The following is a 56,016-nucleotide window of genomic DNA, read 5'->3' as shown; positions in this document are numbered from 1 at the left end:
GTTATCGGGATACGATGTGATAGCATCGGAAAGTGGGATCAATCGATCCAACGAGAGGTGGCACCGCGGTCCATACCGTCCTCCATACGACAGACGTCGTATGGAGTTTTTTTATACCCAAAATGCTTGAGGAGGAACGGACATGTTAACACGACTATTGACGAACCCATTGACGACGAATGAAATGAAACTGGCAGCGGCCGAGCTGTTCCAAGCCGATGAAGCGCAAATCGCCGAGGTGTTACTCGCCATGAAAGCGCGCGGTGAGACGGCTGAGGAGATGGCCGGACTCGCTGACTATATTCGTGAGGCGGCAACGTTCCCCGAGACGGCGCTTCCTGTGCTCGACGTCTGTGGCACAGGCGGTGACGGGGCGAACACGTTCAACATCAGCTCGACGGTCGCATTCGTCTTGGCGGGATTAGATATCCCGGTCGCCAAACATGGGAATCGCAGCGTGTCGAGCCGGTCAGGCAGTGCCGACGTCCTCGAGTCATTGAATATCCCGATCGTCCAAAGTCATGAGGCGATGCTCGCCGACCTTGAGCGGACGAACTTGAGTTTCTTGTTCGCCCAACACATCCATCCGGTCATGAAACACGTCATGCCGGTCCGGAAACGACTCGCAACGGCGACCATCTTCAATCAAATCGGCCCGTTGACGAACCCGCTCAAGCCGAAGCGGCAATTGATCGGCGTGTACCATCCATCGCTCATCGAGAAGATGGCGACGGCGATGCGCCACCTCGGCGTCGAGCGCGGAATGGTCGTCCATGGGGCGGGCGGGCTGGATGAAGCGAGTCTCGCTGGAAGAAATGACGTCTTGTTCTTCAACGGCGACAAAGTGGCCCGTTACACCGTCGACCCGCGCGACGTCGGATTGATGCGAGCTCCGCTGTCGGCCTTGCAAGGCGGGACACCAGCTGAGAATGCGGCGACGCTCCTGGCCGTCTTGAACGGAGAGCAGGGACCGGCGCGAGACGTCGTCTTATTGAACGCCGCGCTCGCCCTCTGCACATATGGGACGGTCCAGACGCTTCGTGAAGGTGTCGCGGTGGCAACGGCAAGCATTGATGAAGGGCACGCCATCCGCGTGCTCAAACAATTACAACGAACGGAGGTTGGCGCATGAGCTACTTGACGAAAATCATCGGAACGAAAATTGAAGAGGTTAATCAGATGGAGGACATCGAGGTGACGCGGACGACAGCCATCTCATTAACGCTTTTAATGAAGGACGGCTTTCATGTCATCGCCGAAATTAAGCGGTCCTCCCCGTCAAAAGGAGTGATTCGCCAAGAAGTGGACGTCGTGAGCCGGGCCCGCACGTATGAACAGGCAGGGGCGACAATGATTTCCGTTTTGACGGATACGACCTACTTCAACGGTTCGTTCAACGACTTGCGTGATGTCGCGGCCGCTGTTGAGATCCCAGTCCTCTGCAAAGACTTTATCATCGATGAACGACAGCTCGACCGGGCGAAGGAAGCTGGAGCGAGTGCGGCACTATTGATTGTTGCTGCGCTCCATCCGAGCCGGCTTCATACGTTAAAACAGTATGCGCGGTCCATCGGCCTCGACGTGCTTGTCGAAGTTCATGATGAGGCCGAGCTCCAGACGGCGCTCGAACTGGGCGATGTGTTGATTGGCATCAACAATCGAAACTTGAAGACGTTCGAGGTCTCGCTCGACACGTCGGTCGACTTGATGACGAAGTATCCAGATGTCGCGTTCGTCAGCGAGAGCGGCGTCAGCACAGGCGAGGCGGCCCGTCGGTTACAGACGGCCGGGGCCCGAGCGATTCTCGTCGGGGAGGCGCTCATGCGACAGGACGACCCGACAGCCTTGATTGAGGAGTTGACATCATGTTCGTTAAAATATGTGGATTGACGACGGAAGCGAGTGTCGCGACGGCGATCGAGGCCGGAGCGGACGCTATCGGATTCGTCTTTGCGAACAGTTCGCGCCAAATCGACATCGCGACGGCGCAACGGCTTCGGGGGTTCATCCCGGAAGATGTCCGAGTCGTCGGCGTATTTCTCGATCCAACAATCAAAGAGGTCGAAGCTGCCGTCGCTTGCGGGTTGACCGATATCCAATTACACCGCCGGACACGGCCGCTTGAAACGTTCCGTCAGTTCGGTCTCCCGATCATCGAAGCGGATCACGAGTCGGAGGCCGACGTCATTCTTCTCGACGCACCGACACCGGGCAGTGGGCAGGCGCTCGATTGGGCGACGCTTGAACGGCCGGAGCAGACGTTTTGGCTCGCCGGTGGATTGAATGTCGACAATGTCGGTGCGGCGATTCGCGCCATGCGACCGGACGGCGTCGATGTCTCAAGTGGTGTGGAGACGAATGGACAGAAAGATCACGATAAGATTCGCGCGTTCATCCGACGCGCCAAGGAGGAAACACAATGTATACACAACCAGTGAACGGAAAGTTTGGACCATATGGCGGAAAATATATCCCTGAGACGCTCATGCAAGCAGTCGAAGAGCTCGAAGTGGCTTACGAGGAAGCGAAACAAGACCCTGAATTCCAGGAACGCTTCAACGATCTCCTCAGCGAATACGTCGGTCGAGAAACGCCACTCTATTATGCGGAGAACATGAGCCGCCGCCTCGGGACGAATGTCTATTTAAAACGAGAAGATTTGAACCATACCGGTGCCCACAAAATCAACAACACGATCGGCCAGGCGCTCCTCGCCAAACGAATGGGCAAACAAAAAGTCGTCGCCGAAACAGGCGCCGGACAGCACGGGGTCGCTACGGCGACGGTATGTGCGCTGCTCAATCTCGAATGTACGATTTTCATGGGTGAGGTCGACGTCGAACGTCAAGAATTGAACGTATTTCGAATGGAGTTACTCGGTGCGAAAGTCGTTCCCGTTAAGTCGGGGAGTCGAACGTTAAAAGATGCCGTCAACGAGGCGCTCCGTTACTGGGTCAAACATGTCGATGACACGCATTACGTGATGGGGTCGGTGCTCGGACCGCACCCGTTCCCGACGATGGTCCGCGATTTCCAAAGCGTTATCGGGACAGAGACACGTCGTCAAGTGCTCGAGAAGACAGGGCGTCTCCCTGACGCGGTCGTTGCCTGTGTAGGCGGCGGTAGCAATGCGATGGGCATGTTCTATCCGTTCTTGAATGACGAAACAGTCGCCTTATACGGTGTCGAGGCAGCAGGGAGCGGTGTCGACACGGACAAGCATGCGGCAACGCTCACGAAGGGCGAGGTCGGGGTGCTTCACGGGTCGCTCATGTATGTGCTCCAGGACGCAGCCGGGCAAATCCAGGAAGCACACTCGATTTCGGCCGGACTCGACTATCCGGGTGTCGGACCAGAACACAGCTTCTTGAAAGATATCGAACGGGTCCGCTACGCGGCGGTCACGGACGAGGACGCACTCGCAGCCTGCATGTCGCTCAGCCGCCAAGAAGGGATTATTCCGGCACTTGAGTCATCGCATGCGCTCGCTTATGCGGAAACGCTCGCCCAAACGATGGACGAGGACGACGTGCTCGTCATCTGTCTATCTGGTCGCGGGGATAAGGATGTTCATACGATTCGAGAAAGGGTGACTCAATGATGAGATTAGATGAAGCGATTCGACAGCGGAGTGAAGGGACGGCGTTCGTCCCGTACATCATGGCCGGGGACGGCGGACTCGATCACTTGATTCCGACGATTGAACGGCTAGAAGCGATGGGAGCGACGGCCATCGAACTCGGAATTCCATTCTCGGATCCGGTGGCAGACGGTCCCATCATCGAGGCGGCTGGAATGCGCGCCCTCGAACAAGGTGTGACGTTGACGGACGTGTTGGACCGTTTAATAGAAGGAACGGGTCGTTTTTCGGTGCCGATCGTCTTGATGACGTACTTGAATCCGGTGTTCCGGTTCGGGGTCGAGTGTTTCTTCGAGCGGGCGGCAGCGTCTGGGGTCAGCGGCGTCATCATTCCCGATTTGCCGTTTGAAGAGAGCCTCGATTTGTTCGCTGGCATCGATCGTCACGGAGTCGCGGTCGTACCGCTCGTCACGTTGACGAGCAGTCAGACCCGCATCGACACGATTCTGGATCAGGCGGAAGGATTCGTCTATGCGGTGACGCTCAAAGGGACGACCGGGAAGACGGACGTGTTCCCGGATGAGTTACTCGAGCACTTGCGTTCGTTGACGGCACGTTCACCCGTACCGGTGCTCGCCGGTTTTGGTGTCCATCGCACCGATCAGGTCCGGACGCTCGGGTCAGCCTGTGACGGGGTCGTCGTCGGTAGTTTCATCGTCGAGGCGCTCCATGCGGGACGTGAACAGGACGTGGCCACGTTGATTGCATCGGCGCGGACGGTCAACGCAAAAAAATAAGGGTCGTGCCTCGGCACGATCCTTATTTATTCTTCGATTTCAATGGTGCGGGTGCTCGAGCCGTCATCGGCTTTCGGTACGGTCAAGTGGAGCACGCCGTCTGACAGTTTCGCTTTGATGGCATCTTCTTTCACGTTCGGTAGATAGAGTGAACGTTGCATCGATGTGACGCGGCGTTCCCGATAGACGTAGTCTTTGTCTTCTTCCCTCTCTTCACGTTGGTCGACCGAGAGGATGAGATAGTCTTTGTCGTAGCGGATGTGAATGTTATCTTTTTTGATACCTGGCATCTCGGCCTCGATGACGTATTGGCCGTCCTGGTCCCGGACGTCGAGTTTGAACGAGTCGAGGAACGACGTCGCGCCGTCTTTCGGATCGAACAGTTGATTCATCCGATCAAAGACGTCGCCGAACAAATCTTTGCGCAATCGCTCGAGCTCATTCTTCCGGAATGGCGTCAAATCGAACATACAAATTCCCCCTTCAAAAAACGGACAGAGTAGAAGTGTTGTCACTTTTACTCTGTCCGTTTTTAGCTAAGGATAAACGTAATCGACGTGACAGTTCGATGAAGAAAAGAGGATCACAATTCGACGCGCTCTAACCCGTCTTCCCCGAACTTGCGATCGAGTTGGTCATGGCGATACGTCGAGGCGAGGACGTATAACAAGTCGCCTGGCTCGATTTTTGTCTGGCCCGTCGGCGGGATGAGATAGTCTTGACGGACGATTGCATTCACGACCGTGTTCGGTGGCAAGGTGATATCGGCGAGCGTTTTTCCAATCATTGATGATTCTTCGGTCGCCACGTAAGGGACGAGCTGATGTTGCGATTGCTTGCTCGAGACGAGTGCGATCGTATAGGGCGATCGAATTTTATCCGGTCCGAGCAAATCGAGTTTCGCCGCGAGCGGTGTTAATGTCGTTCCTTGAATCAAGGCACTCGTCACGACGACGAAGAAGACGGCGTTGAAAATCAATTGGGCGTTGTCGATGCCTGCGATGAGCGGGAACGTAGCGAGGACAATCGGCACGGCGCCTTTCAGTCCGGCCCACGAGATAAACAGTTTTTCTTTGTGGGTAAACTGCATCTTAATTGTCGATAAATAGACGGCAATCGGCCGGGCGATGAACATCAGGATGAATGAAATCAATAACCCTTTCCAGATGAGCTCGGGGTCAAGCAACTGTCTCGGGAAGACAAGCAGACCGAGGATGACGAACATGATGATTTGCATGATCCAGGCCAAAGCCTTAGAGAATTGAACGATTGTCACTTCATGGGCCGTGTGCGCATTCCCAACAATCATCGCGGCGAGATAGACGGCAAGTAGTCCGCTACCGGCAAAGTAAGCAGCGACCCCATACGTCATAAAGGCCATCGAAATCATGAGGACGGCGTGCAGACCACTCGACTCGAGACGCAAATGGTTGAGCATGAGTCGGGACAAGTTTCCGAGCATGTAACCGACGAACGCGCCGACAATGATTTGCAGGATGAACATCCAAATACCGTCCCAAATCGTCGTGTCGGGTTTTAACATGAAGTCGAGGGCGAGAATCGTCAAGAACATCGCCATCGGGTCATTCGTGCCGGACTCGGCTTCGAGTGTCGAACCAACTTTCGGTGAGATATTCTTTCCTTTGAAGGCGGCGAAAACAGCAGCCGCGTCAGTAGAGCCGATAATGGCGCCAAATAGGAAAGATTCCACCCAGTCGAAGCCAAATACGAAACGAACGGCCACAGCGATGAGCCCGGTCGTCAACAGCACGCCAATCGTGGCGAGTGAAGCGGACGGGGCGAGCACGCTCCGGATTGACGACCATTTCGTCTGTAAGCCACCTTCGAACAAGATGACGACGAGGGCCGCGACCCCAATCATTTGAGCGAGGTTGGTGTCATCGAAGAAAATCAGCCCAGTAATATCGCTGCCCATCAGCATGCCGATGCCCATAAACAAAATCAGGGCAGGTAAGCCGAAACGCGTCGATACGCGAGTGGCCAACACGCCGGCGACAAGTAGCAGACCGAATAATAAAATCAAAATATCAGTACTCAAAATCGGTGCGGTCAAACACATCACTTCCTTTTTCACGTTGATATTTACATGTATTATTAAGTTCATTATACCATGAAATGGTTATGAATTAAGAAATGACGCATCGAGAATTATGCACATTGGAATAATCGGATATAGATGTGGTACAGTAGGGGCATCAAAAAGGGGGATTCACATGACTAAAATTCACGTGCTCCATGAAAACAACGAATGGACGAACCATCTCGTCCGACGACTCGAAGAATTATCATTGCCGTATGAACTGTGGCACCTCGATCAAGGGACGATCGACTTGGCGAGCGAACCGCCGGAAGGTGTGTTTTACAACCGGATGAGCGCGTCGTCGCATACGCGGGGTCACCGCTACGCGCCGGAACTGACGGAAGGGGTGCTCGCATGGCTCGAAGCGAACGGACGGACCGTCTTCAACGGGACGCGGGCGATTCGGCTCGAAGTGAGCAAGGTCAATCAGTATACGGCGCTTCAACGAGAAGGCATTCGTGTACCGAAGACAGTGGCAGCCGTCGGGAAGAAGCAAATCATCGAGGCGGCCGAGAAGCTCGGGATGACGCCGTTCATCACGAAACATAACCGAGCCGGCAAAGGACTCGGTGTTCAACTGTTCCATTCGATCGATGCGTTGAAGGCATACGTCGAGGGTCCGACGTTCGAGGAATCGATTGACGGGATAACGCTCATCCAACAATATATCGAGGCGCCCAAACCGTACATCACACGCTGTGAGTTCATCGGTGGTAAATTCGTTTACGCGGTGCGTGTCGATACGTCAGACGGTTTCGAACTCTGTCCGGCCGACGCCTGCTCGATTGAAGACCAGTTTTGCCCGGTCGGCGAGACACCACCGGCGAAGTTTGAAATCGTCGAAGGATTCAATGACCCAATCATCGGACAGTTGGAAACGTTCCTCCAGAAGAACGAGATTGCGGTCGCCGGGATTGAAATCATCGAAGACGCGGACGGGAACGTCTACGCGTATGACGTCAACACGAACACGAACTATAATTCTGACGCCGAAGCGAAAGCGGGGCAGTACGGTATGCTCGAACTTGCGACGTTCCTTGGGGACGCCTTGGCGGTCACGACGAAATAAAGACAGAAGAAAGGGTCAGGCTTTTGCCTGACCCTTTCGCTGTGTATGTTGTAATTGTTGTTCAAATCGAAGTTGGACTAGTTCTGCTGTCGGTGCCATTCGTTCGATGAACGAATCTAAACGTTTCGCAGTGTCTCGATCTGATTCCTTGAACACGCGCATCGTTGTTCACCTCATTGATCATTGTTATGTTGCTTCTACAACAATGATTCCCGAGGGCATGATAGCGTAAACCTCGATTACCCGAGGAATGTGCCGAGTTCTTCTTTTGGAAGGATGTTCCCGACATAAAAGTCGCCGAACTCGCCATATTTGGCACTGACTTCATCAAAACGCATCTCATAGACGATCTTTTTGAATTGGAGCGAGTCTTCCGCAAACAAGGTGACGCCCCACTCCCAACCGTCAAAACCGGTCGAACCGCCGATGAACTGTTGAATCTTGCCGGCGTAGCTGCGGCCGATCATGCTGTGGCGATACATGAGGTCTTTGCGCTCATCCATCGACAACGTGTACCAGTTGTCCCCGTCGCGACGAGCCTTGCTCATCGGGTAGAAGCAGATGTGGGCCGCTTTCGGGAGTGTCGGATAGAGGCGGGCCCGAATGTGAGGGTTCTCGTACGGGTCACCGTCTCCAGAACCTCGGTACATGCCGAGTTCGATGACAGACACGTATGAATAGCTTGGAATCATGTAATCGTACAATTTCGTCTTCCGAAGAGCGAGTTCGACTTGCTCGAGCTCTTTGAACGTCGGACGAAGGACCATCAAGACGACGTCCGCCTTTTGACCAAGGATCGAGTAAAAGGCATGGCTTCCTTCACCGCGTGTCTCGACCTCTTCGAGTGAGCCGAGGAAGGCGACGAACTCGTCAATCATCTCTTGACGGGCGGTTGGGTCGACTGCTTTTAAACGAGTCCAATCGATGGAGCGGAAATCATGGAGCGTATACCAACCGTCTAACGTGGCGGCTGCGTGTTGCGTTTCGGTTGTCGGTGCTGGACGTTCTGACATTAAAAAAACTCCTTTCGAGACTAGGCTTCGCTGACTATTTTACCATACACGTTTGACCGTCTGGCAAATTTGACGCCGCCGTGAGGATAGTCACACTCCGGGCGGGGTAAAGAGATAGGGAGCAAGATTTTTGAAAACGGCTTCACAATGGGCTGTATCAGTCGGAAACGGTAAACTGTTCTATTCATATAATGATTGATTTCAAGCGATTTATGACGAAATGGGCAGAATAGTTTATTTTAAAAATCGTACTGTGTATAATAAAACTCGCATATGGACGAGAGCGTCCGAGAGAGAAAAAATCCGATTTCTTCTAATCGAAAAGGAGTTCATTCACTATGAAACTATTTGACACGTTGAAACAAAAAGTCAGCCCGATTCGCCCGACCATCGTCTTCCCAGAAGGGATCGATGAGCGCGTCCTCGGTGCCGCTGTCCGTTTGAAAAATGATGGCATGGTTGAACCGATCGTCATCGGACCAAAAGCTGAACTCGAAGCGGTCGCTTCGAAGCACGGCTTTGACATCTCAGGTTTGACGCAATACGACCCAGCGACGTACGAAGACATCGATACACTCGTCGAATCGTTCGTTGAGCGCCGCAAAGGTAAAGCGACACCGGAACAGGCACGTGAATTGTTGTCGTCAGACGTGAACTACTTCGGTACGATGCTCGTCCACACAGGAAAAGCAGAAGGTCTCGTCTCAGGTGCGATGCATGCGACTGCCGATACGGTCCGTCCGGCCCTTCAAATCATCAAGATGCAAACAGGCATCAAAAAGACGTCAGGCGTCTTCATCATGGTACGTGACGACGAGCAGTACGTCTTCTCGGACTGCGCCATCAACATCGCACCGGATGCGGCTGACCTCGCCGAGAACGCCTACTTGTCAGCGTTGACAGCGAAGACGTTCGGCATCGAGCCGCAAGTCGCGCTCCTCAGCTTCTCGACAAAAGGATCAGCGAAGTCGCCAGAGACAGAAAAAGTCATCGAAGCGACACGTCTCGCCAAAGAGAAGGCGCCAAACCTTCCAATCGACGGCGAACTTCAATTCGATGCGGCGTTCGTACCGAGCGTGGCGGCGAAGAAAGCACCAGGCTCTGAAGTAGCCGGAAATGCGAACGTCTTCGTCTTCCCAAGCCTCGAAGCCGGAAACATTGGCTACAAGATGGTTCAACGTTTCGGCGGATTCGAAGCGATCGGACCAATCCTTCAAGGTCTCAACAAGCCGGTCAACGACTTGTCGCGTGGCTGTAACGAAGAGGACGTCTATAAATTGACGCTCATCACAGCGGCACAAGCCATCGACGAGCGCAACGAAGCGTAAGTCGCAGCATCCTTCCTGAGCGGAGGATGCTTTTTTTGTGGTCACATTGTAAACTATTGGAAAAGGGGGCGAGGAAATGGATGAAGAGGAAGGCATCATCACATTGCCGGAAGGGCATCGGTACGCCATGTTCGGTGGCGGGGATGATTATCCAATTAAAACGTATTACAAAGGGGTGTTCGAAACAGTATTCGTCGTGTTTCATCCGTTTCTGGTCCCGCAAGACGACCCGACCGCGGTTGACCGTTATGTCGAGTTGGATAAAAACGAGGTCGAACAGCAATTTCGGGCCATAACATGGGCAGATATGCGCCGCCGACTTGATTTCGATGACATCAAACGCATCGATCACGCACTCCGGACGATGATTGCGGCGCTGAAACCGCACGCCGAAGATCAAGAAGGTGCGAATCGAATCATCGAATTTTGCAATCGCGAGAACGTACTTCCACCAGGCGAAGGGGAGCTGTCGAATCTTTTAGAGAATCAGGTGTTACGAGCACTTCTTGGGATGGGAGAAGAGTGGATGTGGAGCGGAGACGAGTTCTGCACGGAACGGCATCTCATCAACATTCGGGAGACGCTAACCTCCGATACGTGGGGGATGCGGCATCGGACGTTCTTCGGACATCAACATGATTGGCTCATCGTACCGCCTTGGGATAGCCATTTCACGTTGATTTGTGGCAGCCGAGCTTGGGTCGAGCAGGTGGTCGAGCGGTGCGAACTCGAAGGCTTCTATTGTGATGAAAACACGACAATCAATTGGAGTTTGCTTGATCGAAAACTGAGGTAAACTAGTAGGGGACAACACTATTAAGGGGGAACTACCATGCAAAACATCCATGCAACTGAATTACGTGAAAAGCTTGAGAACGGCGAAACGCTCCATATCATTGACGTGCGCGAACAAGACGAGTACGACGCGGGCCATATCCCGCACGTGCCGCTCTATCCGCTGTCTGAATTTCCTGGCGTCACGGACAAGCTCGCGAAAGATAACGTTTATCACGTCATCTGCCGCTCAGGCGGCCGCAGTGTGACGGCATGCGACTATTTGGAGTCGGAAGGCTATAAGGTCGTCAACGTCGAAGGCGGCATGCTCGCATGGGACGGCGATATCGAGGCGTGATGCTCGACAATCCATGGGTCGTCATCCCGCTGTTAATCGCACTCTATTTGACCGTCTATACGTTCGTCAAACGAGTCGATGGGGACAAGTGGCGGCTCGTCTGGGCTGTCTGGCTCATCGTCATCGTCATGATGTTGACGATTCGGCTCGTCCAAAGTCTATAAAAAAACGAGTGAAGCCCGCACAGGCTTCACTCGTTTTTAGTTATCGCGCTTATCGAATGTGATTGAAGCAATCGCATCGTGTTGGTGAATCGACTCTTCGTTGCGGCATTCGACGAAGAAATTGACGACTTGTTTCATTTCGTACAAGTCAGCCGCGATCAAGCGGACCATGTCTTCAACGAAACGTGGGTTTTCGTAGGCGATTTCCGTGGCACGCTTCTCATCCGGACGTTTCAAGACAGGGTGAAGCGGGGCCGATGCGTTCGACTCGGCCGCCTCGAGCAATGCGAGACGCCAATCGAAACCGTCGAGCGATGCTTCATCGAGACCGGCTTCGATCGTGATGTAGCCGCGTTGGTTGTGGGCGCTGTATTCGCTGATTTCTTTCGAGCATGGGCAGAGCGTCGTCACGTTGATGACGAGACCGACCGTTACGCTCGCCATACCAGTCTCCAAGTTATACGTCACGTTGTGCATGACGTCCGCGTTCATGAGACCGCTGAGACCTGTGGCTGGGGCTTTCCGGCTGAAGAACCATGGGTAACGGACCGTCAATTGACCTTCCGTCTGTTCCATGCGCTCGGCGAGTTCTTGCGCGAACTCGATGAGCGAGCGGTTCGATAACGTCCAGCCTTGCGTGTGGTACGCGTCGAGCTGTTCTGTCAGACGTGACATGTTGATGCCTTTACGGTCTTGGACGAGCGAAGTCGTCAACTCGAACGTGGCGACCGTCGCTTGGATGCCGTCTGGCGTCTCGATGTTGACTGGGTGTTTGACGTTTGAGATGCCGACGCTGTCAAGCGCGAACAAGAAGTTTTTTGGTGTGTTTTGTAGATCGACCATTTTATCTTTTTCAGTTGGTTTCGTGCCTTTGATGGGCGGGACCGAACCGAATAATTTATGTCGTTCTGCTTTAGTAGGTAAAGCGACATGGCTTGTAGACATAATCGGATTCTCCTTTTTTGAGAGGGCAAATGACTGCCACTCGTTCTTGTTAGGATTTTATCACGAAATGTACATCGACCGGGTACCATTTTGCTCTCTGAACATGCTTTGAACGTGCTTTGCATGTCCTCACAAATAAAAAAACTTCAGCAATTGAAGAAAAGAAGATTGATTTCGTGTTAAATCGGGAATAAAATGTTCCTGTGAATTTAAAAAATAGATCACTGTTAAATATGAAGGAACACAACAGAAAAAGGGGATGTTTTAATGGATTGGCAGTTAATCCTGCAGTACGCCTGGATCATTGTCGTACTCGTCGGTCTAGAAGGGCTACTTTCTGCAGACAACGCACTCGTCTTGGCGGTTATGGTCAAGCACTTGCCGCGGACGGAACAGAAGAAGGCACTATTTTACGGCTTGCTTGGAGCGTTCGTTTTCCGCTTCATCGCATTGTTCCTAATCTCATTCTTGATCAACGTCTGGCAAGTCCAGGCGCTCGGTGCGCTTTACTTGATCGGAATGAGTGCACGACATCTGTATATGACCTATAAGGCCCGCAAGCTAGAGCCGAAACAAGATCTCGCTGCTGAGGCGAAAGAAGAGACGGCTGTCACAGAGAAGCCGGTCACGAAGAAAGAATTCTGGTGGACGGTTGCTAAAGTCGAGTTTGCCGACATCGCCTTCGCGGTCGATTCGATTCTCGCAGCGGTCGCGCTCGCGGTCAGCTTGCCGCCACTCGGTCTCGGTGAAATCGGTGGGATCGACTCTGGTCAGTTCTTCGTCGTCTTGACAGGTGGACTCATCGGGGTCATCTTGATGCGTTTCGCTGCTCGAATTTTCGTCAAACTGTTGCATCAACGCCCATCACTCGAAACAGCTGCTTTCATCATCGTCGGCTGGGTCGGTGTGAAGTTGACGGTGCTCGTGCTTGAACACCCTGGCTTCAAGAAATTGATTGCCGGCACACCGTTCGAATTCATGGGTCTTCCGGACGGATTCGTCCACTCGACGGCGTGGACCGTGTTCTTCTGGTCGGTCATGGTCGGTATCGCGGTATGGGGTTGGTTCTCTTCAAAACCGACAGCCGCTGCCAAACATTAAAAAAATGGTCTCTCACCTTTGGGCGAGAGACCATTTTTCATGCTGTCACGTCTTGCTTCTCGTAAATCGGCACCCAGCCTTCGGTCGTCACGAAAATCCGGACGGCGACGACTTTGCGGTCGTCTTGGAGCGTGAAGTAGTGGCGTGTGTTCACCGGCACCGAGATGAGGTCGCCTGGGTTGAGCTCGATGTTGAAATAGCCACGTTCGGCGTCATCGATGGCGAAGATGCCATGGCCGCTGACGATGAAGCGGACCTCGTCATCTGTGTGGTGATGTTCCTTTTGGAAGTTGACGAGCAGTTCGTCCAAGTTCGGCGTCGCATCCGACAACGAGATGACGTCTGCCGTCTCATAGCCACGTCGCTCCGACACGTCGCGAATCTCGTCACGGAACGTCGACAAAATCGCTTGTTTGTCCTCGTCCGTCAACTGATAGTTCTCTTGCAGGTTTTCCGGGAGCTTTGTGATGTCCCACTGTTCGTACAGAATCCCGCGAGACTCTAAAAAGGCACTCACTTCAGTTTGATTGACGTAACGCTCTTCGGTTTGTTGGAAATAGACAGTTGCCATGGTTGGTTCCTCCTTATGAATGGACGCCTAGGGCGCGTAGTTTTAATGTATAGCTGAACAAAAATTCGTAAGCCTCTAAATAGCGTTTGGCCGCGTCCGGGGTCTCGCCCCAGACGGTGATACCATGATTGCGGATGAGAACGGCACCGGCGCTTGCGTGGATGTGAGGGGCGAAGGCGGCCGCGAGCGTCGGGATGTCCGCATGGTTCTCGATGATTGGCACGCGAACGACCGCGTCCTCGTCCCAGTAGCCGAGCGCCTTGATGATCTCTTGGCCGGTGAAGACGACTTCGCCGGTGGCAGCATGGAGCTCGGAGATGACGTTATTGTCGACCGTATGGACATGGAGCGAACACGTCGCGTCCGTCCGATTGAACACTTCAACGTGGAGCAGCGTCTCGGCGGATGGTTTTCCTGTCTGTTCGCCGATCAAGCGTCCGGCCGCATCGACGTGAACAAAGTCTTCCGGTGTTCGTTTTCGTTTATCGCGTCCGCTCGCCGTGACGAGAAATTCGAGCGGATCGTCGGAAACGCGAATCGCCAAATTCCCACTCGTTCCGGGGAACCAGTCGCGGGCGGCGAGTTCGTCTTTAATGTCGGCGAGTTCAAGCCAACGTGTCGCAAGGCTCATACGACCACCTCCTTCAAGTGATGGGTGATGTCGTCAAACGTCTCGAACGGTGCGTAACGGATGCCTGCCGCTTCGCAGAGCGTGATGAGTTGACCTCGTGCGTAGACGAAGTCGGCACGCTTCGCGACCTCGAAGTCGGTCACTGAGTCGCCGATGACGATCAAGCGGTCGGCGGGATTGACGATGCGACGAGCGAGCGTCGGCTTGCAACAGCCGCAATCGTTCGTACATTGTTCATCGCAAGCGTGTGGCCAAGCGACGGTTACCGTCTCAGCGGAGAAGTCGGCGACGTTGCAGTAGATATGCTCGGGGGCGACATGCCCGTCCAAGACCGGCTGCACGAAGAAGTCCATCCCGCCGCTGACGACGTCAAACTTCCAGCCATGGGCCCGAACTTCTTCTAAAAATGCCGGGAACCCTTGGCGGAGCGTGATGCGCTCCAACAAATAATCACGGTAGGCCGGGGCATCTGCGCTCGGCAATAGTTGAAACAGTTGACCGACACCGGAGCGAATCGAAATCCGTTGCTCGAGGACCGCATCTTTCAACTCGACCCAAGCCGGCGGGGCGAACGCCTTCATCAACGCGATAATATTGTCTTCCGCCGTGATCGTCCCGTCGAAGTCGCAGAGGATATGGACCGTCATCGTGACGCCCACGCCTTCAACGCGGTATCGAGCTCGTCCGTCTGTCCTTCGGTTTGGCCGAGAACGTGAGCGATCGCTTGTCGGAAAGCACGAGCCCCGGCGGCTGCGCCGTCCGGGTGTCCGTGAATGCCACCGCCGGCGTTGATGACGACATCCGTCCCGAAATCACGAATGATATCGGCGACGAGTCCTGGATGAATCCCGGCTGACGGGACCGGTAAAATCGGTTTCGACCAATGCGGTTCGGCGCTCTGGTCACGAATCGTGAACGCCTCGTCACGCGGTGTCGCGAGGGAGCCGTACGGAGACGGGAAGAGCGTTAAATCGGCCCCGGCGAGGCGTGGGAGTTTACCGAGTAAGAGCGAATGACTGATTGATCCGGTCAAGGCGCCGGCAAAGGCCGGATGTGCCAAGATGGGGACGCGTATGTCTGAATCGTTCGCAAGTTCGCGCAGTGCGTCGAGACCGTACGTATAGACGTTGAACAGGAGCGCTGTCGCACCTGCCTCGATGAGACGGAGCGCCTGGTCACGTAGACCGAACACGGGGCCGCTCAGCGTGATGGCGTAGAGGACACGTTTCCCGGTCGCCTCGAAGTGGGCTTGAATGACGTCCGCTCCGATCCGGGCCCGTTCGAGCGATGGGGTGAGCGGGTTGTCGTATAAAATCTCGTCGTCTTTGACGATATCGATGCCTCCGGCGAACTGATCGCGGAGTTGCTGCTCGAGAAACGCGAGGTCACGGCCGATGACACCTTTGAAGATGCTCATGACGAGCGGGCGATCATGAACACCGAGTAACTCGCGAATTCCAGTGACCCCGAACTTGGCGCCTTTGAAATGAGGGGCGAGCGTCTCGGGCAACGTCAAATCGATTAACCGAATCGAATCGTCGAGGGACAGTTTCCCGAACGTCGTCGTCAAGATGGATGAAAAGTCAGGGCTGACATTATGTAACGGGTAGCGGATTGTGAAGCGGCTCGTCGTATCCGTATGTATGGTCGACACGACCTCACCGCGATACGCCTGTAACTGCTCTTGCTCTAAGTGAGGCAGCTCCGTCCAAGTACCGACCGTCAGCTCGAGGGCGATTTTGTCGGCGACGGTCGCGACCGCGTCCGTTCGTTTGATTTCATATGTGGCAGTGATACTCATATGGTTCCTCCTTCCAGGCAAACAAAAAATGACCCCATGCCGAGGCAAGAGGTCATCATAAAAAATGAACTCTTATCTCTCAGCTTTCGCTGCAAGAATTAGCACCGTGCCATCTCTGGTCGGTTGCTGCGACATCATCGGGCTCGTCCCTCCGTCTGCTCTTGATAAGAATGTGATTTGAAGTTGTGAAATTTAATTGAATTTTTGCACAGAATCATCATGTCGTCAATTCCTTTTTTTCCAAAAAAAATATTTTGGGAAGTTGTTTCCATATATGCACAAAAAAAGACGGAGTTGCGTCGAGAAAATGACGTTGACAATCGTGACGTCGAGTCCGTAATATTCATCACATAAGTTCACCGAATCGAATAACACACTCTTATCGCGAGTTGGCAGAGGGAATTGGCCCGATGACGCCGCAGCAACCGACCACTAGGCACGGTGCTACATCCACCAGACGAATGTCTGACAGATGAGAGGAACAACCATTTTGGCTGTGCCTCTTTCTCGCGGAGAAAGGGGCTTTTTTTGTGGGCAACGTACAGGAAGGGGAAAACATCATGTCATATCAACCATTTACAGAACAGACCGTCGTCGAGCACGTCCGTCAATTAGGATACTTGCAAGAAGGAATCGCCGAGTGCGAGGAGATCGGGGACGGCAACTTGAATCTCGTGTTTCGGATTCGCCAAGGCGAACAGCGCCTGATCGTCAAACAAGCGCTCCCATACGCCAAAGTCGTCGGTGAGAGCTGGCCGCTCACGCTCGAGCGGGCATGGATTGAACAGTTGGCACTCCGTGAGTTTGCGACTGTCGCGCCTCGGTTCGTCCCGGCTGTCCTTGGCAGCGACCGGACACTCGCTTACACGATTATAGAAGATCTATCTGATTATGAGATTGTCCGCACCGGCTATTTGAACGGGGAGAGCTACCCGGAACTCGCCCGTCATGTCGGTGAATTTTTGGGCGAGACGCTGTTTGCGACGTCGGATTACGCAGCTGGACCGATCGCGAAGAAGCGGATTGAACGTGACTATTACAACCCGGAACTGTGTGACATCACCGAGAAGCTCATCTTCACCGATCCGTTCAAAGACGCGGAGTCGAACAACATCGAGACGGCGCTGCGAGCAGATGTCGAACGCCTTTGGCAAGACCAGGCGCTCAAGGTCGAGGTGACGAAATTGAAAGTCGGGTTTGTCACGAAACATGAGGCACTCCTGCATGGAGACTTACATACGGGCAGCATCTTCGCGACTCAACAAGAGACGAAAATCATCGATCCAGAGTTCGCATTTTACGGACCGTTCGGCTTCGACCTCGGCCAAATCATCGCCCATTTGACGCTGTCGACGTTCCATGACCCGCTCAAACGCTTCGAGCGTTTCACGGACGTCTTGACGGTGTGGGAGACGTTCGAGAAGACGTTTCGGGCTAATTTTGAGCGCGCCGTCGAGCCATTCAATACGGATGGTTTCGTCGACGAGTTGTTGCGGACGGTCTTCAGCGACACGATTGGCTACGCCGGTTGCGAACTCATTCGCCGTGCCGTCGGACTGGCCGGTGTCGCCGATCTCGAGACATTGCCGGAAGCGACGCGGCTCGAACGAAAACGTGACGCGCTCGCCCTCGGGACAGCGCTCATTAAAGAACGCCACAGCGTCGAATCGATTGACGACTTGGTGACACTCCTGTCGGGGGTGCGCGTATGACGGTCCAAAACATCCGTTTCCATTCACAGACAGACGAACTCATCGTATTGGACCAGACGTTGTTGCCGCATGAAGAGCGTTACGTGACAATCGAGACGCTTGAACAGGCCGAACATGCCATCGAGACGCTCCAAGTCCGCGGCGCACCGGCCATCGCTTACTTCGGGGCGTTCGTCCTCGCCAAAGAAGCGGGACGGTTAGTCGATGACCCGGACTTCACGCGTCGGCTCGACCTCGTCGGACGCCGCTTGATTGCGACCCGGCCGACAGCGGTCAATCTGCAAAACGTGATTGAATCGCTCCTTGATTTAAATGTCGGGGATGATTTTGAGGCGATTGCCGAGGAAATCAAACGCCGCGCCATCGCTTTGTACGACCGGGACGTCGATACGTACCGGGCCATCGGCGAGCATGCACTGACGGTGTTGCCGGCCGGGGGGAACGTGTTAACGATTTGCAACGCCGGTGCCATCGCGACATCGCGTTACGGTACGGCGCTCGCACCGTTTTACGTCGGAAAAGAACGAGGTGTATCCTTCAACGTCTTCGCCTGTGAGACGCGACCGCTCCTGCAAGGGGCACGCCTCACTGTCTGGGAGCTCGATCGGGCCGATATCGACGTGACGCTCATCACGGACAATATGGCGGCTTGGACGATTCAGTCGAAACGAGTCGACGCCATCATCGTCGGAGCCGACCGCATCACACGGACGGGGCACGTCGCCAATAAAATCGGCACGTTGCAACTCGCCGTCCTCGCCAAACATTACGGCATTCCGTTCTATGTCGCGGCGCCGCATTCGACGTTCGATTTGACGGCGGACGACACGATTGAGATCGAGGAGCGGAACCCGTCAGAAGTGACACATATCGGCGGTCAACCGACGGCACCCGTCGGCATCACCGTCTTCAATCCGGCGTTCGACGTCACCACGCCCGACCTCATCACCGGACTCATCACCGAGGCGGGTGTGTTCGAGCCGACAGAGACCGCCATCACATATCATGTAGGGGGAACGATTCATGTCTAAAAAACTATTGATTTTGTTATTCACATTCGTCTTGGCGCTCGTCGGTTGCACGAACGAGCAAGCGGCCCCATCGAAGCCGGCCGAGAAGACGCCGGAGACGAAACCCGTCTCGGTCTCGAACGGGACGTTGCCGAAAGAGATCGATGTCGCCCTGATCATGCAGATGTCGATCGGGACGTTCTCGTCGCAGTATATCAACGGGGTGACGGAACAAGTCGAATCGTTCGGCGGCAACGTGAAAGTGTACAACGCCGACAACGACCTATCGAAGATGGCGAGCTATGTCGACACGGCGACGACGCAAGGCGTCGATGTCATCTTGATTGACCATGGCCGCGCCGATGCATTGAAAGAACCAGTCCAACGCGCACTCGACAAAGGCATCAAAGTCGTCGCGTTCGACAACGATTTGACGAACGACGGGGTGACGGTCATCGACCAGGACGACTATTCGCTCGCCTGGCGTTCGCTCAAGGCACTCGCTGAAGATTTGGACGGCGAAGGCAAAATCGTCACGATTTGGGTCGGTGGCTTCACACCGATGGAACGACGCCACACGATTTATGATGCGTTCTTGAAACGCTACCCAGGCATTACGGAAGTCGCCAAGTTCGGTTCGGCGACGAACAATACGGCGCTCGACACACAGAGCCAGATGGAAGCGATTTTGAAGAAGTATCCGGAAGGCGAGATTGATGCCGTATTCGCAATGTGGGACGAGTTCGCCAAAGGGGCGAGCCGTGCCATCAAACAGGCCGGACGCGATGAAATTTCGGTCTATGGCATCGATTTGAGTGACGAAGACCTTCAACTCATGCAAGAGGACGGCAGCCCGTGGAAAGTGACGGCGGCGACCGATCCGGCTGAAATCGGACGGATCCAAGTCCGTTACGCGTATCAAAAATTAGCGGGTGAAGAGACGCCGTCGATTCATTCGGTCGACCCATATCTCGTCGACCGTGACGTCTTGCCGGACGAGAAAGTGACGATGGACGACCTCGGCCAATACGTCCCGAACTGGGGCGCATCAGACGCGGCCTGGTCGGACTGGATGAAAGGGACGGACTGATGTTACGGCTCGAACGCGTCACGAAACGCTATGGCGACGTCACCGTGCTCGACGATGTCAGCTTCACGCTCCGACGTGGCGAGATTCATGGATTGCTTGGATTGAACGGGGCCGGAAAGAGTACGCTCGTGAAGCTGTTGAGTGGCGCAATCATCCCGACGTCCGGGACGGTCGAACTCGACGAAACGGCGGTCACATTCACACCGGCCGAGGCGATTCGCCGCGGGGTCATCACGGTGTCGCAAGAAGTCGATGACGCGCTCTATCTCGATTTACCGATTTATGAGAACGTCGTGCCGTGGCAGGCGGTCGAGCGGATTCGTCCTCGCGAACTAAAACAGCGAGCGGCTGCCTACTTGGAACGTGTCGGGCTAGAGATTGACGTGACCGAACCGGTCGGGCGTTTCCCGCTCAGTGTCAAACAACGTGTCTTGATTGCCCGTTCGCTCGCGAGTGATGCGGCCTACCTCTTGCTCGACGAACCGACGGCCGCCTTGTCGACGGATGATGCGGCGGCACTGCTCACATTACTGCAGTCGCTCGCAGCAGAGGACGTCGGCATTCTTCTCATCACCCATCGATCGGACGAACTGTCGCGCATCACCACGACGACGACGTTCCTCCGGGATGGGCGCATCGCTTACGAAGGGCCGTTTCAGGCGTTGTCAGAACGGGATATCCATACGTATTTGAGCGGATCTGACATGGCAGAGGCGGTAGAGAAAGCCGTTCCTGAAACCGAGATCCGGATTCAGGCAGACCTCACGTTACCGACGTTCGGGACGAGGCTTTCGTTCACGGCGTATAAAGGCGAAGTCGTCGGCATCGGCGGCGTCACCGGGAGCGGGAAGACGGAGTTGATTGAGGCGCTATTCGGTCTCTCTGGCGTCGAACAACAAGTGACGTTGGACGGGAAACCGCTCAAGATTCGTGAACCGCGTCAGGCGGTCCGGTCCGGATTTGCCCTCGTACCAGAAGAACGCCGGAAACAGGGGCTTTTCCTCGACGATTCGATTGAACGGAACGTCCTCGCGATTGAAGGGAAGGCGAACGCGATCACACGCGTATTGGCCTCGCTGCGAGTGAAATACGACCAGGTCGGGCAACCGGTCCGGGAGCTGAGCGGGGGGAATCAACAAAAAGTTGTCCTCAGCAAATGGCTTCTCGAGGACCGGGACGTCTATCTGCTCGACGAACCGACGAAAGGCGTCGACGTGACGGCGAAACGGGACATTTATGAACTCGTCACCCGCCTCGCCAAAGACGGGAAAACCGTCATCTTCACATCGAGCGAACCGCATGAATTAGAATTGGTCGCCAACCGGACGCTTTGGCTCGACCGCGGCCGTTGGCAACAGAAAGGAGGCGTCTAACATGGCCCAACTCGTCTTAAAACAACGCACGAAACGCTTCAGTGGCATCGGTCAATATGGGACACTGTTCGCGATTCTCGCACTCATCGCCGTCTTCGGTGTGACGAACGACCAGTTTTTGACGTACGCGAACTTCAGCGACATCATCAAGTCCGTGTCAATCGTCTCGCTGCTCGCCCTCGGGGTGACGTTCTCGCTCATCGTCGGCGGGTTCGACTTATCGGTCGGCTCAACGGCGAGCCTAGCGACAATTGGGGCGGCGTCAAGCCTCGTGTTACATAGTCAAGAACTGCTCGTCGCTTTGCTCGTCCCGATTGCGCTCGGTGTGCTCGTCGGGCTCTTGAACGCACTCGTGACGATCAAGTTCCGGTTACCGGACTTGCTCGCGACGCTCGCCATCATGTACGTCATCAACGGGGTCCAATTGACGTATACGAAAGGATTCTCGATTTACGACAACATGCCGATTGAAGGAGGGACGGCACCCGGACGGTTCATCCCGTCGTTCCTCTTCATCGGCCAAGGCTCGATCGGCCCAATCCCATTCGTCGCCATTTTGATGATTCTTTTCTTCGCCGGGGCCCATCTGTTTTTGACGTATTCGAAGACGGGACGTGAGTTTTATTACGTCGGCTCGAACGTCGAGGCGGCCCGCCGCTCCGGCATCGCCGTCACACGGATTAAGCTGTACGCTTACGTGTTGAGTGGTCTCTTTGCGGCCATCGGCGGCATCATTTTGGCGTCGCGCATCGGCACCGGACAAGTATCGGCCGGCGCACCACTCTTGATGGACGCCGTCGCAGCCGCCTACATCGGCTACGCCGTCTTCGGGACCGGACGACCGAACGTCGTCGGTACGTTGATTGGTGCCATCTTGATTGGGATTTTGTTGAACGGACTGACGATGTGGGACGTGCCGTATTATGCCCAAGATATCGTCAAAGGGGCGATTTTGATTGCGGCGCTCGGTTTGTCATACATCCAAAAGAAACAGCTCACATAGGAAAAGTCCTCAGAACGGTTGGTTCTGAGGACTTTCTTGACGTTCCATCTGGATGAAGGCGAACGTGCTCCCGTTCGTCGATTGTTGAAACGAACCGGTCTGTTTGAAACCGCACGTCTCATAGACACGGATCGCCCGTACGTTGAAGGCGGCGACGGACAAGGTGATGCGATGAGGCGAGTATGTTGTGTTGACGAAGTCGAGAATCGATGTGACGAACGCTCGTCCGCTCCCATTCCCGGTCAAATCAGGCTTCATGCCGAGGCCGAGATCGACCGTCTCGGCATCTGTTTGCGCGACGCTCACGAAACCGACCAATTCACCATCAGACGCGACGGCGAACACGGACTGTCCACGCTGTGCGGCGTCTAAAAATTCGGCTAAGTCTTCCTCGTCAGCTTCCATGTTATAGAACGCATAATCGCCTTCATAGTGCCACGCATAGGCAATCGTTTCGGCCTGTGGCTGGGTCAAGACAGTGAATTGATGAGTCATGTGAATTTCCCCGTTTCACGAGCAGGATGTAGTGCTACACTCATCATAGTACCATCAACTTGGAAACTGGGGTGATCTTATGGGAATCAAGTTAGATATGATTGGCATCGTCGTCGAAGACATGACGCGGGCGCTCGACTTTTATCGGATGCTCGGTCTATCGATCCCGAAAGCGATGGATGGGGAAGCGCACGTCGAGGTCGATGACGGCGGTGTCCGACTCGCCTTCGACACGGTCGAAGTGGCCGAATCGGTGTATGGGGAATGGAGACCGGCGACGGGGCATCGGGTCGAACTCGCCTTCTTATGCGACAGTCGGGAGGAGCTAGATGCGCGCTATGAGGCAATCGTCGAGCACGGCTATGCCTCGCATCGGGAACCGTGGGATGCGTTTTGGGGGCAACGTTACGCCATCGTCATCGACCCGGACGGAAACCTCATCAGTCTATTCGCAGCCTGATCGAACGGCACTCCGATTGTTAGATATATTGAGCAATCGGTGGTGCTGTTTTTAATTAAAATTAATTTTTCCCACTTGATGACCACGCCATATTCTTTGTTAAAAAAATTTAAATGATTTAAAGTTAAAAAAACGACTAAAGGGGAAAAAATCATGTTAAATTCAGATTTGGATTTGCGATTAGAACCGCGTATTAAAGAATTATATCAATTACATAAGGAACGATCTGCAAATATTGATTGGAGTTATCACGAATTTATTCCCTGGGACAAGGCCATGTCCTTTAAACGAGTCCCATGGGACGAGAGTCAAGTAACTCTTCCAGAAGGCGTCATCATTGCCGTAGAAACAGCATTGCTTACAGAAGTAAATTTACCTTGGTATACTTCGCATTTGGATTATACATTTAAAAATTCAATGGAAGTAATAAATGATTTCGTACGTACATGGACGGCTGAAGAAGACCAACATTCTAATTTGCTTGAAACGTATTTGTTGGTGACACGAAACGTAAATCCCACGAGATTGCATGAATTGAGAAAACGAGTCGTTGAAAGCGGATGGTTCCCAGATTTCACCAATCCTCTCGCAACAATGGCTTATACTTCTTTACAAGAGTTAGCTACCTTAGTTTTTTATAACAATGTAGCTAGAATTGCGGGTGCCCATGACAAAGATTTAGCAACGTTACTTCGACGTTTAGCGAAAGATGAAGCGCTTCATTATGCTTTCTATCGCGATACAGTGAAAGCACACCTTGAACTAGACCCGAATTTCATTGTTTATTTTGAAAACGTAATTATAAATTTCTCGATGCCGGGTGCCGTCATGCCAGACTTTAACGAGAGAATGAAAACGATTGCCATTGATGCGAACTATGGACCGTTACAATACTTTGATCAAGTATTGGATGTGGTCGTTAAATACTGGGATATCGCCAACCTACAACCTACGAGCGAAGAAGCTAAACAATCACAAGCGAATATCATGAAATATCATGGACGTCTAAAAAGAATTAAAGACCGTCAGCTAAGAAATAAATAAAAGTAGATATGCGAAAGGGGGTTTTTATCATGAAGACGAATTGCGAATTATGTGGAAAAGAAACGAATGATCAAGTGAGTTATTTAGAACTTGAAACGTGGGAATTTGATTTCTTAAAACAAGAGAAAAAAGACTTTTACTCGATTTGTTTTAATTGTTTTGACACCCATACGAATCATTTCATTGATAAAGAAATGGATCTTGAATTGAGAAAAAAACGTTCCCAATTAGTGAATAAAGAGATTGAACAAGAAATCGAGGCTATTCTTGAAATCGAAATTAAATGACTCAACACTATTTATGAAGACGTCATGAGCTGATGTCTTCGGAAGGAGCGTATTGAGCATGAAAGCATGGTTACTCGATCAACCAGGACTTGAACATCTCCACGTCGGTGAGATAGAACGTCCGACACCAGGTGCGGGCGAACTACTCATCAAAGTCGAAGCGGTCGCATTGAACCCGGTCGACTATAAAGTCGGTACGAACGGCAACCCAAATTGGTCGTACCCACATATTCTCGGGGTCGACCTCGTCGGGGAAGTCGTCGAAGTCGGTTCGAGCCTCGCCAATATCATTACCAGTTCACGAGTCGCCGTCCATACGAGTCTCGGAAACCACGGCGGCTTTGCCGAGTACGCGGTCGTCGATGCGCGTGCTTGTGCCGTCGTGCCATCGGAAGTGAGCGACGAGGCAGCAGCGGCCATCCTTTGTGCCGGGATGACGGCATATGAGGCCATCATGCAGAAACTGAACACGCGCGACAAGGAGACGATTCTCGTCCATGCTGGTGCGGGCGGAGTCGGTGGCTATGCGATTCAACTTGCGAAGAAGCTCGGTCTCAAGGTGTTCACGACGGCGTCGCCGGATAATTTTGACTGGGTGAAAGAACTTGGTGCCGATGTCGCCATCGACTATAACACGGAAGATGTGACGGCACGGATTTTAGAAGAAACTGACGGCCGCGGGGTCGACCTCATCTTGAATACGGTCGGACGTGATGTGGCGACGGCGGACCTCGATCGGCTCGCGTTCAGCGGACAGCTCGCCTATATCGCCGGTCCGCCGGATACGTCGGACGTGAAAGGGTTTACGTTGTCACCATCCATCCATGAAGTCGCTCTCGGCGCGGCCCATGCGAGTGAGGATGAGCGCGCCATCCGCAACTTGGCGTATATGGCCGAAGAATTGATGAAGTTGCTCGAGGCGGGCGAGTTGAACGACCTCGTCACGGACGTCTTGCCGTTCGAACGACTGAAAGACGGTCTTGACCAACTGCAAACACGCAAAGTACGCGGTAAATTAATCGTCCGCATGCGCGACTAACTGATGGCCTCCTGTCTATGGACAGGGGGCTTGTTGTGGAGGGAATGACATGGATTTACGGACATCGTATCAACAAACGTCGCATCAACTGAGCGGTCACGGCCGACGGAACGTCGGCGTCTTGCAACAGTCGTTCGCCGAAGTCGATCCGAATCAAGCGAGCGACCACTACGGGACGGGCGAGGTCATCGAACGCTTCGAGCAAAAAATGGCGCAAGAACTCGGCATGGAAGACGCGATATTCTTTCCGAGCGGCACGATGGCACAACAGATTGCGTTACGGATTTGGGCGGACGAGACCGGTAATCGAAACGTCGCCTATCATCCGCTCTGTCACTTAGAGATTCATGAACAGGAGGGGTTGAAGGAGTTACATCACCTTGAGCCAATCTTAATCGGAGATAACAAGCGGTTGATGACGCTCAAGGAAGTACAGGCGTTGCCGGACGTCGCCTGCCTGTTGATCGAGTTGCCACAACGGGAACTCGGGGGCTACTTGCCACCATTCGATGAACTTGAGGCGATCAGTCACTTGTGTCGGGAGCGGGGGATTCGTCTGCATCTCGATGGAGCACGCTTGCTCGAGACACTCCCCTATTATGAGAAGACCGCGGAAGAAATATGCGCGCTGTTCGACAGCGTCTACGTCTCGTTCTACAAAGGCATCGGCGGCATCGCCGGCGCCATCTTGGCCGGACCGAAACCGTTCTGTACCGAGGCGAGAGTTTGGAAACGGCGGTACGGTGGGGATTTGATTGGATTGTATCCGTACATCATCCCTGCCGACTATTACTATGAATTGCGGAAAGACAAGATGGGGACGTACTATGAACAGGCGAAGGAACTGGCGCGTCGCTTCAACGCGCTCGATGGGGTATGGACGACACCGAACGTCCCGGTGACGAATATGTTCCACCTTCATGTTAAAGGAAAAGTGGATGAGGTCGCGGCCCGGATTCGTGCCGTTCAAGATGCGACTGGAATCGGTATCACTGGCTATCTCGTACCGCAGGACGGCTATTGTTCGACCGAAATCAGTATCGGGGATGCGTACGGAGAGATTGAGTCTAACCAACTTATACGCTTGTTCACGTTATTAGAAGACCCGGCGGAACTTCGGTGAGTATTGAGAGTATCGTTAATTCGTGTCGTTACTTTTCAGATTTACGAAAAAGCACCGCGCCTCATTCGAGGCGCGGTGCTTGCTGTTATCTGGAGACGATGGCGTCGAGACGGTCGAGCTGTGAGGTGAAACCTTCGACGGCTCCCATGTCGACGACTTGTCGGAGCGACTCGGCGTCCGTGAATTCGGAGCGGCTAATGAACAGCGTGCCGTTCGGAATATCGATGAACTCATTGGTAATTGTCATGACGGGAAGCTCGGGATTGACGTGGCCGTCCGCGTCCGAGAATGCGTCCGTATAGACGATTTTCCGATGCGGGTCGATCTCGAGGAACGTCGATTTGCCCCATGACTCCATGCCGTAATAATCACCTTGACCTTTATCGACACACGTCATGCAATAATGCCACGTGCCCCCAGGTTCGAACTCGAACGTGCGAATCTCTGTCTTCCATCCAGTTGGTCCCCACCAGGTTTCGAGGTGGGCCGGTGTCGAGAAAGCCTCGAACACGAGCTCACGCGGTGCGTTGAAACTTCGTTCGACAACTAACGTGTTGCCTTCGACTTGAGATTTCACTTTTTCCATTGGAAAGCCCCCATTCTCGAGAAAGAAAATGCATATGTCTAATCAATGTAGTCTCTATTCCCGATTCATGGACCTCTTCAACCTTTTCCGTCAAATATCAAATCGAGCACGGTCTCGCCGATCGGCCGCTCCTTGCCTTCGTACGGGAAGGAATGGATATGGATGGCCGGATTGAAGTTCAGCTCGATGATGCCATAGTCATCTTCACGCTCGAGCGATGGAATCATCATATCGACCCCGCAAATCGTCGCGCCGATGGCTCGGGCGGACTCGACCGCAATTCGTTTGTAGGAATCGGCAATCCGGTCTGTATAGTCGATACTGTCCCCGCCCGTGCTGATGTTCGAGTTCTCACGCAAGAAGACGAGCTCACCATCGGCGAGGACACTGTCCGGTGTCTTGTCTTGTGGACGGAGGAACGCCACGACGATGTCATCGATGTCGATTTTCTCGAGCGGTGTCTTATAGCCTTTGCCACGGAGCGGGTCTTCATTCTTCTTGTCGACGAGCTCACGGATCGTCGACACGCCGTCCCCGGTCACGTTCGCCGGGACGCGGTGCAAAATGCCCGCGACCTCGTCACCGATAACGAGGAAACGATACTCTTTCCCGGGCAGGAACGTCTCGAGCAGGACGACGTCGTCGAACGAACGGGCATGACGGAACGCCCCGCGCGCCTCCTCGAACGTCGTGCCGTCTTTGAAGATGTGGATGCCGATTCCGAAGTTTGTCGATTTCGGTTTCAAAACGATCGGCTCGTCCGCAAATGTAGACCAGGCTTCCTGTAAATCAGCTTCAGTGCGCAGCTCGACCCCGCCCGGCACGCGGATGCCATGTTCGGCGAGTACGTGTTTTGTCACTGTCTTGTTCTCCATCATAAGTATCGACACGTAATTGTCTTTCGACGTCTTCGTCGCCTGTTTGACATATTCGGTCTGGTTACCGTGGCGGATGCGGAGAAATTGGTCGTCACGGTCGATCACGTCGACGGCATAGCCGCGTTTCAGCGCCGCCTTTATCAAAATCTGCGTCGATAGCTCCATGTCCGTGTAGCCGTGCACCCGAAACCGGTTGGCGTACGCATCTTGATAGAATAGTTCCGCTTGCTGGAGCGACCAGGCCGTGTAGCCTTCGGTTGTCATGATATTCGTCAATTGAGCCGCATACGTCGACTCGACATGGTTAACCCGCTTCCGGACAGAGGCGAAGACGTCATCGAATCCCAGAGTGTACCGTTCATTGAACGCTTCGACTTCGTCGAGCAAATCGCGTGCGTACGTCTGAAGCGCCACCGCCTCGCCGTCCCGATGCAGCAAGAGCGTAGGGGATAGCCCTTCTTTCGCCACGCGTTGCTGGTTGTGGAACGCCTCGGCCTGCCAGTCCGCGAACCGTGTCTCGTCTTTCAACGTCAAGTAGAGCAGGAAGACGTGCAGGAACTTCAAATCGGACAGGGCGATCCCGGTCTTCTCGAACGGGTTGAGGTCGATGTTGCGAATCTCGATGTAATCGATGCCGTTCGTCTCGAGTCGTTCCAAGTCATTGCCGCCCTGTGACGTCTTCAGTCGAATCGGAGAGTAGAGCTCGTTCGGGTTGGCGATGTCACCTTGGGCGATGAAGCGGCGCACGCTCGCGGTGTAGTCTGAGAGCGTTGAATAGTCCGGATAGAGCGGCTCGACGTTCGTATAGCCGCAATCGCTATTCCGGTATGACAACGCCGTCGTATTCGAATACACGTCCTCGCTGAGCGCCTGCATCTGACTGACGCAACGTTCTTCATAGCTCGTATGGACAGCTGGTGTCCCGCCTAACAGATAGACGACGAGCCAACGTGTCCGTAAATAGTTGCGGACGAGTTTTAAATACAAATTGTTCTTGAAGCCTTCGTAGTGCTCGGATGATCCTTCATAGAGCGCCTCAATCAGCTCGTCTGCGAACGAGAAGTTGAAATGGATGCCTGAGATGAGCTGTTTTTTCGCCCCGTATTTTTGGAGCAGGTGCTCCCGATAGCGTCCGGCCTCGATCCCAGAGCTGCCAAAGTCGGCGAGCGGGATGACGCCGCCGTCCGGAAGCGCGCACGGCATCGACTGTGGCCAGAGCCGTTCATCGCCGATGTTCAGTGCCGTGACATCGTACAGCGTCTGTAAGAAGTTGTGCGCGGCTTCGACGGTCGGAAACGTAGGGGTAATCAGTTCAATCTGACTTTCTGAGAAGTCGGTCGTGATATACGGGTGCGTCGCTTTGTCACCGAGTGCTGTCGGATGTTTCGTGACGGCGAGCGTCCCTTCAGGGGTCACGCGGAGCATCTCACGCTCGATGGCGAACCGGCCACGCAACAACTGGTTAGTAAGGTCATTAAATCGCTTCTGCAAGGGAAGTCACTTCCTTTTTCATTAGTCGGACATAGAGGACGGAGACGAGCCCTTTGATGATGCTTGAGATGGCGATGCTCCACCAAATGGCATCGAGACCGAGATAGGGTTCGAGGGCAAGCGCGAGCGGGATGCGGGCAACGGTGAAGACGATGGAGATCGTTGCCGGGATTTTTGGCAGGCCGAGTCCCGAGAAGTAGCCGTTCCCGATCATCTCAAATGAGGCGAAGATGAGCGAAATCCCGATGATACGTAAATAGCTCGCGCCGATGTCAATCGTTGTCGGGTCATCGACGAATAGCCCGATGAGGACGTCCGGAACGAACAGAAAGACGAGGGTGATCAGCCCGGTATACAGGATACCGAGACGCGTCGTCACCCGGTAGCCTTCATGGACCCGGTCCACTTTGCGGGCGCCGAGATTTTGCCCCGTATAACTCGCGATGGCCCCGTTCAGTCCGCCGATCATCATATAGGCGATCGATTCGATTTGTAATCCGATACGCTGGGCTGCGATTGCCTCTGTCCCGTACGAACCAATCATCCGGGCGAGGAAGATGCTGATGACGGTGAACAAGACACGTTGCGTCGCCATCGGGAAACCAAGGCGAAGAATCTCTGTATAGTCCGTGCGATTTGGTTCGACCGTCTCCTCCCAGTCGAACAAGAGGCGGGCTCGGTGCCAGAAGAAGCCGAACATGACAACGTTCGCGACGAGCGTCGCGAGACCGGCACCGACGACCCCGAGTCCGAGTGGATAGATGAAGAGCGGCGACAGGATCATATTGAGAGTGACCCCGGTCGCGTTGATGCGCATTGCTGTCGTCGTATTGCCGTAAGCGCTAAACAGACGGGCATAGAATAGGTTGGCAAACGAGAAGACGAGCATCGGGGCACTGACGAGCAAGTAACTGTACGCCAATCGTTCGACAGGTGGGGCGTCCATGTTCAAAAATCCGATGAGCGTCTGGCCGAACCCGGCGAGGAGGACGGCAAATAACAGGCCGAGGCCGAGGTTCATCCGCCTCCCGGCCCGGATGTAGCGCTGAATCAACGCCTGATCTCGTCGTCCGACGGCTTGCGACACTTTGATGCCGGCGCCGACGACGATAAGGGATTGAATCGCCTGACCGAGCATGATATAAAAGCTGGCCGCGCCGATGCTGGCGACGGCGTCGCTACCGAGCGCACCGACCCAGAACATATCGACGAGACTATACGTGAACTGTAAAAGCGAACTGCCGACGAGCGGGAGGGCGAGCGCCACGATGACGCGTTGAACCTGACCGGTCGTCAAATCGATGGTTTTCACGATGAAAGACCCCTTCAATACATTTAGTATATAACCGTTTAGTTATATATAAGCACGACGTGACTGAATTCGCAATCGTAGGGAACGACTCGACGAAAAATCGACACAAAAAAAGGAATTCGATGTGAATTCCTTAATGGGTATAGGCGCGGATCCAAGTCGTCATATAAACGAGTGTCGAGATGATCAGTGTCGAGGCGAGTGCGTAAATCGGATAAGCGGGGAGCGCGTTCTCGAACAGCGGATAAAACATGAATGACGCCATGAGGAGCGGCACAGTAATCCCGAACGAGACGTAGGCGGCTTTCGTCGCTTTCGCCGTGATGATCTGCTCGCGTTCGTCGACTTCGCTAAATTCTGTCATCCGGACCGACCATTGGCCAAAGCTTAAGTTTTGGTTCGGGCGTGTCTTGAACGAATAGATTGTCCAAATGATAAAGAAGCCGACTAACAGCAAGAGCGGCAATAAGTTAAACTCAATTTCGAATCGGTCGGTCTCGATGACGGTCGACACGTCAGACAAGAACGAGCTGAACAGAAATGCCATCAGGACGTACAAGATGATGCTGGAGATGGATTGGATGACGACGTGTTTCAATTTGTTTCCTCCTCGATTGTGAAAATAGATTCGACCGGTTCCTCGAATACGCGGGCGATTTGCATCGCCAGCATAAGCGACGGCGTGTAGATCCCTTTTTCGAGCGAGATGATCGTCTGTCTCGTCACACCGACTTTGGCCGCCAAGTCACCTTGAGTCAATTGATGCCGGGCCCGCAACTCTTTGACGCGATTGATTAATGGCATGCCGCCACCTCATTTCTTGTTTCTATCTTCAGTGTAAAGTAAACTTTACTTAATGTAAAGCTAACTTTACTTATTTGTGGATGGTACAATATAATCAAAGTTGAAAGGGGAGAAGTCGGATGAAGGCGATTTTTGGACAACATCACGTGTCGGCGATGACAGGGGACGCGTTGAAGAACTTGCGATTCTATACGGAGGTACTCGGGATGCGACTCGTCAAAAAGACGGTCAACCAAGACGATCCATCGATGTATCACTTGTTTTACGCAGATGAATCGGGGACACCGGGGACGGATTTGACGTTCTTCGAGCTGCCTTTTCTCGGGCAAACGTATAAAGGGTCGAGCAGCATCTCGCGGACGGCGCTTCGGGTGCCGGATGGGGCATTGTCGTACTGGCTTGAGCGATTTTTCGAATTCGGTGTACTCCATGATCCGTTAGAGGATGTGCTCGGTCGTCCGACGCTTTACTTCGAGGACGAGGAGGGGCAACGGCTCTGTCTCGTCGAGGGCGGATCAGGGACGCCGCGGAAAAACGGACCGGTGCCGGCAGACGTCGCCGTCTTCGGCCTCGGATTTAGCGAGTGGACGGTACGGCGAATTGAGAAGACGGAGCGGGTGCTGACGGACGTGCTCGGTTATCGCTTCGCGTCTGAGTTCGAACGGAACGGTCAATCGGTTCGTGTGTTCGAGACGGGGGATGGCGGTGTGGCGACAGAGATTCATCTCGTCGACCGTCCCGATTTACCGTCGGAGCGTCCAGGACGAGGCAGTGTCCACCACGTCGCGATTCGCGTCGAGGATGATGACGAGATGGCGCGTTGGGTCGAGCGGCTCGATTCATTCGGCATCAGTCATTCGGGCCTAATCGATCGTTATTATTTTAAATCAATTTATTTCCGCGAACCGAGCGGGATTTTGGTGGAACTCGCGACGGACGGCCCTGGATTTGCGACGGACGAACCAGTCGAGACGCTCGGAGAACGTTTGGCGCTACCACCGTTTCTTGAGCCACAACGAGCCGAGATTGAGGCCAAATTAAAACCGCTATAACAGACAAACCCGACGGACTATTTCAGTCCGTCGGGTTTTGTATGCCTAGCAACATGGCCAGTTCGTTCGTCCGGTTGGCAACGAGGTCGGCAATCGTATAGCGGTCGAGCACGTGCAGGAACGCGAGCATCGCCTCGTTCAAGACGCTCCGCAGGTCGCATGCGGGTGCGATGACACATCGTCCTTCCCCGAAGCATTCGACGAGCTCGAACGGTTCCATCGTCCGGACGACGTCGCCGACGTTGATGTCCTCCATCGGTCGGGCGAGCCGGAAGCCGCCACCACGGCCGCGCACCGATTCGAGATACCCATGCTTGCCAAGCTCATAGACGACTTTCATGACGTGATTCTTTGAAATCTGATATTGGTCCGCCACTTCTTGAATCGTTACGAGACGATGGGAGAACGTGGCGCTATACATGAGTGTTCGGAGTGCGTAATCGCACGTTTGCGTGAGCCGCATGTTGTTTCACCTCTTATCCGTTCATTGTACAAGACATCGTCTGAAAGCGCGATGATGGAAGATGTGAAAAAAGCGTGGCGGATTCAAGGCGGAAATTTGAACTTGTATCTAAACAAGTATTTTATATATTGCTTTTGAAGTGACTTACCTCACATAATGAACATGAACTTTCAAAAAGGGGGAAACAAAATGTTAGATCAACAAACCATGGATATCGTCAAAGCAACCGCACCGGTCTTGAAAGACCATGGTGTCGCCATCACGAGTCACTTCTATAAGCGCATGTTCGAAAACAACCCAGAAGTCCGTCAATTCTTCAACCATACGAACCAAAAACGCGGTCGTCAGCCAGAGGCGCTCGCCAACGCCGTCTATGCGGCAGCCGTCCATATCGATCGTCTCGAAGCGATCCTTCCGGCCATCCAACCGGCACTTCATAAACATAAGAGCTTGAACATCCGGCCAGAACATTATCCGATTGTCGGACAAAACTTACTCGGCGCGATTCAAGACGTGCTCGGTGAAGCAGCGACGCCGGATATCATCGACGCTTGGGCGAAAGCATATGGTGTCATCGCCGACGTCTTCATCTCGCTCGAGAAACAGATGTACGATGATGCACCATGGATCGGTTTCAAACCGTTCACGGTTGCTGAAGTGATTGAAGACACACCGGAAGTGAAACGATTCCACATCAAAGCGAACGACGGCGTCGTCGGGATGGCCATCCCAGGTCAATACATCTCGGTTCAAGCCCGTATTGCTGGGGAAGACATCTTGCACCATCGCCAATATAGCGTCGTCGAGACGACAGAAGACGGCTACTGGATTGCTCCGAAGGCGGAAGGTCTCGTCTCAAACTGGCTCCATGAGCAGACGGTCGGTACGGAGATTCCAGTGAGTGCCCCAGCTGGCGAATTCGTGCTCGAAGCATCGGATCGTCCGCTCACACTCGTCGCTGGCGGGATTGGCATCACACCGCTCTTCAACATGGCGAAAACGGCACTCGGTCAAGGCCGTTCGGTCACGTTGCTCCATGCTGTCCGCAGCACGAACCTCCGTCCGCTCGGTGAAGAGCTCGATGAACTTGTGAACGCTGGTCTCCAGCTCATCACACACGTCGATGACGTATCAGGTTGCATGAGTGCGACACAACTCGAAGCACTTGATGTCGAGGGACACGACGTCTACACGTGCGGTCCGACCGCGATGATGGAGACGGTCGTCCAAACGATTCCACAAGCCCGTTACGAGTTCTTCGGTCCATCAGCCGTACTCGCTAGAGCATAAGAAAGGACGACTGCGAAAACAGTCGTCGTATCACCGCAGACCGGTTATCGGTTTGCGGTTTTTATAGTTGCTCAGCGTGGATCACGTTTTTGTCGCGGTCGAGCGTTTCGATTGTCCAGTCGCCAAGTAGCGTCTTCTCTAGAGTAATCAAGTAAGTCCTGATATATCCTTCGTCTCGAGGATCGTTGACCATGTAGGTTTTACTCCAATCGGAATTCTGTAACCGCAAGTACACGACGTCTTCGGGTTGATTGTTCAACCGAACCCCAAGGTATTCGTCTGTTCCATTGCCAAGATGAGCCCAGTCGAATGGTGTTTCTTCAATTGTGTCACGGGTCGAGCTACTAAACTCACCGTTCGTTTTCATGATGCCTAGACCGAGAATCGTGTCGTCTGCGTTCGTGAATAGCGTGACGGTCGATCCTTCTAATTTATGGTATTCGTAAGCAGACCACCCTTGGGCAGTCATCTGGTCGTTCAATTCTTGTTGTACCTGTTCGGATGCTTGTTTTCGTTGTTCGTCGTTATAAGACCGGATACCGGCCGTGACTGAAATGGCGATGATGATGATCATACCTGTAAGGAATAATGCGAGTCCACGTTTTGACATTTTGCCTCTCCTTGTTCAGTTTTCAGAAATCGATCGAGTCAATGACTTGCTCATTTTGGTCTAACGTTTGAATCGTCCAATCTTCTTGAGGGACGTTATGTAATTTCAAGATATGATATTTAGAAAATGTATCCTCTTCGGGACGATTGAGGACGTGTTCTCCTTGCATACGCTCTCCGATGATGCGGAGAGAAGCCACTTTTTGAGGGTTGTTGTGGAGACGCACCCCCCAATAATAAGTGCCTTCATGTTCAAGCTCGATATAGTCGAACGGAGCTGCATCGACTGTCTCGACAGTTGTGGCACTATACCCGTCACCACTCATTTCGGCGAGTCCAAGCATTGTCTCGTCCTCATTTGTGAACAGTGCGAGGTTTGATTCATCAAATTGATCGTATGTATAGGCGTGAAACCCGTCATCAGCCAAATAGCGATCAAGCTTTCGATTCTCTAAAAATGTAGGTCCGTTTTGTATCAAGGCGATAAGTGCGATACAAGCTAGCAACACTCCGATAATTTTTCGTTTGAACATTTGTCTCTTCCTTTCTATAGCAACAGCCCATGCCTCAATCCTGAGCGCATGGGCTGTTTGATTAGTACGTCAAGCTCGCGGCGACGATGATGCCGACGACGAGTGAGGCGGAGAAAAGGCTGATCCCGATGGCGAGGTTGCCGTTCTCGACTTCTTTCTCTAAGTTCACGCCTGGTGTCAGGACGTATTCAAATGTCCAGAAGGCGAGCACTTGGGCAAGAATCCCGACGAGTCCCCAGATGAAGGCGTCGAGCAGGTTGACGCTGTTCGCCCACACCGTGTAGATGACGATGGCGAGTCCGATTGCTTTCCCCCAAAGTTTCAAGGCGACGGCGACGTTACCTTCTTTAATCAATTTACGTTCCGAATACTTCGTCGTAAGGGCGAAGACGACGAGTCCGGCTAAAATCAGGCCAAACCCTGTGCCGAGGTGAGCGAGGAAGCTCAAGATGGAATCGAGCGTGATGAACGTCATAAGTTATTCTCCTTTGTTGTGCCGATGGCTAAGTAGTAAGACTGGTTATTCGTAATCATGCTGCCGGCGCGGACGCCGAGGGCGGACGGATGGCCGTTCAAGCAAAAACAGCCGACCATGTAGTGCGTCTCGAACGGACCGTTGACCGTGTTCGTCAGACGGGTCGGCAGCTCGATGAACTGTTGATACACCGCCGTCTCGTCCGCGTACGTCTGGAGTGTCTCTTTATGAAACGGGACGCCGGCTTGGTCGTAGAGGATGACCGAGTCGCCTTCCCGGCCGAAGGCGGGCTTTTGCACGTACGCGCTCTGGCCGATAAACGGATCAGGCTCGAGATACGTCGGTAAAAAATATGTCTCGATGATGGAACGTTCCGCTTCGTCGAAATATGTATCGGCCTCATACAGTTCCCAAATGAGCGCTTGGACGCCTTTGGACTGCATGAGAAACGCCGAGAGCGGATTGAGTACCGAGACGTGTTTGGCTGCGTTCAGTTCGAGCAGGCGGATGCCAATCAAATCACCATTGGGTGCCCGGTCGTCGACCAGATGCTCGATCGGGTACGTCTGACGATATAACACGTCGACTTTTTCCCCGGACGGTGTGAAGACGCCGTCCGCATTGACGAGCAATCGGTCGAGCGGGACGAATTCGGACGGTAAATCGAGCGTCTCTTGAAGGAAGCGCGTCGTCCATTTGTCCTCGATGTTGTCGTCATGGGCCGTGAAGACGATTTTCGGTGTCCCATCCCGGTCGAGTCGTTGCCACGCTGCGATGACGGCTTTTCGAAGTTCGGCCTTGAGCTCTTCGGTCGACGCCGCGTTCGGGTCGTCGAGCCCGAATTCTGTCGTCACATAGCCGTTCACGTCGAACAGTTCTTTGATGAACGTCGGTGTATCGGCATTGAATTCCATCAACTTGAGGGTGCCGTCTTTGACGATCCAGTCATAGCGACCGATAATCGTCTCTTGCGGCAGCGCCTTGTCGCGCAGGAACGGTAGGCTCGCCTCAGGATAACCGAGCAAGCGGAGTGTATCGTCCGGGAGGGTGCGCAATAGGCGGTTCGTCTTACGGAAAATCGCATCGACGTCACGCGTCGCTTTCCGAATCTGCCCCACCGCGTCCGTAGACATGGTAAGACAGTCGTAAAGAGCGTACTCCTCGTCGTTCAAGTCAGACCAAAAGAAAGGGATTTGGCCAAACAGTGCGTCTCGCTTCATCCCCCAAAGCCGCCTTTTGAACCGCTACCGAGTCCCGAGTTGGAGCCTGAGTTTGATTTGTTCGGGGTGATGTTGCTGGCGCCACCGTTCGAGCGGTAATTTTTATATGCCGAGGAGTTCTTCAATGCACTCTTTGAATTGAATAGGCTACCGAGTAAGAAGAAGCTCCCGAAGTGAGGGGAGCGATCATCGTCACAGTAATATGACTCCGTCTCATCATCCCAGTCCCAATCGTCGCATTCATAGCCGGTCGGTTCTTCCGGTAACGTCGCTTGTTCTGTTTCGTCGGTGCCGCAAGCCGCTAACGATGCGGTCAAGACAGCAGCCGACAGACCGCTCAAGATTTTTTTGCTTGTCTTCATGTTGATTCCTCCAATGTATAACCTGTAGGGGTGACGTAAATGACATAGACGCCACGATCTTCGTCCGTCTCGGCCGAGTCGCGCTCATATTCTTTGCCGGCGACGTACAAATACTGACTGCCGATCATGGCGAGTGCGTCGAGATGCCGATCGACGTAATACGCCTCGAGCATCGGGTTGTCGAACCGGTCGTCGAGCGTCCGGATCTCGACTTTAATGTCGGTCGTCTCGTGCTTGTCGACGGGGCCTTCCGTGTAGCGGTCGACGTAAATCAAGAAGTATTGTTCGCCTTCGAGCGCCGATGAGCGCTGTTTGTAGGTCATGCCGTCCTTGACGAAAAATTCGCATTCGCGGCGGGCGAGTACTTCATCGAGGCCGAGCGATGTATAATGGTAGAGTGGCTCGAACGAAAGTTCATTTTTATAGAGTCGATATTCCAAAACGATTGAGTTCATGACGTCGTCCTTTCTTTTTTCTTTCTATACGGAACCGAATGTAAGGTGGTTTCGTAAATCAAGTAAGTTGTCTCTAGTATATAGGAAAAGGAGGGGTTTTTCTGTGCATATCTTTTTTCGTGTCTGGCGCGGGTTATCGAAATTATCGTTTTTGAACGTCGTCCTGGCATCGCTCGTCATCATCTTGACCGGTACCGTCCTCGGATTTGTGCTTGAACCGGAGACGTTCCCGTCGATGTTCGACTCATTCTGGTGGACGATGACGACGCTCACGACCGTCGGATATGGTGACTTTTTCCCGACATCGGTCGCGGGACGTTGGCTCGGGATTTTCTTGTTCCTGTTCGGGATCGGGATTATCGGGGCGTTGATTGGAAAACTCGTTGAAGTCGGTGCGACGTTTCAACGGTTAAAACGGGAGGGGAAGTTAGTGTATCGAGGAGAAGGGCATTACGTCTACATCGGCTGGTCGCCGAAGACGAAAAAAGCGATTGATGAAGTGCTCATCTATGAGCCAAAGGCTGAGATCGTCTTAATCGATCAGTTGAAGGAAGAAACGTACGACCACGACAACGTCCACTTCGTCCATGGTGACGCGTCGGACGAGGCCGTACTCTTGCAGGCCAATATTTTAAAGGCGCGCCGGGTCGCCATCTTCGCGGATGCCCGCATCACGGAGACACTCCTCGCCGACGGGAAATCGTTGCTCATCGCGTCAGCGGTCGAAGCGCTCTCGTCTGAACGCGGCGTCGATTTGCATACGGTCGTTGAGGTGTGCGAGGAACGGAACATCTCGAAATTCAAACACGTCCGAATCGACGACTTTATTCTCGCGAACGACTCGGTGTCACTCCTCATGGCGAAAGCGACGCTGCAGCCGGGGACGACATCGATTTTCCGTCAGCTGCTTAGTAAACAGTCAGGCGGCAACATCCAGGCGCTCGCGCCGAAACCAGAATGGACGACCATTCGGGATGCAGCGGAAAGCTTGTTGCACCAAGGCGTCACGTTAATCGCCGTCAACGACCGTCTCGATTACGCGACGGTGCTCGATACACCGCTTCAAGCGAACGATATGTTGTACGTCGTCTGTCACGATGACTCGTGGGAGCGACTGAACCAAGGAGGAATTTGATGTATAACGGAACGTTTATCCGTAAGATGACACGCATGCAGAACGTGCAACGATGGGACGAGTATGCACCGCATTATCATGACAATGCGGCAAGCCACAGTTTCCGCGTCGCTGTCTTCAGCTTAATCGCGGCATACTACGAAGAGAACAAAGGACGGGACGTCAACTTGCTCGACGTGCTCGGCAAGGCGCTGTTCCATGATATGAATGAAGTGCAGACCGGTCCAATCATGCACCGGACGAAAAAAGAACCGACGCTCAAAGAACATATCGAACGGATGGAGCGGACGGCGAGTCTCGGACTCGTCGAGTTGTTGTCGCAGTCGCTCCGGCCGCATTTTTATCGTTTCCTCGTCGAGGCGGAGGACGACTCATTCGAAGGACGGCTCGTCGATGGAATCGATTCGTTCGACGCGATGCTGTTCGTCCGCCGGGAAGTCGGACATGGCTCGCCTCATTTCGTCGCGAAGCTTGAAGAGATGAAAGCAGCCCTGCGCGATCATCCGCTCGAATCGGTCCGCTGGCTCTATGAACAAGTCGAGGCCGAGACCGACGTGGCGACGTTCATCGAGAACGTCATGCGGATGGACAGTGTAAGACGGTGGAAAGGCCGTTTCAATACGATCGACGATAACGACGCCATCCATGGATTCCGGGCGGCCGCGCTCGGGCTGTTCAGCGGCTTGTTGGAACGCGAGAAATATGACGTCGACGTCGATGTCGCCGAATTGACGGCCCGCCTTCTCTGTCACGACCTCGTCGAAGGGGTGACCGGTGACGTGCTCGGCCCGGTGAAACATTCGACCGCGGAGACCGGTGCGGCGTTCGAGGCGTACGAACGGACCGAGAGCGAGGCGCTCTTGTCGCTCCTCCCGGACTATATGCAGCCGGCGTTCCGCCGCTATATGGCCGATTCGAAAGATGATACGTATGAAGGCATGCTCGTCGATATGATGGACAAACTCGACGCGCTCATCAAGATGAACATGGAGCGGAAGATGAACGGGGCTGAGTACGAGGTCACGTATCGGGAGCAACTTCGTAAAGTGCAGATGCGCTACGAGAACCCGAGCATGTTGTTCTTTTTAGCTTACATCTTGCACGATTTAGATTACGTCACTAGTTAACAAGGTCGCAGACGAACTGTCTGCGGCTTTTTTATATCATTTATTGACATATATCATTAAAAGATATATATTGAGAGTAAGATATATCAATGAATGATATAGGAGGTGGCGGGATGCCACGTAACGACACAATCGAGCTCGGAGAATTGACCGACAGCATGCTCTATATCCTGCTCGCCTTGACCGAGGCGCGTCACGGCTATTTGATTATGCAGTTCGTCGAGGAGTTGACGAACGGACGAATCAAAATCGGACCGGCGTCGATGTACACCATCATCAAGAAGCTCGTGAACGCGCAACTGATTGAGCCGATTGACGGGGACGGCAAGCAGAAACGCTATGTGATCAAGGCGCAAGGCCGTGCCCTCGTGGCGGAAGACTTGAAACGACGGCAAGCGATCGTTGACGATGCACGCTTCATTTTAGACGGGGAGGGACACCGATGAAACGGAAATATATGTCGAGTTGGGGATTGGCGTTCGCCGAAGAGCGGGAAATGAAAAAGCTAGGGGAGATGGCAGCTCGTGGCTGGCATTTAGAGAAGTTCGCTCCACTCGGCTATACGCTCGTCGAAGGGGAACCGATGGACGTGCGCTATAGTCTCGATTATCGCAAACAACCGGACGAGGATTACTTTGAGCTGTTCGCCGCGAGCGGATGGGAACATGTCACGTCGACCGGCGATGAGATTCATGTGTTCAAAGGCAGTCCGGACGCGACGCCTCTGTATACGGATCGCCAGACGACCCAAGAGAAATATGGGCAAGTCGAGCGTGCGATGGGGCGGTGTGCGCTCATCTGCTTGCTGTTATCACTTGGATTTGTGTTCATGCTCCAATTGGATTGGCCGCAGACGGCGGAAGCCATCATTTTGGTGTTACAGACGCTTGTCGTCATCGGGCTCGTCTTCACAGGACTCCCGTATCTCGGTTTCCTCGTGAAGCGAAAACGTTTGGAACGGAATGAATGACTAGGCGGATGGCACAAGCCATCCGTTTTGTTTTGGTCGACTGAACTATTCAAGAAAAAAATAGTTAGGCGCAGAGAACTGTTTTATGGAAATCCTCTATTCAACCAAAATAGAATCGGGCATGATAATTAATGAAAGCGCTTGCATTCATTTTGAAGAGGAGGAACGGGCATGGGTAAAAGACGGAAAGGGTTAGCGATGACGGCTGGTGTCACCGCGATTGCACTGCTCGCCGGGCAACCGGTCGCACAGGCGGCGACGCCGCAAAACGGTACGATGATGCAGTACTTTGAATGGTACGTCCCGAACGACGGGCTGCATTGGAACCGACTATCGAACGACTCGCAGCACTTGAAAGACATCGGGGTGACGACGGTGTGGATTCCGCCGGCGTACAAAGGCACGTCACAAAACGATGTCGGGTATGGGGCGTACGATTTATACGATCTCGGCGAATTCAACCAAAAAGGGACGACCCGGACGAAGTACGGGACGAAAGCGCAGCTCCAGACCGCCATCTCGAACTTGCGCGGTAAAGGGATCGGTGTGTACGGCGACGTCGTCATGAATCACAAGGGCGGGGCCGATTATACCGAATCCGTTCAGGCGATCGAGGTCAATCCGTCGAACCGGAACCAAGAAACGTCCGGTGAGTATGGCATCTCGGCCTGGACCGGGTTCAACTTCGCGGGGCGCAACAATACATACTCGCCGTTCAAATGGCGCTGGTACCATTTTGACGGTACCGATTGGGATCAGTCACGCAGCTTGAGCCGCATCTATAAGTTCAAGAGCACGGGCAAGGCGTGGGACACGGACGTGTCGAACGAGAACGGCAACTATGATTATCTTATGTATGCCGACGTCGATTTCGAGCATCCCGAGGTCCGCCAAGAGATGAAGAACTGGGGCAAATGGTACGCCGACTCGCTCGGGCTCGACGGTTTCCGGTTGGATGCGGTCAAACATATCAGCCACTCGTACTTGAAGGAGTGGGTGACGAGCGTACGCCAGACGACCGGGAAAGAGATGTTCACGGTCGCCGAGTATTGGAAGAACGATCTCGGTGCCATCAACGACTATCTGTATAAGACGGGCTACACGCACTCCGTCTTCGATGTGCCGCTCCATTACAACTTCCAAGCGGCCGGTAACGGCGGCGGGTATTACGATATGCGCAACATCTTGAAAGGCACCGTCACCGAACAGCATCCGTCGCTGTCCGTGACGATTGTCGATAACCACGACTCACAGCCGGGCCAGTCGCTCGAGTCGACGGTCGCCAACTGGTTCAAACCGCTTGCCTACGCGACGATCATGACGCGCGGTCAGGGTTATCCGGCCCTCTTCTATGGAGACTATTACGGCACGAAAGGGACGACGAACCGCGAAATCCCGAACATGTCGGGCACGCTCCAACCGATTTTGAAGGCACGAAAAGACTTCGCCTACGGGACGCAGCATGACTACCTCGATCATCAGGACGTCATCGGCTGGACACGTGAAGGTGTGACCGACCGTGCCAAATCGGGTCTCGCGACGATTCTATCGGACGGTCCGGGCGGCTCGAAGTGGATGTACGTCGGCAAACAGAACGCCGGCGAGGTATGGAAAGACATGACGAACAACAACGCCCGTCTCGTCACGATCAATGCTGACGGCTGGGGTCAGTTCTTCGTCAACGGAGGCTCGGTCTCGATTTATACGCAACAATAACGAAAACACCCGATCGAAGTGAGGTGATCCTCTCTTCGATCGGGTGTTGTTTGAATTTAGCGTTTCCAGACCCACTCGTCACTCTCGTATTTGGCGACGAGTTCCTGAATCTCATGTTGTTGTGCCTCGGTGAACGTCAGCGGTTCGAACGTCAAATCGAACGCGTCGCGGAACCCGTCCGTGAAAGCTGCGGCGACCTCGTCGAACGCGACCTTCCGGCCGAGCGTCTCGTTCAACGAGACGGCCTTGTCGCCGAAACGTGCCTTCGCCTCGGCCTTTTCATCGGCCTCGAGGTTGAAACAGTCGAACAGGACGTCATCATCAATCGACAATGGGATTGACCCGTGCTGAAGGACTGCGCCTTGATGGCGGACTTGGGCGCTCCCGGCAATCTTTTTTCCGTCGACAGCGAGCTCATAGTACGAGGCGGCGTCGAAACAGACGGCCGACTTCGGTTTTCGGAGCGCCTCGCGATCGGCCTCGGTCAAGGGGACCGAGAATTCGGCCGGAACGCCGAGCGCATGATAGCCGCGCCGCACCCCTTCGGTCAGGAGGCGATAGCTCTCGATGACGTTCGTCGGCAAGGACGGCATCGTCTCAGGCAGAATGACGCTATACGTCAATTCGTCCGCATGGAGGACGGCCCGTCCCCCGGTCAAGCGGCGGACGACGGGAATGCCGTTCGCGTTAAGCGCCTCGCGATCAAGATCACGCGTCGCCCGTTGAAAGCGTCCGACGCTGATGGCGTGCGGTGCCCAGGCGTAAAAACGGAGTGTCGGTTTCATGTCGCCGCGTGCGACCCAGCCGGCGATGGCTTCATCGATTGCCATGTTCTCGGCCGGGGACAGCGGGGCGGTGTGGAGCAAATGCCATGTCGTTCCAGTCATATCGGTCTCTTCTTTCTCTTAATCGATTGGCAACATCGTATGGCGACGTGCCTTGTGGACTTGTTCGTCCGCGTGATACGAGGAACGCACAAGCGGTCCGGCCTCACAGTGGGAGAAGCCTTTCGCCAACGCGATCTCTTTCAGCTCGGCGAACTCATCTGGATGGTAGTAGCGCTCGACGTCGAGGTGCTTCTTCGTCGGCTGCAAGTATTGGCCGAGCGTGAGGATGTCAACGTGATGGGCCCGGAGGTCGTCCATCGCTTGAATCAACTCTTCCTTCGTCTCGCCGAGTCCGACCATGATGGACGACTTCGTCGGGATGTCCGGGTTCAGTTCTTTCGACCGTTTTAAAAATTCGAGCGTCCGGTCGTACGTCGCTTTGGCGCGGACTCTCGGTGTCAAACGACGGACCGTCTCCAAGTTATGGTTCATGATGTCCGGGCCGGCATCGATGAGCGTCTGGAGCGCCGAGAAGTCACCCATCATATCGGACGGGAGCACTTCGATTGACGTCTCCGGGTTCATGGCACGGACGGCGCGGACCGTCTCGGCGAATACCGTCGCTCCGTAGTCGTTCAAGTCGTCGCGGGCGACGGCCGTGATGACGACGTGCTTCAGGTTCATGAGGCGGACCGACTCGGCAACGCGTTTCGGTTCTTCCCAGTCGAGTTCGTTCGGCTTGCCCGTCGTAACCGCGCAGAAGCGGCAGGCGCGGGTGCAGATGCTTCCAAGAATCATGAACGTCGCGGTGCGGCGGACGGCCCAGCATTCATGGATGTTCGGACATTTCGCCTCTTCACAGACGGTATGTAGATTTTTCTCGCGCATCATCTTTTTGAGACCGGTGTATGTCTCGTTCGTGTTCAGTTTAATCTTTAACCATTCCGGCTTTCGTTTCAGTTCCCCTCGTGCCAAGATGATTTCCCCCTTTTTGAAAGTTAACCCCTAACAAAAAGAGTTTACCAAAGATGAGGACGAATTCGAACCAGCGAAATTATTGGCTTTGCCAATACAGCTTGGATGTGTGTCAAAACAGAACATATATTTCAAAATGGTTACGCTTTCATGCGAAGTGTTGTTTCCCATTTTTTGAATTGCTATACTGACGTTGACCACCTGAATAAGGACCATATGTAACTGATACGATCAGGCATGGGGTGAACGAGCGTTGGTGAGGCAACGCTTCTTCCTCCATGCCTTTTTGTTTGGGGGTCGGGGAAACTTTCAAAAAAGGAGTGGGGAACATGAACAAAGCATTGAACTGGACGGCGACACTGGGGCTAACGACAGCGCTACTCGTCTCATCGGTCCCGATGGCGACTGCGGTCGTAGCGGAGGAGACGCCAGCAACGTCGATTGAGCAGCGTGTGGACGCCAAGCTCGCGTCGATGACGCTTGAACAAAAGCTCGGTCAAATGATCATGCCAGACTTCCGATTATGGAACGGGGCGAACCATACGGCACTCGCGACAGATGTGGCGCGCGTCGTCGATCGGTTTGACCTCGGGGGTGTCATCTTGTTCGCGGAAAACGTGACCGAGACCGAACAGACGACGAAACTCGTCCACGACCTCCAAGAAGTCGTCAAACAAGACGAAAGCAACGACGTACCGCTCTTCATCACGATTGACCAAGAGGGTGGAATCGTGACACGTCTCGGAACGGGCACGAACTTGCCGGGTAACATGGCGCTCGGGGCGACACGGAGCAGCCAGTACGCATACGACGCGGGGAATATTATCGGTTCGGAGTTGAACGCTCTCGGGGTGAACGTCAACTTCGGTCCGGTGCTAGACGTCAACAACAACCCGGCCAACCCGGTCATCGGCGTACGCTCGTTCTCGAGCGACCCAGAACTCGTCGGCGAGCTCGGCTCGGCGATGACACAAGGGATCCAAGACCAGGGCGTCGCCGCGACGGCGAAGCATTTCCCAGGTCATGGTGACACGGCGGTCGACTCGCATTACGGACTTCCGATCGTCGACAAATCGCTCGAGGACTTGCGTGGACTTGAACTGTTACCGTTCAAACGGGCCATCACCGAAGGCATCGATATGATAATGACGGCACACATCGGGATGCCGCAAATCGAGGATGAGGTCGTCAACTCGCCGCGCGGCACGTTCCCACTCCCGGCGACGCTCTCAGATGACGTCATCACGGGCGTCTTGCGTGAAGACATGGGCTATGAGGGTATCGTCATCACGGATGCGTTGAACATGCAGGCGATTGCCGATAACTTCACGGAAGCCGAAGCGGTCATCAAGACGTTCGATGCGGGCGTGGATATCGCGCTCATGCCGACGATTTTACGGTCGAACGCGGACGTCGTGAAGCTCGAGACGATCTTTGAAGACGTCATGGCGGCCGTCGAGGATGGACGCCTGTCAGAAGACAAGATTGATGCGGCCGTCGAACGGATTTTGACGCTCAAAGCGGAACGCGGCATTTGGCAAGAATCGGTCGACACGACGACGCTTGAAGCGAAACTTGCTGAGGCGAATGCGGTCGTCGGCAGTGCCGAGCATAAAGCGAAAGAACGTGAAATCGCCGAAGCGGCCGTCACACTCGTGAAAAACGATGATAAGACGCTTCCGTTCAAACCGAAAAAAGGCGAGACGGTCCTCGTCCTGTCACCGGCGAAAGACCAGACGGACAGCATGATCAAGACGATCAAGTCACTTGAGAAGAACGCCGGCAACATGAAAGACGTGAACGTCATCGCCGCGAACTATACGGCATCGACGAAGCACTTGGATCAAAACCCGGCATTGAAAGAAAAACTCGACGCGGCCGACTATATCATCGTCGGCTCGAACGTGAACAACAGCGCCAAGCTGAAATCGACGTCGGCTGACAACTACGTGCCGGCCGAAGTGTTCCGTTACGCCAACGAGACGGGCAAGAAGTCAGTCTTGCTCAGCCTGCGCAACCCGTACGATGTGGCGGTTCAGCCGGATGCACCGGCCCAGCTCATCATCTACGGCTTCAAAGGTGACCCGAACGGACCGGATTCAGAGGCGGGCAATGCCAAATCGGCAGGACCGAACCTCCCGGCCGGCATTCGCGCCATCTTCGGTGAAGTGAAACCGACGGGCAAACTCCCGGTCGACGTACCGACGTTTGAGAACGGCGTGTTCGGAGACGACTTGCACCTCGAGTTTGGTGACGGATTCCGCAACTGGAACAAGTAAACTAAAACCGCGAGTGCCCCATGAGGGTACTCGCGGTTTTTCGTTTGATTGTCACGCCTCGAAATAGCCGACGACGAGAAGGCCTGGGCCTGTGTGCGCCCCGATGGCCGAACCGACGATCGTCTTCGTGACGCTCGCCGGGTTCACGTGTTCCCGTAACAACGCCTCGAACTGATCGGCTTTGACCGGGTCGTCCCCGTGACCGATGAAGACATGCCCACCCTCGACGAGCGGTTTCGACTCGGTCATCCATTCGACGATGCGGCGTAACACTTTCTTGTGACCGCGCACCTTCTCGATTGGGACGAGTTTGCCGTCTTCGACTGTCAAAAGTGGTAGAATCGTCAACAAATCCCCGATGAACGCGCTCGCTTTCGAGACACGGCCGCCGCGCATCAAATACTCGAGCGATTCGACCGTGAACAAATGCCGGATTTTGCCGACGAGCGACGTCGCGTAGGCGACCGTCTCTTCATACGTATGGTCTTGGCCATACTCGGCGACCGTCTTGACGAACAGCCCTTGGCCGACGGACGCGGCACGTGTATCGAGAATATGGAACGTGCTGTTCGGGTATTCTTCTTTAAGTAGGTTGCCGACCATGACGGCCGTCTGGTATGTACCCGAGAGCTCGCCCGAGAAAGCGAGATACAGGAACGGGATTTCTGATTCGAGATGTTGGCGGAAACAATGCTCAAGTCGGGCCGCCTCGATTTGGAACGTCTTCGGTGTCTTGCCGTTCCGCATCGCGTCGTACACGTCTTTCGGTTGAATCGTTTCCCCGTCTAAAAATTCCTCGTTGTCGATGATGACGCCGAGTGGCAATACCTCGAGGCCGTACTCGATAACTTGGTCTTGGGTCAAATCGGCTCCGGTATCGGTTATGATTTTAAACATGCGGTCACTCCTCTGCTAATTGTTGTTCAATGTCGCGAATCGGTTCGTTGCGTTTCCACATCCGGTCGAGTTGGGTCGCGAGCGTCGCTTGTTCGTTCTCATCGAGCGTGCCAGGTATGAGCCGGCTCATGCCACCGAGGACGGTGTAGGCGCGACGCAACACGTCATCGACAGTGAGCGGGATTCCTAGCAAATCCTCGAGTGACGCCATCGTCTCAGGGACAATGGCCGGATAGGTAAAGCGCGTCGCTTCACCTTGGATGGCTTGCGCATAAAAATCACGGATGAGCGCGGCCCGTTCACTTCCGCTCTTGCGGACGCTCAAGTAAATCTGGACGGCGACGCCGCCACGGACGCGGCGCTGGGAAATGCCGGCGAACTTCTTGCCGTCAATCGACAAATCGAAGCTGCCCGGGCAGTATGAGCCGACGATTTCGCCAGGCACGATCTCGTTCGTCACATCTTGGAACATGAGTTGGATGAGTGATGTCATCGCCTCGTAGCCGCTATCGATTTGAATCCCGTCTTTCTCGGGTAAAATCAAAGATAAGTTCAACACGTCCGCGTCTAAGACGACGGCCAGTCCTCCTGAATTGCGGACGACAGGACGGAAGCCGTGTTCATGAAGCAAACGGATGCCATCTGCCAAGTGGGGCAGACGGGCGTCTTGAATCCCGAGCACGACCGTGTTTAGATGAACCCAGGCCCGCAGGACGGCACCTGACGTCGCGGTCGAGGCACAGAGCGTATCGTCCGTCGCGAACGATTGCTCGGCTTGGAACGCCGGACCGAGCGAAGACTGGTCAATGACACGGTAGGTCGGTTGTCGTAATAATGGATGGGTCATATACATAATTCCTTTTCAATAAATAATTTCCTTCCCATTATAACATGGGAGGAACCACGCGCTAGAAGTCGAATCCAATCATTAATGAAACGTAGGGGGCAACGTCATGTATACGTCACGAGGTCAATTGTCAGGATCGAAAGTGTTCAAAGATCCGGTTCATCGATATATATACGTCTATGATCATCTCGTCTGGGAATTGATCAATACGAAAGAGTTTCAACGGTTACGTCGCATCAAACAGCTCGGGACGTCGTTTTTGACGTTCCACGGGGCCGAGCATACGCGTTTCCATCATTCGCTCGGCGTCTACGAAATCGCCCGACAGCTAATCGATCAGTTCCATGAGTATCCGGAGTGGGATGACCGCAACCGGGAGTTGTTGCTCGCGGCGGCGCTGCTGCACGATGTCGGACACGGTCCGTTCTCGCACGCGTTCGAGCACGTCTTCGCCGTCCGTCACGAGGTGTGGACCGAACGCATCATCCTCGGGGCCACGGAAGTGAACAAAGTGCTGTCCGAGATGGGGGTCGGCTTCCCGGAAGAAGTGGCGGCCATCATCAATAAGACACACCCGAACCGACTGCTCGTCAATATCCTCAGTTCGCAACTCGACGTCGATCGGATGGACTATCTGCTCCGTGACGCCCATTTCGCCGGTGTCAGTTACGGTAAGTTCGACCTTGAGCGCATGCTTCGGGTGTTGCGTCCCGATGAGGACCAAGTCGTCGTCAAACAGTCGGGCATGCATACGATTGAGGACTATATCATGCGGCGCTATCAAATGTATTGGCAAGTCTATTTGCACCCGGCGACGCGGTCGAGCGACCTGTTGCTCAAAGCCGTGCTCGAGCGGGCGCAAGAGCTGTACGAGTCGGGCTACGCCTTCGAGATGACGCCGAAGCATTTCTTGCCGATTTTCAATCATGAGGACATGACGCTCGAGCATTACTTGAAGCTCGATGAGACGATCGTCTATTTCTATTTCCAAGAATGGATGGACGAGGCGGACCCGATTTTGGCCGATCTCGCGAGCCGGTTCGTCAACCGCCGCCTGTTGAAGTATAAGAATTTCCCGGAAGCGAACCGCGTCCGCTACATGGACCGCTTGCGTTCGACGATGGAGTCAATCGGGTTGCCGACCCGCTACTACTTACTCGAGGACCAGCTCAGTCAACTGCCGTACGACTTGTATAAAGGGCATGGCAAATACGAAGGCATCTATCTCAAGATGAATGACGGCGACCGCCGGGAAATTTCGGAAGTGTCGATGCTCGTCCAATCGATTTTAAACTCACGACAGTCGGACGAAAAAATTTATTATCCGGAGGACGTGCTCCTCAACTTGAAAGATTTCGCGTCAGAAAAAACATGGATGTTGTCAACGTTACGAGGAGATTGAATCGTTGAAAAGGAAGTGACACCATGGGGGTTGGCACATTGGTCGGCGGGGTCGGCATCTTCTTGCTCGGGATGATGCTGTTGACGGATACGTTGAAAAATATGGCCGGAGAGAGGCTCCGGCAACGGTTGAACCGATTGGCGGAAGGGCCGGTGTCGGGTGCGTTTCTCGGAGCGACGATGACGGCGCTATTCCAATCGTCGACGGTGACGACGCTCATGACGATCAGTTTTGTCAGCGCAGGTCTGTTGACGTTCACCCAAGCGCTCACACTCGTCATCGGAGCGAACGTCGGCAGCGCGACGACGGGCTGGCTCGTGGCACTCTTAGGGTATAACGTGGACATCCGCGAGCTGTTGCTCCCACTCATCGGGGTCGGTATGGCACTCCGCTTGATCGGGCGGCGCGTCAAACGCATCGGCATGCTCATGGTCGGGCTCGGTCTGATTTTCGTGGGCATCGGGACGCTTCAAGAAGCAATGCGCGACGTCGTCACGTTCTCGTTCGCGGGTTGGGAAGCGGACACACCGCTGCACCAACTCGCGCTGCTCGGGACAGGCCTACTCATGACCGTCTTGTTACAGTCCTCGAGCATCGGTCTCGTCTTGACGATGACGGCGCTCGCGACCGATACGGTGACGCTCGCCCAAGCCTGTCTGCTCGTGCTTGGACAAAGCGCCGGCACGAGTCTCGTCGTGGCCATCGGATCAATCGGGGGCTGGAAGTCGGCTCGCCGTATCGTCTTGGCGCACATGCTCGTCCACGGGTCGATTTTACTCATCGGCTGGCTGACGTTCCCGCTCTTGTTCGGTATCGTGAACGGTGTGGCCGACCGCCTCAATTGGAATGAACTGTTGCGGCTCGCCTTGTTCCACACCTCGTTCCATTTGCTCGGGGTGTTCACGTTCCTGCCGTTCCATCAGGCGTTCAGTCGTCAGTTGCTCAAGTGGATCCCGAGCCGGGCGGAAAAGCTGACCCGGTTCCTCGACCCGAATATGGCCCGCATCCCGACGGTCGCGCTCGAGGCGGCCCGGCGCTCGTTGATTGAGATTGAGCGCTATTTGGCCAAAGAGACGCAACTGTTGCTGACCGAGGCACGTAAACGCGACGACGAGCTCCAACTCGTCGAGAAGACGCTCGGCGACGTCCGTGTCTTTTTGAGCACGATTCAATTGGAAGAAGGGCGGGGACGCAACGACTATGGCCAACATCTGTCGCTGCTCCATACAATCGACCACTTGGAGCGGTGGCTGTTCGTCATGCGTGAAGTCGACCCGGTCGACGCGCTCCGCGATACGGACTTCCTGGTCGCGCGTCAGCTCGTCTTGCATGAACTCGACATGGTCGAGACGCTCAATCATCACACGCCCCCGGAAGAGTCGCGGCAGTGGAAGACGGCCTCGAAACAGCTCGCTGAATATCGAAAAGCGCACCGGGCCGAACTGCTCGAGGAGACGGCGGCCAATCAACTCGAGATGGATCAGACGATTCAAAAGGTGCAGGCCCTCCTCTGGCTCGACCGAATCGGCTATCACATTTGGCGTGCGACGCGTCATCTGATTAAACCGACCGTCCCGAGCGAGCGGTTTGAAGTGAATCTGGAAGACTAAACAACGACCGCCCTCCAAGATGGAAGGGCGGTCGTTGTGTTTACTTCTTATCTGCGTGCATGACGCCGGCTTGGCCGTAGTGCGTCGCGTCCATCTCTTCGATGAAGACGGTGATGTTTTCTTTCGGGGCGTTCGTCGTCTCGGAGACGGCGTCTGTCACTTTTTCAATCAACGCACGTTTTTGTTCGACCGTGCGACCTGGGAGCATTTTAACCGTTACGTATGGCATAACATTTCCTCCTTTTAGTTCGTTCCCTTTCATTCTAGTGAAAGGTGAGGCAAGTGGAAAGCAGAAAATCGATTGGGCGGACGGTACAAATAAAAAATGCAGGTGCGAAATATGTGAAAACGGGGTAAGGAACAAGACAGACTAGTCGTAGGAGGAACAGGCGGATGAAATGGAAGGGTAGACAAGCAAGTCGAAACGTCGAGGATCGACGGGGGCAACGTGTCGGAGGGAAAGGCATCGCAGGGATTGGTGGGGGCTTTGGTCTCATCTTGGTCATCGTCTTCACACTGCTCAACGGGGGCAATCCGGGCGATATCGTCAACAACATCGGACTCGGGGAACCGGAACAGTCCTCTGGAACGTATGAAGGCTCGGCGCGGGAAGAAGAGATGGCCGACTTCGTGTCGGTCGTGCTAAGGGATACCGAAGAAGTGTGGACCGATATTTTTGCGGAGAACGGATTGACGTATCGGGAGCCGACGCTCGTCATCTATAAAGATCAAGTCGAATCGGCGTGCGGGATTGCGGGATCGGCTGTCGGACCGTTCTACTGTCCGGGTGATCAGAAGTTGTATATCGATTTGAGTTTCTATGATGACCTGAGTCAACAGTTTAACGCACCGGGTGACTTCGCGATGGCGTACGTCGTCGCCCACGAGGTCGGTCACCACGTCCAGACGTTGCTCGGCACGACGGACGAGATTATGCCACTCCGCAACGAGCTGAGTGAGACACAGTTCAACAAATATTTGGTCCGCTTCGAACTCCAGGCCGATTATTATGCAGGCGTTTGGGCCCACCACGCTCAAGGGATGGGTTACCTCGAGGCTGGCGACGTCGAAGAAGCGATGAATGCGGCGCACCAAATCGGGGATGACACCCTTCAGAAACAGGCGCGCGGCTATGTGACACCGGATTCGTTCACGCACGGGACGTCCGAACAACGGAAACGTTGGTTCGATAAAGGGTTCCAAAACGGGACGATTCAAGGCGGCGATACGTTCAACGCCAAAAACTTATAACCATGAGGTCAAGCGATGGCTTGACCTTTTTCCATGTCCAAGTTGGCTTGTGCAGAAAGAATCCGCTATCATGGAAACAGAAACTAGAAGTAGGAAGGGGATGACCCGATGGAATCCTTACTCAAAAAAATCGAATTCGCCAAAAGCGAGATGACGTCCGTGGAGAAAAAAATCGCCGACTATATTTTATCCCACTCGACGCTCGTTCCGAATATGACGACGAAAGAGCTTGCTCAAAAGACGGACGTGTCCGAGGCGAGTATCGTTCGCTTTGCGCGTGTCGTCGGAATCGATAGCTTCAAGGCGTTCAAACTCGCCCTCGTCAAAGACTTGGCGATCACCGAGACGACGCTCACCGATTTCAACGTGTTGCAGCAGAAAGACACACCTTACGATTCGTTTCAAAAAGTCATCCATGTGAACAAAATGGCCATCGAGGCATGTGCCGAGGCGATGGACAAGCGTGAGCTCGAGCATGCGATCGATACGTTCGCCCGAGCGAACCGGGTCGTGTTTTATGGGGTCGGCGGTTCGTCGACGGCCGCCTATGACGCGCAATATAAATTCACAAAGCTCGGCTATGCGGCCCAGACATCGCAAGATTTCCATTACATGTTGTCTCTCATTCCGCATCTCGGCCCGAACGACGTTTTCGTCGCCATCAGTACGTCGGGTCGGACGAAAGACGTACTCGAACTCGTCCGCTTCGCCAAGAAAAAAGGGGTGCCGGTCGTCGCCATCACGGACCTCGATAAATCTCCGCTCTATCGAGAAGCGGATGTCCGACTATGCACGCCGAGCGTCGAACGTGATTTCCGGATTGCGAGCATCGCTTCACGGATGACACAGTTGACGATTATCGACACACTTTATATGGGGCTGTTGCACCGAAAAGGCGAGGGATTGATTGATCGCTACGCCGAGGCACGTGACGAGATGGTGAAGTTGCGCCGATGATTCACGTCTATGACCCAACGTGGCGCGATGCGGTGGCGGCGTTCCTCTTACAACAACGGTCGTTCGCGGAATTGAACGGACAGGCGCCCGAAACGTTCCGCGATGAAAACGTGGCCGATTTTGAGACGGAGGAGACCGTCAGCCTCGTCTTTGAGGACGGGGACGTCATCGCCGTCGCCGACTTGTTGAAGCAACACCCGGTCGACGGCTCGCTTTGGCTCGGTCTGTTCGTCGTCGATGAACGGCTGCACGGCACCGGGATTGCGACGCGGTTGTATGAACAGCTCGAACAAACATATATGCGTCCGTTCCAGACGGTGTTCCGACTCGGGGTATTACCTCACAATGAGCGGGCGCGCCGCTTTTGGGAGCGGCAAGGCTATGTGTATGAAAAAGATTCCATCACGGCACGCGGCGATCACGTCCACGTGTTGAAAAAAGTCATCAGCTAAAGCGCTCGGTCCAATAGGGCCGGGCGTTTTTCTATAGATGTATACACGTATACAAATCTACATGTATACGCCTGACCTGCAATGAAATTTTATTTCCTTATTTTTTTAAATAAGTTTGACTTTTAATTTCAAGTTAGTACAATAAAATTAGAGAGAAGAAAGGATGGTGGCGATGTTAGATAAACTGGCTACTGAAAGACGAAATGAACGAACGATGCACTTGGACGAGATGGCGGTCGAGGAGTTCCTTGCAGTGATGAATGAGGAAGATCAATCGGTCCCACACGTCATTCAAGAAGAACTGTCGGTCATTGCCGAAGTGACGAAGCGTGCCATCGCATCCTTCAAACAAGGCGGACGTTTGATTTACATCGGCGCAGGGACGAGCGGACGGCTCGGAATCTTAGACGCGGCGGAATGTGTGCCGACGTTTGGCGTGTCACCGGACATGGTCGTCGGACTTATCGCAGGTGGCGAACGGGCGTTGATTAAAGCGGTCGAGGGAGCAGAGGATAGCAAGGATTTGGCGGTCAATGATTTGAAAGCGCTTCACTTGAATGCGTTCGACACCGTCATCGGGATTGCCGCGAGCGGACGGACACCGTACGTCATCGGCGGACTCGATTACGCCCGCGAGGTCGGCGCGACGACAGCCGCGCTATCGTGTAACAAAGGTTCAAAAATCAGCGAACACGCCGAGTTCAAAATCGAAGTCGAGACGGGACCAGAAGTATTGACCGGATCGACCCGATTGAAAGCAGGGACGGCGCAAAAACTCGTCCTCAACATGATCTCGACGGCGTCGATGATTGGGGTAGGGAAAGTGTATCAAAACTTGATGGTCGACGTGCAGCCGACGAACGAAAAGTTGGAAGTGCGGGCCAAACGGATGATTGCGGAAGCGACAGGGGTCGACGAACAGACGGCCGCGCGTTATTTCGATTCATCCGGTGGTCACGTCAAGACGGCGATTGTCATGATTTTAGCCGACGTCCCGCATGCGGAGGCAGTCGAGCGATTAGAGCGTGCGAACGGATTCGTCCGTGACGCATTATAAGGGGGATTCGAGATGAAGAAAGAAGAGGTTCTTGCACATGCGATATTAGAGCATGTCGGGGGGAAAGATAACATTCGTCAACTCGCGCACTGTATGACACGTGTGCGTTTAGCGC

62 protein-coding genes, 2 riboswitches and 1 other annotated feature (2 of these 65 cut by a window edge) are annotated in these 56,016 nt (G+C 54.1%); of the genes, 36 read left to right on the top strand and 26 right to left on the bottom strand.

Going from position 1 to position 56,016, the window contains the following annotated elements; translation table 11 throughout:
- Positions 1-86 (top strand) — a binding site (T-box leader); it begins 139 nt to the left of the window's first position.
- Between the two features lie 56 nt (positions 87-142).
- From trpD to trpA, 5 genes are read left to right on the top strand one after another with little or no spacing between them, the layout of a single operon-like run.
- Complete coding sequence (gene trpD / locus KNP82_RS08240; protein ID WP_029594583.1) at positions 143-1,132, top strand: anthranilate phosphoribosyltransferase; 990 nt, start codon at positions 143-145, stop codon at positions 1,130-1,132.
- A complete protein-coding gene (gene trpC / locus KNP82_RS08235) occupies positions 1,129-1,890 on the top strand; it encodes an indole-3-glycerol phosphate synthase TrpC (protein ID WP_029594584.1) in 762 nt (253 codons plus the stop codon). The genes trpD and trpC overlap by 4 nt, the downstream gene beginning before the upstream one ends.
- Complete coding sequence (locus tag KNP82_RS08230) at positions 1,866-2,438, top strand: phosphoribosylanthranilate isomerase (RefSeq protein ID WP_029594585.1); 573 nt, start codon at positions 1,866-1,868, stop codon at positions 2,436-2,438. The genes trpC and KNP82_RS08230 overlap by 25 nt, the downstream gene beginning before the upstream one ends.
- On the top strand, positions 2,420-3,601 hold the full coding sequence (trpB, locus tag KNP82_RS08225; protein WP_021066001.1) for a tryptophan synthase subunit beta: 1,182 nt from the start codon (positions 2,420-2,422) through the stop codon (positions 3,599-3,601). Before KNP82_RS08230 ends, trpB begins: the two co-directional genes overlap by 19 nt.
- Entirely contained in the window at positions 3,601-4,377 is a 777-nt protein-coding gene (gene trpA, locus KNP82_RS08220) for a tryptophan synthase subunit alpha (RefSeq protein ID WP_029594586.1), read from the top strand. The genes trpB and trpA overlap by 1 nt, the downstream gene beginning before the upstream one ends.
- 26 nt (positions 4,378-4,403) lie before the next feature.
- Here the strand turns inward: trpA and KNP82_RS08215 are convergent, their stop codons facing one another.
- Both KNP82_RS08215 and KNP82_RS08210 read right to left on the bottom strand, forming a co-directional pair.
- On the bottom strand, positions 4,404-4,847 hold the full coding sequence (locus tag KNP82_RS08215; protein WP_021066003.1) for an Hsp20/alpha crystallin family protein: 444 nt from the start codon (positions 4,845-4,847) through the stop codon (positions 4,404-4,406).
- A 113-nt stretch (positions 4,848-4,960) separates the two neighbouring features.
- On the bottom strand, positions 4,961-6,457 hold the full coding sequence (locus KNP82_RS08210; protein WP_029594587.1) for a potassium/proton antiporter: 1,497 nt from the start codon (positions 6,455-6,457) through the stop codon (positions 4,961-4,963).
- A gap of 154 nt (positions 6,458-6,611) precedes the next feature.
- Between KNP82_RS08210 and KNP82_RS08205 the strand changes: the two genes are divergently transcribed.
- Positions 6,612-7,547: an ATP-grasp domain-containing protein gene (locus tag KNP82_RS08205; protein ID WP_029594588.1), complete on the top strand. Its 936-nt coding sequence runs from the start codon at positions 6,612-6,614 to the stop codon at positions 7,545-7,547.
- Between the two features lie 239 nt (positions 7,548-7,786).
- Here the strand turns inward: KNP82_RS08205 and hemQ are convergent, their stop codons facing one another.
- Positions 7,787-8,560: a hydrogen peroxide-dependent heme synthase gene (hemQ, locus tag KNP82_RS08200; protein ID WP_021066007.1), complete on the bottom strand. Its 774-nt coding sequence runs from the start codon at positions 8,558-8,560 to the stop codon at positions 7,787-7,789.
- Between the two features lie 338 nt (positions 8,561-8,898).
- Between hemQ and pta the strand changes: the two genes are divergently transcribed.
- The 4 genes from pta to KNP82_RS08180 all read left to right on the top strand — a co-directional run bounded on the left by pta (position 8,899) and on the right by KNP82_RS08180 (position 11,184).
- The gene (gene pta / locus KNP82_RS08195) at positions 8,899-9,888 is read left to right on the top strand and encodes a phosphate acetyltransferase (protein ID WP_029594589.1); all 990 of its coding nucleotides are present in this window, start codon (positions 8,899-8,901) and stop codon (positions 9,886-9,888) included.
- A 76-nt stretch (positions 9,889-9,964) separates the two neighbouring features.
- Positions 9,965-10,684 (top strand): DUF2711 family protein, encoded by a 720-nt coding sequence (locus tag KNP82_RS08190; protein ID WP_029594590.1) that lies wholly within the window; start codon positions 9,965-9,967, stop codon positions 10,682-10,684.
- Positions 10,685-10,720: 36 nt separating this feature from the next.
- Positions 10,721-11,020 carry a rhodanese-like domain-containing protein gene (locus tag KNP82_RS08185; RefSeq protein ID WP_021066010.1) on the top strand — a complete coding sequence of 100 codons (300 nt, stop codon included), beginning with the start codon at positions 10,721-10,723 and terminating at the stop codon, positions 11,018-11,020.
- Entirely contained in the window at positions 10,996-11,184 is a 189-nt protein-coding gene (locus KNP82_RS08180) for a hypothetical protein (protein ID WP_125317988.1), read from the top strand. The genes KNP82_RS08185 and KNP82_RS08180 overlap by 25 nt, the downstream gene beginning before the upstream one ends.
- A gap of 36 nt (positions 11,185-11,220) precedes the next feature.
- On the opposite strand, the gene folE2 is transcribed toward KNP82_RS08180, so the two are convergent.
- Positions 11,221-12,129: a GTP cyclohydrolase FolE2 gene (gene folE2, locus KNP82_RS08175; RefSeq protein ID WP_021066012.1), complete on the bottom strand. Its 909-nt coding sequence runs from the start codon at positions 12,127-12,129 to the stop codon at positions 11,221-11,223.
- 267 nt (positions 12,130-12,396) lie between these two features.
- On the opposite strand from folE2, the gene KNP82_RS08170 reads away from it, so the two are divergent.
- Positions 12,397-13,230, top strand: coding sequence for a TerC family protein (locus KNP82_RS08170; protein WP_021066013.1), 834 nt, complete (start codon positions 12,397-12,399; stop codon positions 13,228-13,230).
- Between the two features lie 37 nt (positions 13,231-13,267).
- Here KNP82_RS08170 and KNP82_RS08165 read toward each other — a convergent pair whose 3' ends face one another.
- From KNP82_RS08165 to KNP82_RS08150, 4 genes are read right to left on the bottom strand one after another with little or no spacing between them, the layout of a single operon-like run.
- On the bottom strand, positions 13,268-13,801 hold the full coding sequence (locus KNP82_RS08165; RefSeq protein ID WP_029594592.1) for a 1,2-dihydroxy-3-keto-5-methylthiopentene dioxygenase: 534 nt from the start codon (positions 13,799-13,801) through the stop codon (positions 13,268-13,270).
- Positions 13,802-13,814: 13 nt separating this feature from the next.
- Positions 13,815-14,432: a methylthioribulose 1-phosphate dehydratase gene (locus tag KNP82_RS08160; protein WP_021066015.1), complete on the bottom strand. Its 618-nt coding sequence runs from the start codon at positions 14,430-14,432 to the stop codon at positions 13,815-13,817.
- On the bottom strand, positions 14,429-15,079 hold the full coding sequence (locus tag KNP82_RS08155) for a 2-hydroxy-3-keto-5-methylthiopentenyl-1-phosphate phosphatase (RefSeq protein ID WP_021066016.1): 651 nt from the start codon (positions 15,077-15,079) through the stop codon (positions 14,429-14,431). The genes KNP82_RS08160 and KNP82_RS08155 overlap by 4 nt, the downstream gene beginning before the upstream one ends.
- Entirely contained in the window at positions 15,076-16,233 is a 1,158-nt protein-coding gene (locus KNP82_RS08150; protein WP_029594593.1) for a 2,3-diketo-5-methylthiopentyl-1-phosphate enolase, read from the bottom strand. The genes KNP82_RS08155 and KNP82_RS08150 overlap by 4 nt, the downstream gene beginning before the upstream one ends.
- Positions 16,234-16,302: 69 nt before the next feature.
- A riboswitch (SAM riboswitch) is annotated at positions 16,303-16,404 on the bottom strand.
- Positions 16,405-16,609: 205 nt separating this feature from the next.
- Positions 16,610-16,712: riboswitch (SAM riboswitch) on the top strand.
- A gap of 81 nt (positions 16,713-16,793) precedes the next feature.
- Here KNP82_RS08150 and mtnK point away from each other — a divergent pair.
- Genes mtnK through KNP82_RS08125 form a run of 5 tightly spaced genes read left to right on the top strand, consistent with a single transcriptional unit; the run spans position 16,794 to position 22,421 of the window.
- On the top strand, positions 16,794-17,945 hold the full coding sequence (mtnK, locus tag KNP82_RS08145) for an S-methyl-5-thioribose kinase (protein ID WP_029594594.1): 1,152 nt from the start codon (positions 16,794-16,796) through the stop codon (positions 17,943-17,945).
- The gene (mtnA, locus tag KNP82_RS08140; protein ID WP_029594595.1) at positions 17,942-18,976 is read left to right on the top strand and encodes an S-methyl-5-thioribose-1-phosphate isomerase; all 1,035 of its coding nucleotides are present in this window, start codon (positions 17,942-17,944) and stop codon (positions 18,974-18,976) included. The genes mtnK and mtnA overlap by 4 nt, the downstream gene beginning before the upstream one ends.
- Entirely contained in the window at positions 18,969-20,045 is a 1,077-nt protein-coding gene (locus tag KNP82_RS08135; RefSeq protein WP_029594596.1) for a sugar ABC transporter substrate-binding protein, read from the top strand. The genes mtnA and KNP82_RS08135 overlap by 8 nt, the downstream gene beginning before the upstream one ends.
- Positions 20,045-21,418, top strand: a complete 1,374-nt coding sequence (locus KNP82_RS08130) for a sugar ABC transporter ATP-binding protein (RefSeq protein ID WP_051627666.1) — start codon at positions 20,045-20,047, stop codon at positions 21,416-21,418. The genes KNP82_RS08135 and KNP82_RS08130 overlap by 1 nt, the downstream gene beginning before the upstream one ends.
- Before the next feature lies 1 nt (position 21,419).
- Positions 21,420-22,421 (top strand): ABC transporter permease, encoded by a 1,002-nt coding sequence (locus KNP82_RS08125; RefSeq protein WP_051627667.1) that lies wholly within the window; start codon positions 21,420-21,422, stop codon positions 22,419-22,421.
- Between the two features lie 9 nt (positions 22,422-22,430).
- On the opposite strand, the gene KNP82_RS08120 is transcribed toward KNP82_RS08125, so the two are convergent.
- Entirely contained in the window at positions 22,431-22,916 is a 486-nt protein-coding gene (locus KNP82_RS08120; RefSeq protein WP_029594599.1) for a GNAT family N-acetyltransferase, read from the bottom strand.
- A gap of 79 nt (positions 22,917-22,995) precedes the next feature.
- Between KNP82_RS08120 and KNP82_RS08115 the strand changes: the two genes are divergently transcribed.
- The 5 genes from KNP82_RS08115 to KNP82_RS08095 all read left to right on the top strand — a co-directional run bounded on the left by KNP82_RS08115 (position 22,996) and on the right by KNP82_RS08095 (position 26,869).
- Entirely contained in the window at positions 22,996-23,376 is a 381-nt protein-coding gene (locus KNP82_RS08115; RefSeq protein WP_029594600.1) for a VOC family protein, read from the top strand.
- Positions 23,377-23,529: 153 nt separating this feature from the next.
- The gene (locus KNP82_RS08110; protein WP_029594601.1) at positions 23,530-24,420 is read left to right on the top strand and encodes an acyl-ACP desaturase; all 891 of its coding nucleotides are present in this window, start codon (positions 23,530-23,532) and stop codon (positions 24,418-24,420) included.
- 29 nt (positions 24,421-24,449) lie between these two features.
- Entirely contained in the window at positions 24,450-24,707 is a 258-nt protein-coding gene (locus KNP82_RS08105) for a hypothetical protein (RefSeq protein WP_029594602.1), read from the top strand.
- A 58-nt stretch (positions 24,708-24,765) separates the two neighbouring features.
- Positions 24,766-25,746: a zinc-binding dehydrogenase gene (locus KNP82_RS08100; protein ID WP_029594603.1), complete on the top strand. Its 981-nt coding sequence runs from the start codon at positions 24,766-24,768 to the stop codon at positions 25,744-25,746.
- A 49-nt stretch (positions 25,747-25,795) separates the two neighbouring features.
- Positions 25,796-26,869: a threonine aldolase family protein gene (locus KNP82_RS08095; protein WP_029594604.1), complete on the top strand. Its 1,074-nt coding sequence runs from the start codon at positions 25,796-25,798 to the stop codon at positions 26,867-26,869.
- 85 nt (positions 26,870-26,954) lie between these two features.
- On the opposite strand, the gene KNP82_RS08090 is transcribed toward KNP82_RS08095, so the two are convergent.
- From KNP82_RS08090 to KNP82_RS08070, 5 genes are all read right to left on the bottom strand, one after another.
- Positions 26,955-27,455: an SRPBCC family protein gene (locus tag KNP82_RS08090; protein ID WP_029594605.1), complete on the bottom strand. Its 501-nt coding sequence runs from the start codon at positions 27,453-27,455 to the stop codon at positions 26,955-26,957.
- Positions 27,456-27,532: 77 nt separating this feature from the next.
- Positions 27,533-29,824, bottom strand: a complete 2,292-nt coding sequence (gene gshAB, locus KNP82_RS08085; RefSeq protein WP_029594606.1) for a bifunctional glutamate--cysteine ligase GshA/glutathione synthetase GshB — start codon at positions 29,822-29,824, stop codon at positions 27,533-27,535.
- Positions 29,808-31,136 (bottom strand): MATE family efflux transporter, encoded by a 1,329-nt coding sequence (locus KNP82_RS08080; protein ID WP_029594607.1) that lies wholly within the window; start codon positions 31,134-31,136, stop codon positions 29,808-29,810. The genes gshAB and KNP82_RS08080 overlap by 17 nt, the downstream gene beginning before the upstream one ends.
- 133 nt (positions 31,137-31,269) lie before the next feature.
- On the bottom strand, positions 31,270-31,734 hold the full coding sequence (locus KNP82_RS08075; protein ID WP_021066033.1) for a hypothetical protein: 465 nt from the start codon (positions 31,732-31,734) through the stop codon (positions 31,270-31,272).
- Complete coding sequence (locus KNP82_RS08070) at positions 31,731-31,940, bottom strand: helix-turn-helix transcriptional regulator (RefSeq protein WP_029594608.1); 210 nt, start codon at positions 31,938-31,940, stop codon at positions 31,731-31,733. Before KNP82_RS08070 ends, KNP82_RS08075 begins: the two co-directional genes overlap by 4 nt.
- A 119-nt stretch (positions 31,941-32,059) precedes the next feature.
- On the opposite strand from KNP82_RS08070, the gene KNP82_RS08065 reads away from it, so the two are divergent.
- A complete protein-coding gene (locus KNP82_RS08065) occupies positions 32,060-32,992 on the top strand; it encodes a ring-cleaving dioxygenase (RefSeq protein WP_029594609.1) in 933 nt (310 codons plus the stop codon).
- A 22-nt stretch (positions 32,993-33,014) separates the two neighbouring features.
- On the opposite strand, the gene KNP82_RS08060 is transcribed toward KNP82_RS08065, so the two are convergent.
- On the bottom strand, positions 33,015-33,455 hold the full coding sequence (locus KNP82_RS08060; RefSeq protein ID WP_021066036.1) for an RrF2 family transcriptional regulator: 441 nt from the start codon (positions 33,453-33,455) through the stop codon (positions 33,015-33,017).
- Between the two features lie 189 nt (positions 33,456-33,644).
- On the opposite strand from KNP82_RS08060, the gene KNP82_RS08055 reads away from it, so the two are divergent.
- Positions 33,645-34,745: a globin domain-containing protein gene (locus tag KNP82_RS08055; RefSeq protein ID WP_021066037.1), complete on the top strand. Its 1,101-nt coding sequence runs from the start codon at positions 33,645-33,647 to the stop codon at positions 34,743-34,745.
- 61 nt (positions 34,746-34,806) lie between these two features.
- Here the strand turns inward: KNP82_RS08055 and KNP82_RS08050 are convergent, their stop codons facing one another.
- From KNP82_RS08050 to KNP82_RS08025, 6 genes are all read right to left on the bottom strand, one after another.
- Positions 34,807-35,355, bottom strand: coding sequence for a hypothetical protein (locus KNP82_RS08050; RefSeq protein WP_029594610.1), 549 nt, complete (start codon positions 35,353-35,355; stop codon positions 34,807-34,809).
- Positions 35,356-35,377: 22 nt separating this feature from the next.
- Positions 35,378-35,887, bottom strand: coding sequence for a hypothetical protein (locus tag KNP82_RS08045; RefSeq protein ID WP_029594611.1), 510 nt, complete (start codon positions 35,885-35,887; stop codon positions 35,378-35,380).
- A gap of 61 nt (positions 35,888-35,948) precedes the next feature.
- Entirely contained in the window at positions 35,949-36,362 is a 414-nt protein-coding gene (locus tag KNP82_RS08040; protein WP_021066039.1) for a DUF350 domain-containing protein, read from the bottom strand.
- Positions 36,359-37,582 (bottom strand): glutathionylspermidine synthase family protein, encoded by a 1,224-nt coding sequence (locus KNP82_RS08035; RefSeq protein WP_029594613.1) that lies wholly within the window; start codon positions 37,580-37,582, stop codon positions 36,359-36,361. The genes KNP82_RS08040 and KNP82_RS08035 overlap by 4 nt, the downstream gene beginning before the upstream one ends.
- Complete coding sequence (locus KNP82_RS08030) at positions 37,579-37,944, bottom strand: hypothetical protein (protein WP_029594614.1); 366 nt, start codon at positions 37,942-37,944, stop codon at positions 37,579-37,581. Before KNP82_RS08030 ends, KNP82_RS08035 begins: the two co-directional genes overlap by 4 nt.
- A complete protein-coding gene (locus tag KNP82_RS08025) occupies positions 37,941-38,399 on the bottom strand; it encodes a hypothetical protein (RefSeq protein ID WP_029594615.1) in 459 nt (152 codons plus the stop codon). The genes KNP82_RS08030 and KNP82_RS08025 overlap by 4 nt, the downstream gene beginning before the upstream one ends.
- 103 nt (positions 38,400-38,502) lie before the next feature.
- Here KNP82_RS08025 and KNP82_RS08020 point away from each other — a divergent pair, with 103 nt between their 5' ends.
- The 5 genes from KNP82_RS08020 to amyS all read left to right on the top strand — a co-directional run bounded on the left by KNP82_RS08020 (position 38,503) and on the right by amyS (position 43,347).
- On the top strand, positions 38,503-39,534 hold the full coding sequence (locus KNP82_RS08020) for an ion channel (RefSeq protein WP_029594617.1): 1,032 nt from the start codon (positions 38,503-38,505) through the stop codon (positions 39,532-39,534).
- A complete protein-coding gene (locus KNP82_RS08015; protein WP_029594618.1) occupies positions 39,534-40,661 on the top strand; it encodes a YfbR-like 5'-deoxynucleotidase in 1,128 nt (375 codons plus the stop codon). The genes KNP82_RS08020 and KNP82_RS08015 overlap by 1 nt, the downstream gene beginning before the upstream one ends.
- Before the next feature lie 113 nt (positions 40,662-40,774).
- Positions 40,775-41,107 carry a PadR family transcriptional regulator gene (locus KNP82_RS08010; protein WP_029594619.1) on the top strand — a complete coding sequence of 111 codons (333 nt, stop codon included), beginning with the start codon at positions 40,775-40,777 and terminating at the stop codon, positions 41,105-41,107.
- Entirely contained in the window at positions 41,104-41,631 is a 528-nt protein-coding gene (locus tag KNP82_RS08005) for a DUF2812 domain-containing protein (RefSeq protein WP_029594620.1), read from the top strand. The genes KNP82_RS08010 and KNP82_RS08005 overlap by 4 nt, the downstream gene beginning before the upstream one ends.
- A gap of 198 nt (positions 41,632-41,829) precedes the next feature.
- The gene (gene amyS / locus KNP82_RS08000) at positions 41,830-43,347 is read left to right on the top strand and encodes an alpha-amylase (RefSeq protein ID WP_236355757.1); all 1,518 of its coding nucleotides are present in this window, start codon (positions 41,830-41,832) and stop codon (positions 43,345-43,347) included.
- Positions 43,348-43,403: 56 nt separating this feature from the next.
- On the opposite strand, the gene KNP82_RS07995 is transcribed toward amyS, so the two are convergent.
- Together KNP82_RS07995 and lipA are read right to left on the bottom strand one after the other, a co-directional pair.
- Positions 43,404-44,234: a lipoate--protein ligase family protein gene (locus KNP82_RS07995; RefSeq protein ID WP_029594622.1), complete on the bottom strand. Its 831-nt coding sequence runs from the start codon at positions 44,232-44,234 to the stop codon at positions 43,404-43,406.
- A gap of 18 nt (positions 44,235-44,252) precedes the next feature.
- Positions 44,253-45,152: a lipoyl synthase gene (lipA, locus tag KNP82_RS07990; protein ID WP_328585781.1), complete on the bottom strand. Its 900-nt coding sequence runs from the start codon at positions 45,150-45,152 to the stop codon at positions 44,253-44,255.
- A 326-nt stretch (positions 45,153-45,478) separates the two neighbouring features.
- Here lipA and KNP82_RS07985 point away from each other — a divergent pair, with 326 nt between their 5' ends.
- Positions 45,479-47,428: a glycoside hydrolase family 3 protein gene (locus KNP82_RS07985; protein WP_029594624.1), complete on the top strand. Its 1,950-nt coding sequence runs from the start codon at positions 45,479-45,481 to the stop codon at positions 47,426-47,428.
- Positions 47,429-47,479: 51 nt separating this feature from the next.
- Here the strand turns inward: KNP82_RS07985 and KNP82_RS07980 are convergent, their stop codons facing one another.
- Entirely contained in the window at positions 47,480-48,325 is an 846-nt protein-coding gene (locus KNP82_RS07980; protein WP_029594625.1) for a DegV family protein, read from the bottom strand.
- A 4-nt stretch (positions 48,326-48,329) separates the two neighbouring features.
- The gene (locus KNP82_RS07975; protein ID WP_029594627.1) at positions 48,330-49,178 is read right to left on the bottom strand and encodes a lipoate--protein ligase family protein; all 849 of its coding nucleotides are present in this window, start codon (positions 49,176-49,178) and stop codon (positions 48,330-48,332) included.
- Positions 49,179-49,278: 100 nt separating this feature from the next.
- Between KNP82_RS07975 and KNP82_RS07970 the strand changes: the two genes are divergently transcribed.
- Positions 49,279-50,574, top strand: coding sequence for an HD domain-containing protein (locus KNP82_RS07970; RefSeq protein WP_029594628.1), 1,296 nt, complete (start codon positions 49,279-49,281; stop codon positions 50,572-50,574).
- A 23-nt stretch (positions 50,575-50,597) separates the two neighbouring features.
- Positions 50,598-52,184, top strand: a complete 1,587-nt coding sequence (locus tag KNP82_RS07965; RefSeq protein ID WP_029594629.1) for a Na/Pi cotransporter family protein — start codon at positions 50,598-50,600, stop codon at positions 52,182-52,184.
- Between the two features lie 40 nt (positions 52,185-52,224).
- On the opposite strand, the gene KNP82_RS07960 is transcribed toward KNP82_RS07965, so the two are convergent.
- Entirely contained in the window at positions 52,225-52,413 is a 189-nt protein-coding gene (locus tag KNP82_RS07960) for a 2-hydroxymuconate tautomerase (protein ID WP_012727443.1), read from the bottom strand.
- A gap of 164 nt (positions 52,414-52,577) precedes the next feature.
- On the opposite strand from KNP82_RS07960, the gene ypfJ reads away from it, so the two are divergent.
- The 5 genes from ypfJ to KNP82_RS07935 all read left to right on the top strand — a co-directional run.
- Positions 52,578-53,435 (top strand): KPN_02809 family neutral zinc metallopeptidase, encoded by an 858-nt coding sequence (gene ypfJ / locus KNP82_RS07955; protein WP_029594630.1) that lies wholly within the window; start codon positions 52,578-52,580, stop codon positions 53,433-53,435.
- Between the two features lie 108 nt (positions 53,436-53,543).
- On the top strand, positions 53,544-54,392 hold the full coding sequence (locus KNP82_RS07950) for a MurR/RpiR family transcriptional regulator (RefSeq protein ID WP_021066056.1): 849 nt from the start codon (positions 53,544-53,546) through the stop codon (positions 54,390-54,392).
- Positions 54,389-54,844, top strand: a complete 456-nt coding sequence (locus KNP82_RS07945; RefSeq protein ID WP_021066057.1) for a GNAT family N-acetyltransferase — start codon at positions 54,389-54,391, stop codon at positions 54,842-54,844. Before KNP82_RS07950 ends, KNP82_RS07945 begins: the two co-directional genes overlap by 4 nt.
- Before the next feature lie 163 nt (positions 54,845-55,007).
- A complete protein-coding gene (murQ, locus tag KNP82_RS07940) occupies positions 55,008-55,901 on the top strand; it encodes an N-acetylmuramic acid 6-phosphate etherase (RefSeq protein ID WP_256442315.1) in 894 nt (297 codons plus the stop codon).
- 12 nt (positions 55,902-55,913) lie between these two features.
- A protein-coding gene (locus KNP82_RS07935; protein ID WP_029594632.1) for a PTS transporter subunit EIIC crosses the window boundary here: on the top strand, positions 55,914-56,016 show its beginning. Its footprint extends 1,271 nt past the window's final position; only the first 103 of its 1,374 coding nucleotides appear in the window; the start codon lies at positions 55,914-55,916; its stop codon lies off the right edge, out of view.

This window comes from Exiguobacterium sp. s26 (assembly GCF_018618235.1).
Lineage (GTDB): Bacteria > Bacillota > Bacilli > Exiguobacteriales > Exiguobacteriaceae > Exiguobacterium > Exiguobacterium chiriqhucha.
This window is presented reverse-complemented; position numbering and strand designations above follow the sequence as displayed.

Coding starts and splice junctions, on each gene's coding strand:
- KNP82_RS08055 (WP_021066037.1), top strand. CDS start 33,645: ATGTTAGATCAACAAACCATGGATATCGTCAAAGCAACCGCACCGGTC.
- KNP82_RS07970 (WP_029594628.1), top strand. CDS start 49,279: ATGTATACGTCACGAGGTCAATTGTCAGGATCGAAAGTGTTCAAAGAT.
- KNP82_RS08095 (WP_029594604.1), top strand. CDS start 25,796: ATGGATTTACGGACATCGTATCAACAAACGTCGCATCAACTGAGCGGT.
- trpC (WP_029594584.1), top strand. CDS start 1,129: ATGAGCTACTTGACGAAAATCATCGGAACGAAAATTGAAGAGGTTAAT.
- KNP82_RS07965 (WP_029594629.1), top strand. CDS start 50,598: ATGGGGGTTGGCACATTGGTCGGCGGGGTCGGCATCTTCTTGCTCGGG.
- KNP82_RS08210 (WP_029594587.1), bottom strand. CDS start 6,457: ATGTGTTTGACCGCACCGATTTTGAGTACTGATATTTTGATTTTATTA.
- KNP82_RS08230 (WP_029594585.1), top strand. CDS start 1,866: ATGTTCGTTAAAATATGTGGATTGACGACGGAAGCGAGTGTCGCGACG.
- KNP82_RS07995 (WP_029594622.1), bottom strand. CDS start 44,234: ATGACTGGAACGACATGGCATTTGCTCCACACCGCCCCGCTGTCCCCG.
- KNP82_RS08025 (WP_029594615.1), bottom strand. CDS start 38,399: ATGAACTCAATCGTTTTGGAATATCGACTCTATAAAAATGAACTTTCG.
- amyS (WP_236355757.1), top strand. CDS start 41,830: ATGACGGCTGGTGTCACCGCGATTGCACTGCTCGCCGGGCAACCGGTC.
- KNP82_RS08180 (WP_125317988.1), top strand. CDS start 10,996: ATGGGACGGCGATATCGAGGCGTGATGCTCGACAATCCATGGGTCGTC.
- KNP82_RS08115 (WP_029594600.1), top strand. CDS start 22,996: ATGGGAATCAAGTTAGATATGATTGGCATCGTCGTCGAAGACATGACG.
- KNP82_RS08050 (WP_029594610.1), bottom strand. CDS start 35,355: ATGTCAAAACGTGGACTCGCATTATTCCTTACAGGTATGATCATCATC.
- KNP82_RS08100 (WP_029594603.1), top strand. CDS start 24,766: ATGAAAGCATGGTTACTCGATCAACCAGGACTTGAACATCTCCACGTC.
- trpD (WP_029594583.1), top strand. CDS start 143: ATGTTAACACGACTATTGACGAACCCATTGACGACGAATGAAATGAAA.
- KNP82_RS08135 (WP_029594596.1), top strand. CDS start 18,969: ATGTCTAAAAAACTATTGATTTTGTTATTCACATTCGTCTTGGCGCTC.
- KNP82_RS08205 (WP_029594588.1), top strand. CDS start 6,612: ATGACTAAAATTCACGTGCTCCATGAAAACAACGAATGGACGAACCAT.
- KNP82_RS08015 (WP_029594618.1), top strand. CDS start 39,534: ATGTATAACGGAACGTTTATCCGTAAGATGACACGCATGCAGAACGTG.
- KNP82_RS08065 (WP_029594609.1), top strand. CDS start 32,060: ATGAAGGCGATTTTTGGACAACATCACGTGTCGGCGATGACAGGGGAC.
- mtnA (WP_029594595.1), top strand. CDS start 17,942: ATGACGGTCCAAAACATCCGTTTCCATTCACAGACAGACGAACTCATC.
- ypfJ (WP_029594630.1), top strand. CDS start 52,578: ATGAAATGGAAGGGTAGACAAGCAAGTCGAAACGTCGAGGATCGACGG.
- KNP82_RS08030 (WP_029594614.1), bottom strand. CDS start 37,944: ATGAAGACAAGCAAAAAAATCTTGAGCGGTCTGTCGGCTGCTGTCTTG.
- KNP82_RS08005 (WP_029594620.1), top strand. CDS start 41,104: ATGAAACGGAAATATATGTCGAGTTGGGGATTGGCGTTCGCCGAAGAG.
- mtnK (WP_029594594.1), top strand. CDS start 16,794: ATGTCATATCAACCATTTACAGAACAGACCGTCGTCGAGCACGTCCGT.
- KNP82_RS08120 (WP_029594599.1), bottom strand. CDS start 22,916: ATGACTCATCAATTCACTGTCTTGACCCAGCCACAGGCCGAAACGATT.
- hemQ (WP_021066007.1), bottom strand. CDS start 8,560: ATGTCAGAACGTCCAGCACCGACAACCGAAACGCAACACGCAGCCGCC.
- KNP82_RS08185 (WP_021066010.1), top strand. CDS start 10,721: ATGCAAAACATCCATGCAACTGAATTACGTGAAAAGCTTGAGAACGGC.
- KNP82_RS08150 (WP_029594593.1), bottom strand. CDS start 16,233: ATGAGTATCACTGCCACATATGAAATCAAACGAACGGACGCGGTCGCG.
- trpA (WP_029594586.1), top strand. CDS start 3,601: ATGAGATTAGATGAAGCGATTCGACAGCGGAGTGAAGGGACGGCGTTC.
- trpB (WP_021066001.1), top strand. CDS start 2,420: ATGTATACACAACCAGTGAACGGAAAGTTTGGACCATATGGCGGAAAA.
- KNP82_RS07985 (WP_029594624.1), top strand. CDS start 45,479: ATGAACAAAGCATTGAACTGGACGGCGACACTGGGGCTAACGACAGCG.
- KNP82_RS08060 (WP_021066036.1), bottom strand. CDS start 33,455: ATGCGGCTCACGCAAACGTGCGATTACGCACTCCGAACACTCATGTAT.
- KNP82_RS07975 (WP_029594627.1), bottom strand. CDS start 49,178: ATGTATATGACCCATCCATTATTACGACAACCGACCTACCGTGTCATT.
- KNP82_RS08130 (WP_051627666.1), top strand. CDS start 20,045: ATGTTACGGCTCGAACGCGTCACGAAACGCTATGGCGACGTCACCGTG.
- KNP82_RS08215 (WP_021066003.1), bottom strand. CDS start 4,847: ATGTTCGATTTGACGCCATTCCGGAAGAATGAGCTCGAGCGATTGCGC.
- KNP82_RS08155 (WP_021066016.1), bottom strand. CDS start 15,079: ATGACGGTCCATATCCTCTGCGACTTCGACGGGACGATCACGGCGGAA.
- KNP82_RS07980 (WP_029594625.1), bottom strand. CDS start 48,325: ATGTTTAAAATCATAACCGATACCGGAGCCGATTTGACCCAAGACCAA.
- KNP82_RS08045 (WP_029594611.1), bottom strand. CDS start 35,887: ATGTTCAAACGAAAAATTATCGGAGTGTTGCTAGCTTGTATCGCACTT.
- KNP82_RS07950 (WP_021066056.1), top strand. CDS start 53,544: ATGGAATCCTTACTCAAAAAAATCGAATTCGCCAAAAGCGAGATGACG.
- KNP82_RS07960 (WP_012727443.1), bottom strand. CDS start 52,413: ATGCCATACGTAACGGTTAAAATGCTCCCAGGTCGCACGGTCGAACAA.
- KNP82_RS08070 (WP_029594608.1), bottom strand. CDS start 31,940: ATGCCATTAATCAATCGCGTCAAAGAGTTGCGGGCCCGGCATCAATTG.
- KNP82_RS08040 (WP_021066039.1), bottom strand. CDS start 36,362: ATGACGTTCATCACGCTCGATTCCATCTTGAGCTTCCTCGCTCACCTC.
- KNP82_RS07945 (WP_021066057.1), top strand. CDS start 54,389: ATGATTCACGTCTATGACCCAACGTGGCGCGATGCGGTGGCGGCGTTC.
- KNP82_RS08090 (WP_029594605.1), bottom strand. CDS start 27,455: ATGGAAAAAGTGAAATCTCAAGTCGAAGGCAACACGTTAGTTGTCGAA.
- KNP82_RS08190 (WP_029594590.1), top strand. CDS start 9,965: ATGGATGAAGAGGAAGGCATCATCACATTGCCGGAAGGGCATCGGTAC.
- KNP82_RS08010 (WP_029594619.1), top strand. CDS start 40,775: ATGCCACGTAACGACACAATCGAGCTCGGAGAATTGACCGACAGCATG.
- KNP82_RS08035 (WP_029594613.1), bottom strand. CDS start 37,582: ATGAAGCGAGACGCACTGTTTGGCCAAATCCCTTTCTTTTGGTCTGAC.
- KNP82_RS08160 (WP_021066015.1), bottom strand. CDS start 14,432: ATGAGCCTTGCGACACGTTGGCTTGAACTCGCCGACATTAAAGACGAA.
- KNP82_RS08165 (WP_029594592.1), bottom strand. CDS start 13,801: ATGGCAACTGTCTATTTCCAACAAACCGAAGAGCGTTACGTCAATCAA.
- murQ (WP_256442315.1), top strand. CDS start 55,008: ATGGTGGCGATGTTAGATAAACTGGCTACTGAAAGACGAAATGAACGA.
- folE2 (WP_021066012.1), bottom strand. CDS start 12,129: ATGTCTACAAGCCATGTCGCTTTACCTACTAAAGCAGAACGACATAAA.
- KNP82_RS08125 (WP_051627667.1), top strand. CDS start 21,420: ATGGCCCAACTCGTCTTAAAACAACGCACGAAACGCTTCAGTGGCATC.
- pta (WP_029594589.1), top strand. CDS start 8,899: ATGAAACTATTTGACACGTTGAAACAAAAAGTCAGCCCGATTCGCCCG.
- KNP82_RS08110 (WP_029594601.1), top strand. CDS start 23,530: ATGTTAAATTCAGATTTGGATTTGCGATTAGAACCGCGTATTAAAGAA.
- KNP82_RS08105 (WP_029594602.1), top strand. CDS start 24,450: ATGAAGACGAATTGCGAATTATGTGGAAAAGAAACGAATGATCAAGTG.
- KNP82_RS08170 (WP_021066013.1), top strand. CDS start 12,397: ATGGATTGGCAGTTAATCCTGCAGTACGCCTGGATCATTGTCGTACTC.